Source organism: Clostridium sp. SHJSY1, assembly GCF_031626875.1.
Classification (GTDB): Bacteria; Bacillota; Clostridia; order Clostridiales; family Clostridiaceae; genus Clostridium.
This window is the reverse complement of the sequence record NZ_JANDMF010000029.1, coordinates 1-57,671: the sequence shown is the minus strand read 5'-3', so window position 1 is coordinate 57,671 and position 57,671 is coordinate 1. Positions and strand designations below refer to the sequence as shown.

Genomic DNA, 57,671 nt, shown 5'->3' with positions numbered 1-57,671 from the left:
TCAACAGCACCAATTGCCATGGAATCATCATTTGAAATTATTGCTTCTATTTTGTTGCCATATCTTTTTAATAACGAATCTACTGTACTACGAGCTAAATCAGTATTCCAATTTAAAACAGGAGCAGCTAGTTCTTGTGTTTTTATACCAGCTTCTTGAATAGTTGAAATAGAATATTTTGCTCTATTAAGAGCTGTGTTATTAAAGGCTTCACCGATTAGTATTACATATTGTAATATGTTATCTTTATTTTTATCAATAACATCTTTATGTTTGTTCCAAGCATCTGAAATCATTTTTCCTTGCAAAATACCAGCTTGTTTTGAGTTTGTTCCTACATATAATGCTTTTTTATAAGACTTTAGTGGATCCAAAGAAAGTGGTTCTCTATTAAAAACTATTACAGGAACATTATATTGGGAAATTCGTGCAATCATTTCTTTTATATTATTAGTATTAACCATATCTAATAATATAAGATCTACACCTTCCTTAAGTTTATGATTAATTTCTGAGTTTTGTATTTCTTCATTTGATTTAGCATCATAAAAATTAAACATAACTTTGCCTTCATTGTTTTTTTGGATATCTTCAAAGTTTTTACGAAGATATTGAAGATAGTCATCAGTAAGGTCTTTTGCAAATAAAGCTATTTTAACAGGGACTCTAGATGAATCAACAGGATCAATCTCTAAAGCCATATAATGCTTAAATCCTGGTATTATATTTAGTATTATAGTTGTAATTATATATATGGCTAAGGTTTTCTTTAATAATTTCATCACATTTGAGTCCTCCTAATTAATGCATTTATAGCTTTATTATGTGTTTTTATAAGAAGTTTATACTAAATTAATATTGTTTTAGTAGATTTAGTAATTACACCTATAGCTGTTTACTAATATGAGAAAATGTGGCAAAATTAAAAGAGAGATATATTAAATGAATAAGGTGAAAATTATGAAGTGTAAAGTAGCAATAGAGGTTATAGCAGTTATGTCTACTATTTTTTTAATTTCATGTAGTAGTAAAAGTACAGGAAGTTTTTCAAAAGAAGTAGCTCCATATACAAAAGAAGATTCAAGTGAATATACATATAAATTTAATAGAGAAAACATAGTTATGAATAATAGTTGTAGCAATTTAAAAATTGTAAAAAGTGATTCTGATGAAATTAAAGTTAGCATAAAAAAATTAGTAGGTGGGGATAAAGAAGAAAACTTACAAGAAGCTTTAGATAATATTAAATGTAGCCTTGAAGACAACATTCTAAAAATAGGGCCAGAAACAGATGATAAAGAACTTATAAATTCTAAAAATATTGAAACCACCTTAAGTATTCCACAAAGTATTACTTCCCTAGACATAAAAAGCAATGTGGGAGATATTAATTTAGAAGGAGATTATAGCAATTTAAGAGTAAATGAAGAAGTTGGAAGGTTATCATATACAGGCAATTTACAACAAGCAAGCATATCAGCAAATGTTGGGGATATTAATTTAAACTTACAGCAATTAGATGCTAGCAATAAATATGATATTAATGGTAGAGCTGGGGATGTTAATATTAAGATTCCAAAGGATAGCTCAATTAATTTAACAGGATCAAGTGTTAAAGATATTAAACTTGGAAAAGAAATTAATTCAAGTAGTGAGGGTTCTACATTTGAAATAAATAGAACAGTTTCAGACATAAAAATTGATAATTAGAATAATATAGTCCTGGTTTTGTAGAATTTTTACAAAACCAGGATTATTTTTTAACTTAATGCATCATAACTTATTTCCATGTTTTTACCATCAAAATATAATAAATCCCCTTCATCTAAATGCCATACAGCCTTCATAACTGTTGGGAGTTTTATTCCATTTATATCTCTATACTCTTCAAAGAGAGCAGACCAACTTACATTTTGTATAGTCTTATTTCCATCATTATATTCTCTATCTTTTGTTGTAAATCTTACAATAGCTCCATTACTATCAAATTCAAAAATTCCACTTGTAGATATTTCATAATAAGTTATATTAACTTTAACATGAGTCGCATCCAGTTCTTCAAAGTTAACAAAGTCTTGTAACAAAATATTTGGTATTACTAGGCTTTCAGATAAGTAAGTAACAAGGCATGCCTTGTTCATGGATGTACCTTTTTCATCAAATAAAGTTATAAGTTTTCCTATTTGCCCTTTCATCCTGCCTATACCATCTTCATAAGAATCAAGACCTTCAAAAGGGATACCCATGATGCTTGTATCAATTAAAGCAAACCTTTTGAGTTCAGATACAAAACTGTACAATGTATATTGTATTTTTAATTTCTTTGAGCCTTGCACAAAATTCACATCACTAAAATGAACTCTTGCATTAGACATTTTTGGGGTACTGATATAACCACAATAATGAAAGTATTTTTGCAACGGATTCGGTAATTTTGAAATATCTTCCTTGGTAAAGTTAACATGATTTTCTTCTAACTTGTTAGGATTATTTCTTATTAATTTTTTAAATTCAGATTTGATTGGAGAATATGGAATACAGAACCATACCAATATAGCTAAAATCAATATAATCAATAAAAACATAATTTCTCACCTCTATGTATTATATTTTACTATTATTTTGAAAAAGTGCATATAAAAATATAGCTGATAAATTAAGAAATGTAAATCTAGGTTATATTTATAAGGTATAGGGGAAAACTAAACTACTAGGTATTTATTTCTATCATTGGGAGGGGAAATATGAGAGTTATTAATGTCTCCAGTTTAAAGGGAGATGAAGTTCTTGGAAGGCAAATTTATGATGAATTAGGCAGAGTTTTACTTAATGTTGGAGTGAAATTGAAGCCTTTCTATATTGAAAAAATTAAAGAACTTGGGATTCATTCTGTTTATATTGATGATGAGATTTCAAAAAATGTGGTTATTGAAGAAAGTATTTCTGAAAAGACAAAGCAAATGAGTAAAATAGCCGTTAAGGAAATGGTTAGTAAATATTGTCGTGAAGGAAAAACGGATAGTAGTAGTGTTATGAATTCAGTAAATGAAGTAATCGAGGATATTTTGTCAAATAAAAATATACTGATAAATGTTGCAGAAATAAATTCAAGTGATAATAATATATATTCACATTCTATAAATGTGTGTACATTGGCAACAATAATAGGAACTCATATGGGATATAGCAGGTTAAATCTTAGGGATATATCTGCAGGTGCACTTCTTCATGATATAGGTAAGATAAAAATTATGAATGATAAGAAACTTCTAGCAGAATTTAAAACTAAGGAAGAATTAGATAAATATATTGAGGAGATGCATCCAAAGATTGGTTATGACTTTTTAGGAGAACAGCATGTTTGGAAAGCATCTGTTAAAGTAGCTGCACTAATGCATCATGAAAGGATTGATGGCAGTGGCTATCCATTAAAATTACAAGGTGATGAAATAAATAAAATTGCAATGATAGTGTCTGTATGTAATGAATTTGATAATTTGATATCAGGTAGAAATGAGGTGCAAAGTAAAAATGTCCATGAGGTTATTGAATATCTTATAGGCATGAGTAACATTTATTTTGATGAGGAAATAGTCAAAAAGTTTACCATGAATATTGCTGCTTTTCCAACAGGTAGTGGAGTAATTTTAAGTTCAAATGAAAAAGGATTAGTAGTAAGACAAAATAGCTCAATGCCAATGAGACCTGTAGTAAAGGTTATATATGATAGGCTTGGAAATTTACTTTCAGAACCTTATGAAATAAATTTATTAAAAGAGTTGACTCTTTTTATTAAAAAAACATGTGATCTTTAGATTGGGGGGGAGATTCTATGAGTAATGAAGATAATTGCACAAACATCAGGTATTCTAATGATTGTCTGAAATTAATTAACAAAACATTTCAGAAACTTTTAGATTTAGATAACATTAATCATAATATTGAATTAAAAAAATCTCTGGAGGAAATTGGCTTGTTTTTTGATTTAGATAGAATTTATATCTATTATTTTTCTAAGGATCTTACCTTTATGAAAATAGAATGTCAGTGGAATAAGAAAGATATAAAGCCTAAAAGGGAAATATCAGAAGATGAGGTGGTTTATGCACTCCCATGGTTAATTCGTTCCATAAAAAATGATGATTTAATAGTAATAAATGATACAGAAAAATTACCTAATGAAGCAGTATTGGAAAAAGAAATTTTATTGAAAGAAGGTGTAAAGTCTACACTTTTAGTTTCCTTAAAAAATGAAAAAAGTTTAATTGGATTTGTAGGATATGAAAGTTTATCAAAGATTATCAACTGGAAGGATGACCAGATTAATATATTAACAGATATTTCAAAGGTGTTCTCTTATATAAAAAACAGAATTGAAAAGGAAAAGTCATATGAATTAACACTTAATGGGCAAGCAATTTTACTAGATAATTCTGAGTCACAGATTTGGGCTTTAAGCAATGTCACTTCTTATTTAACTGTTAATACAGCTCATGCAAAGTTTTTTGGCATGGAGAAAAGTGATATGGAATATCAGGATTTATACGATATATTTGATATAGATACAGCAAATAAGTTTTCTGAAAGTAATTGGGAGTTATTTAAAAAGGATGAGTCAGCAGAAAAGGAACTTGAAATTGAGAATTGGAAAGGTGAAAAGAGGCTACTTCAAATTAGAAGCAATCCACATAAAGATGAGAAAGGTAATGTTAAGTTTCTTATTTGCACTGCTGAGGATATTACAGAACAGAGAAAAGCCGAAATGGAGCTATTTAAGGCAAAAGAACAAGCAGAAGCAGCAAATATTGCAAAGGGGCAGTTCCTTGCTAATATGTCTCACGAAATAAGAACACCTATTAATGGAATATCAGGATTTCTTCAACTTTTACAATCTACTGAATTGTCTTTTGAACAAAAAGAGTTTATACGTGAGGCTAAATTTGCTTCAGAAGTATTATTACATATTATTAATGATATATTAGATTTTTCAAAGATAGAAGCTGGGAAATTAATTATGGAAGAGATAAAGTTTAACTTAAGAAATACTGTTGAAGATACAGTTTCGATACTTGTACCTAAAGCTCTAGAAAAGGGGGTTGAACTTTATACCATGATTAAGGGTAATGTTCCAGAAGAGGTTGTGGGAGATCCATCACGACTTATGCAGATATTAATCAATCTTATAAATAATGCAATAAAATTTACTCATAAAGGCGAGATTTCTGTTACAGTTGAATGTATGGAAGAAGTGAATGAAATAGCTATACTTAGATTTGAAGTAAAGGACACTGGAATTGGAATTCATAAAGAACATATAAGTAAAATCTTTAAATCATTTAGTCAAGCAGATGCTTCTACAACAAGAAAATATGGAGGAACAGGCCTTGGGCTTGCAATTTCAAATGAATTAGTTAAAATGATGGGAGGTGAAATTTCTGTTGAAAGTGTAGTTGATGAAGGGTCCACATTTAAATTCGATGCAAAATTGAAGGTAAGTAAAAGAGCTTCCAAACAGAAATTTTCCTTTGATAAACTTAATGGAGTGAATATTTTAATTGTTGATAGCAATGAAAATAATAGGAAAATATTTAATTCATATCTTGAAGATGTTGGACTTAAAGTATTTGAAGAGAAAGATGCCGCCAGTGCCATTAATAGGATTTTTACAAATGCGAATATGAAAAATAAAATAAGTGTTGCTATAATAGATTATCAACTTAAAGATATGAATGCTTATGAACTTGCAACTACATTAAAAACAATACCTTTTGCAAAGGATATAAAGTTAATAATAGTATTTTCTGCAACTAAAATTGGGTGTGATAAGGCGATGAAGGAATATGGATTTTTATCTTGTTTAAACAAACCAGTAAGAAAGGATGAATTACTCCAGTCTATTGCTTCTGTATTAGACTTAAAAAAGGAAGATAAAGAAGATGATAAGCATATAACAAAGTCAATGGCAAAAAAAGTGGATAATTCAGAAAGACAGAAAATTTTATTGGTTGAAGATAATATAATGAATCGTAAAATTATTATAAAAATGCTTGAATTACATCATATGACTTGCGATGTGGCAGTGAATGGTGTTGAAGCATTAAAAGAAGTATCAGAAAAAGAATATGATATTATTTTTATGGATTGCCAGATGCCATTAATGGATGGATATGAATGTACATCAAAAATAAGGCTATTAGAAGGAGATAAGAAACATACTAAAATTATTGCAATGACTGCTAATGCTATGATAGGTGATTATGAAAAATGCATTGAGGCTGGAATGGATGATTATATTAGCAAACCTATTGATTTTGATATTATGTTTAATAAGATAAAAGAAAATACTAAAGAGAAAGGATTTATGTTCGACTATAATAATATAATAGATAATAATATTGAACAATTTGTAGAGACAACAGGGCTTAGCAAAGAAGATGCAAAGGAGATATTTGAAGATTATATAAAACATTTACCTGATTTATTTAAAGAAATTAATGATTCTATCATTCAATGTGACTTTAATAAATTGGCTGAAGTTATTCATGAATTAAAAGGCTCATCTGGAACTTTAGGTATAAATTCTATCTATGAATTATCAAAAAAACTAGAGGATGCAGCTTTAAAACAAGAAAAAGATGAATGTGTCAAACTTTTTGATAAGATGAAAGATTTGTTTCTATAGAAGAACTGAAAATAAGGTATACAAAGGAGTAGTTAATGTGAGAAAGGTGTTAATAGTTGATAATTCATCATATATGAGATTATTCATAAAAAAAATTATTGAAAAAATAGAGAGTAGTAGCATATTTGAAGCATCAGGAAAAGATGAGGCAATAGAATCATTTAATAAAGAACAACCAGATATTGTATTTTTGGATTTAAACATGTCTGAGGCTAGGATGGATGGTATCACTGTATTATCTGAAATAATGAAAATAAATCCTGAAACAGTTGTAATTATTACCTCAGCAGTAGGACATGAGCATGTAAAAGATGAATGTTTGCAGCTTGGAGCTAAAGAATATATAAGGAAACCTTTTGATACTAAAGAATTAATTGCTATATTAGATAAATATGAATAATGCAATGTTATTGTATATAATTTACATTTGCAATAAAAACCTAGGAAAATCTTAAGTTTAGATTTTTTCTAGGTTTTTTATTTGTATATGAAAATAGATAGAGAGTAACAATATAAATATAAATTTAATATATTCTAAAAAATATATTTAAACTAAGGAGGAGCCTATGTGAAAAAATATTTTAAATTTTTAATTTCTATACTTATTATTTCAAATTTTATAGGTGATATAACATGTAGTACAAGAGAATTAGAAAACGAAGATAAAAGACAAATACAAACAGTAGATAGATTAGAGAAAATCAAAAAAACAGGTATTTTAAAGGTATTATCATCAGATGAAGAACCATTTTCATATAAAGATCCTAAAAGCAATGAATTTAAAGGAATAGATGCAGAGATTATAAATGAACTAGCTAACCGTTTAGGAATCAAAAAATTGGAGGTCAGATATGTTGCATTCCCTAATATATTAGAAGAATTAATTAAAGATCCAGAAGTGGATTTATTAGCACAAGCAATTTATATAACAGATGAGCGTAAAAAGATAATTAATTTCACAAATCCAATTTACAAAGAGCAAGATGCTATATTAATTAGAGAAGATTCAGGGATAAATAGTAAGGAAGACCTAAAGAATAAAATTATTTCTATAGTTGGAGGCACAGTATACGAAAATGTTGCTAAAGAATGGAAAAGACAAGGTGTGATAAAAGATTATAGACCTTTTTTTGATTTCAAATCTGCACAATATTCATTAGAAAATAAAATAGTAGATGCTCTATTAACTGATTCTATGATGGCAAAAAATATTGTTAAAACTAATCCTAAACAAAAATTAAAATTATTATCCAAAAGTCAATATACGCCACAGTTAAATTTGAATGTAGCAGTTGCTTTAAAGAAGGAAGATGTTTCATTATTAGATGCAATTAATGAGAAATTAGATGAGATGAATAAAGATGGAACTATATATGGAATATTATATAAGCATGGTTTTATTGAAAATTATATTTCATAGGATAGGTAAAATCCTATTGTGAATCTTTATTAAAATAACAAATAAATTTAAACAGATATACATGTTTTAGTAATGGTATTAAGAAAAGCTATAATTTAGTTATTTAATAAATAATTATAGCTTTTTATCATTACTTCACCATATTTCATTTTTAGTAGTATATTATTAATCAATTCCAACTATTTTACTCCTATGTTCCATTAATACAGTGTCATGCCAAATACCATCACCTGTTTTAGCAGGTTTTTCTCTTACTCCTATTTCTCTAAAACCACAAATTTTATGTAATTCTAAGCTTGAAATATTTTCTCGTATTATGCCAGATTGTAAAGTCCAAAAATTATTTTCTTCTGATAGTTTTATTAAATGATTTAATAAAGTTTTTCCAATACCTAATCTTCTATAGTCTGCTCCAATATAAATACTTACCTCAGCTACCCCTGAATAAACACATCTACTTGAAACAGAACTTAATGTTGCAAATCCAAGAACTTTTCCATTTGATTTAGCAACTAACCTACAAGATTTAATATGCCCTTTATCCCATTCTTCAAAGGTTGGAATTGAGTTTTGAAAGGTAGCTAAACCTGTATTAATTCCTTCTAGATAAATTTTAGAAACTTCATTCCAGTCAGAGTTTTTCATTTCTTCGATAGTATAAGTCATTATTAAAAATCCTCCTATAAAAAGATAAAAGATATGTTATGAAATTAATGTTAAAATATCAAGCTAACACTTTTAGGTAAAAAATCTATATAAGTAAATAATAAAGCTAATAGTTATTATTTACAACTATTGTATTTGAAACTTAAAATTTAATAACTTTTGATAAATAATTGGATGAAAAATAGATTTGTAACAAAACTTTATGTTTTAGAATACTATATAGATATATATTTATCTATAAATAAATCATAGAATTAAAATAGTGATAATATTGACTATGTATAGATGATGGTTTATATTGTATATAGATATATATCTATATGGAGGGTATAATATGAATATGGATTATGAAAAAAATGCAAAGCTTATGAAAGCTCTATCCGATCCAAGCAGACTAAAAATAATTGATATATTATCATGTGGAGAAAAATGTGCTTGTGATTTATTAGAACATTTTGATTTTACTCAACCAACCCTTTCTCACCATATGAAAGTATTAATAGATTGTGAGCTTGTTGGAGCTAGAAAAGAAGGGCTTTGGAATCACTATCATTTAAAGATTAATAATTGTAATAAGTTAACTTTATTTTTAATGAATTTAATAACAGAGACAGATGACTGTATCTGCAAAGGAAGAAAATGTGATTGTAAATAAAAAAATATGAATGATAGGAGTGAATTTATATGAAAAAAATGACTATATTTGACCCAGCTATGTGCTGTTCAACAGGTGTTTGTGGCCCTTCTGTAAATAAGGAATTATTAAGAGTTGCAACTACAATAAACACACTTAAAAATAAAGGGGTAGAAATAGAGAGATATAATCTTTCAAATAATCCTCAGTTTTTTGTAGATAATAAAGAGATAAATGAAATACTAAATACAAAGGGAGTAGATGCATTACCTGTAATTATAGTAGATGGAGTTATAGTTAAAGAAGGAAGTTATCCTACTAATGAAGAGTTTTGTAATTTACTAGAAATCCCAACAAGTTATTTAGAAGTTAATATAAAGATGCCTAACAATACAAAGAAACCAAATAAGGGTTGTGGATGCAAGGGTGGATGTTGATAAAAGAGAGGAAGAAGAAATATGTTTAATACATTTAATATAAAGGAAATTAACTTAACCAAATATTTATTTTTCACAGGAAAAGGTGGAGTGGGAAAGACTTCAACAGCATGTGCAGTAGCCTTATCTTTAGCTGATGATGGGAAAAAGATTATGCTTGTAAGTACTGATCCAGCATCCAATCTTCAAGATGTATTTGGAATAGAACTTGATAATAAAGGAGTACAAATTAAGGATGTCCCTAATCTAGTAGTTGCAAATCTTGAACCAGAAGTTGCTGCAGCTGAATATAGAGAAAGCGTTATTGGACCATATAGAGGAAAATTATCAGAGCCAGTAATGAAAAATATGGAAGAACAATTATCAGGTTCATGTACAGTAGAAATCGCAGCCTTTAATGAATTTGCTTCTATGATAACAAATGAAAAAGTCTTTAAAGAATATGATCATATTATATTTGATACAGCACCAACAGGCCATACCTTAAGAATGTTACAATTACCATCAGCTTGGAGTAATTTCATAGACGAAAGCACTCATGGGGCATCATGTTTAGGTCAACTTGCTGGACTTGAAGAGAAAAAGGGGATTTATAAAGATGCAGTAGATACCTTAGCTGATAAAGATAGAACAACTCTTATACTGGTATCTCGTCCAGAAAATTCACCACTTAAAGAGGCTGAAAGAGCTTCAGGGGAACTTCAAGAGATAGGTTTAAGAAATCAAATATTGATTATAAATGGTGTACTTCAAAGCCATGATGATAAACTTTCAACTGCTATTTATGAAAAGCAGCAAAAAGCATTAAAGAATATGCCAGAAAAATTTAAGGATATAGATACATTTGAGATTCCTTTAAGACCTTACAATATAACAGGCCTTGATAATGTTAGGGCTTTGCTTAAAGAAAATCATATTGTAATTAACATGGATTCCTTAAATAATGTGGATATACCAAAGCTAAGAAATGTTATAGGTGATCTTTATAATAGTGATAAAAAAGTTATATTTACAATGGGTAAAGGTGGAGTTGGAAAGACTACTATAGCCTCAGCAATAGCATTAGGGTTAGCTAAAAAAGGCAAGAAGGTTCACTTAACAACTACAGATCCTGCCGCTCATTTAAAGTTTGTATTAGATGAAAGCTATGGAATTTCATTAAGTAATATAGATGAGAAAAAAGAACTTGAGAAATATAGGCAAGAAGTAATAAGTAAAGCAAGAGAAAATAATATGACAGATGAGGACGTTGAATATATTGAAGAAGATTTAAGATCACCATGCACACAAGAAATAGCAGTCTTTAGAGCTTTTGCAGAAGTGGTTGAAAAAGCAGAAGATGAAGTTGTAGTAATAGATACAGCACCTACAGGACATACTTTGTTACTTTTAGATTCAACAGAAAGCTATAACAAAGAAATTTCTAGGTCAGAAGGAGATATACCAGATTCAGTAATTAAATTATTACCTAGATTAAGAAATGAAAAAGAAACAGAAGTTGTTATAGTAACTTTAGCTGAAACCACACCTGTTTATGAAGCTATTAGACTTCAAAAAGATTTAGAAAGAGCAGAAATTCATAGTAATTGGTGGGTAATAAATTCTAGTTTATATTCTACTAATACAACTAATGAAGTGCTAAAAGTGAAGGCAAGTAATGAAATTCAATGGATTAATAAAGTAGATGAAATTTCAAGAGGAAACTTTGCAGTGGTAGAGTGGAAAGAAGAAGACGTAAGAGGAAAAAATTTAATAAACCTAATTTGAAGGAGTGAAAAAAATGAAAGCAAAAGTAGCATTTGTATGTGTTCATAATTCATGCAGATCACAGATGGCGGAAGCTTTAGGAAAACTTTATGGAGCTGATGTATTTGAAAGTTATTCAGCAGGAACAGAAACAAAACCTGAAATCAATCAAGATGCAGTAAGGATAATAAAAGATTTATATAATATAGATATGAATGAGACACATAAATCAAAGCTTTTAGATGAAATTCCAGAAGTGGATGTTGTAGTGAAAATGGGTTGTAATGTTATATGTCCATATTTACCAGCAAAACATACAGAAGATTGGGGATTAGAGGATCCGACAGGGAAAAGTGATAAAGAATTTATAAAAACAGCAAAACAAATAGAAGAAAAGATAAAAGATTTGAAAGCAAGAATTAGTAATAATGAAATTGAATTATAAATAGGGGGAATAATTTTGAGTAATAAATCATCAAGATTATCATTTTTAGATAAGTACTTAACCTTCTGGATATTTGCAGCTATGGCACTTGGAATATTACTAGGATGGGGAATACCTTCAATTTCAACAGGCCTTGCAAAATTAGCAGTTGGAACAACATCTATACCAATAGCTATAGGGCTTATAGTAATGATGTATCCGCCACTTGCAAAAGTAAATTATAAAGAACTTGGGAAGGTATTTAAAAATCCTAAAGTCCTTGGATTATCCTTAGTTCAAAATTGGTTTATAGGACCAATTTTAATGTTTATTCTAGCATTTGTATTTTTAAAATCTGATTCAGAATTAATGACAGGCCTTATTCTTATAGGACTTGCAAGATGCATAGCTATGGTAATTCTATGGAACAGTTTAGCAGATGGAGACAGTGAGTATGCAGCTGCATTAGTTGCTTTTAACTCCATATTTCAAGTAATATTTTATTCTGTGTTCGCATATCTGTTTATTACAGTATTACCACCTATATTTGGACTTACAGGATATGAGGTTCATATTTCCATAGGAGAAGTAGCAACCTCAGTTGCTGTTTATCTAGGAATACCATTTTTACTTGGAATGATTACAAGGCTAATATTAGAACCTATGAAGGGAACAGAATGGTATATGAAAAAGTTTGTTCCTAAAATTAGTCCATTAGCTTTAATTGCATTATTATTCACTATAGTAGTAATGTTTATGTTTAAAGGAAAGTATATTGTGGAACTTCCTCTAGATGTTGTAAAGGTAGCTGTACCACTTATAATCTATTTTATAGTTATGTTTTCTGTATCTTTCTATATAAGTTATAAGTCAGGAGTAAACTATCATCAAACTACAACATTAGCATTTACAGCTGCAAGTAATAATTTTGAACTTGCAATAGCTGTTGCAGTTGCAGTATTTGGAATTCAATCAAGAATAGCTTTTGCTGCAGTAGTTGGACCATTAATAGAAGTACCAGTGATGATAGCATTAGTAAATGTAGCCTTGCATTGGGGAAAAAAGTATTTTTCCTATGATAGAAGAAAAGTGAATAATTAGCATCTATAGAGCAGAGTATGCAATGTACCCTGTTCTTTTTTTATTAAATTTTTAAAGTAAAAATATTTTAAATGTATTGTAAGAGAAGAAATGAAAGATAATATTATAAAATAGAGAATTTGAACTAAGGAGGATTTTGTATTGAAGAAATATTTGAAATTTCTAATTTCTTTAATAATTATAATAAATACTACAAATATCATAGGTAAAGCTACAATACAAGTACCAAATAATAACAAAGCATCAATAAATGAAGTAGATAGATTACAGAAGATAAAAGAAAGAGGAGAACTGACAGTATTATCATCTAATGATGAACCATATTCTTATCGAGATCCTAAAACTGGTACATTTAGTGGGATTGATGCAGATATTATAAGAGAAGTGGCTAAACGTCTAGGTATTAAAGAAGTACGTGCTAAATATATTCCATTTGTTAACCTATTTGACGAACTAATTAAAAATAATAACATTGATTTAATAGTTGATGGGATATCAATAACAGATGAACGAAAAAAGTTAGTAGATTTCACTATTCCTATTTATAAAGATTCAGGTGGATTGGTAATTAGAACTGATTTAGGTATAAGTAGTAAAGAAGATTTAAAGAGTAGAACTCTAGGGATAATTGGAGGGTCAGTGTATCTAGAGGAAGCTGAGAAGTTGAAAAAAGAAGGAAAAATAAAAAATTATATAGCTTTTTCTGATGCAAATTCCTTAATACTAGGAATGAAAAATAGAATTATAGATGCATTCCTAACTGATTCTATAATAGGACAGGATATTATTGTTAAAAATCCCCAGTTAAATTTTAGAATATTATCACCTAATGAATATCCTCCAAATATAGTTTATAATATGGGATATCCTTTAAGAAAAAATGACACTGTCTTATTAAATGCAATTAATCAGAAGTTACAAGAGATGAAGGATGATGGGACAATATATGAGATATTAATTAAGTATGGATTATTTGGAAACTATGTTGATTAGTGCAGTTAGCTAATTGTAATAGACAATTTAATAGTATTATTGATAGAGCTAATGATTTAATGTCATTGGCTTTTAATGCTTAATTTTCGAATTAAGAATATTTCAGTAGACTAACAAAATTATAAAAAAATATATATTTCAAATAGAATTATTGAAAAAAATGCACTTGTGTGTCAAAATGTAAAAGTACGTTTTGAATTAAAATAGTATAAAATTAAATAAGGGGGAAAAAATATGGAATATTGCAAATATTGCAAAAAAGAAATGAGTAATGATGGTGATTTCTGTGGAAATTGTGGAGCCATTAAGTTTCATGGGGGAGAAGATATTTCTAAAAGTATGATTAAACAGTTTGGGTATATATTTACTAATCCTGTTACATTTATTCGTACAAGTACATATGCAAATCTTATTTTTACAGCTTTGACTGCAATGATGATTATTCTAATTGAATTTATAATCATACAAGGAATGGGAAAAAAATTAGATATAGAAATTTCATCCATAGATGCAATTATAACAACTTTAATCATAACATGTATTTTTGCTTTTTGTATGTTTGGAATAGTTAAGTGGATTTTTAAAAAAAATGTAATTTTTATGTCTTTTTTAAACTTAACTTTATCAGTACAATTAATTCTAATTATAACAAATATAATTGGAGCAATATTAGGTGTTATTATACATCCATACATGTTTACAGCATTTGTTGTATTTGGAATCATTATGTATTTGCTATTGATTTATCAAGGAATTAAAGATCTTATAAAAGCTAATGTTATGTTATATTTAGTTACTATAATAGGAAGCTTTTGTGGAATTAGTTTCGTGATATTTATTATTTTAAGAATGTTGTTAAAAAATGCCTTACAATCAATGCTTTAAGGAGGAAGTTATGGAAATAGTAGAGATATTTAAGTCGCCATATAAAGGTGAATTTTGTAATAGTAAATTAAAAATCAAAGAGTCTATAACAATTGCTAGCATACTAGCTTTAGTTTGGGGGATTATTAATATTTTTAGTGTAAAAATATTAGTAGGAGATTTATCTAGAGGAATATTTGGTTATATTGTTGGAAGGTTAATTGACCAAATGCTTTTGAGAGCTTTTATATTGCTTGTAATTAATTATTTTGGTATGATTTTAGTTTTTTCAGCAATAATTTATGTAACTAGCAAAGTAATTTTTGAATTGAAAGTGACATATGAGGAAATATTATCAATTTGTACTTATGCTGCTATTATACCTACAAGTATTACATTTATAAGTGCATTAGTTTCATTATTTAATACAAGTTTAAGTGTAATAATTATAATTATACAAATGATTATTCTGATAATTTTAACATATGAAGGTTTAACTTCGGTAATTATAAAAGGTAAAAGTAAAGTTATATATTCTGTTGCAGGTACTTATATAATTAATTTAGTGTTATTTGGAATTATTGATTATATATTTATAAAATCTATGATTGAGTCTAGCTTAGGCCGTTATTTTTGGTAAGGAGGTATGCCATAGATGAAATGTATTAATTGTAAAAAAGAAATAATAGATGGACAAGCTTATTGTATATATTGTGGTGAAAAATTATCAGATAGCATAGATGAACAAGTCTTTCATGAAGAGAAGGTAGCAGAATATAAAGCAAATGTTAAAGAAGAACTTCCTGTATATAGAGATAAAATGAAAAATAGTTTATTAAAAAATAAGATTGCTGCAGCAATTGGAGCAGTTGTTATATTAATTGCAATCATTGGTGTATTTGTGTTTAATTTCATTAAAGGAATGCCTGTAGGTAAGGAAAAGTTACAACAATACTTAATTGGACAAAGTATAATGATTGATGGAGATTATCATGAAATTAAGAGTGATGAAATTAAATCTTTAGAAATTACATCAAGAACATCTGAAAAGAAAATAAATGATAAAATTGAAGGTAAACTTTATTTGGATATTGATAATGCAACAGTTGAAGCTGATATTAGTTATGAATTAAATTATGATAAAAACAATAGTAAGTGGCTATTTAGAGCTATAAGAAATTCTAATGTTGATAAAATTGAACCTAAGGTTGATTTAAATGATAGTATAAAAGAATTATTAAAAAATACAAAAATTAGTTATAACTATGACAGTATTGATTTAAAAAAAGGATTATTAAAAGACATAAAAGATATTAATATTGATGGTGAAGGTAATAAGAAGTCTGGAACTGCTAAAATGGAATTATCTAATGGAGTAGTTGAAGCTACAGTTTTAGCTAATTTTGATGCTAAATTTGACTTAGAAACAGGGAAATGGAAGCTTAGCGATAGTAGCTTAGAAACTAAAGTTATTGATAAAGAAAAGATTGTGGATAATATAAGCGATGAAGATAAGAAGAAGTTTGTAATGACTGCATTTGAAAAGGGAGCAAATTTTCCATATAAATACAAAACAGGAAGCTATGATTCTACTGAATATATTATTATAGATAAAGAGAATATAACAGATTTAAAAGTAAAGAATTTTATGGAATATGAGAAAACTATAAGAGCTGAAATTGAGGGAGAAGCTACAAGTGGAGATATAAGTAAAATAAAATTTTCAGGTGTAGTTAATCTAGATTTGGCATTTGATAAAAGTTATAATTCAAAAGTTGAAGTTAATATAGGATCATTAGAATTGTCAAATATAAATGCTGATTCAATAAAGAAAGATATGCTTAAATATAAGGTAGATAGCAAACAGATAACGGTTGACATGTCAAACACATATAGTATGGGAAAAGAAAGTGAAGGAAGTAAAATGTTTGATAAAATCTATGAAGGTACAATCACTGTTGATGGAGCCGTAAAGAATATCAAATGTACAATTGAGCCTACTTATGACAAAGAAAATAAAAAGTATCAATGGAAACTAGATAGTATAGATTTAGTTAAATAAATCAGTAAAAAGAGAATTTTAAATAGATAAAAGAGAGAAACATCATAACAAAACCTATGCTGAAGTTTTATACAAGCATAGGTTTTTTATTGTACAATAACACTATTAATATTATGTGATAGTAAGAAACTTTATATTAAATTCACATCATATTCCTTAAGTAAAGTGATTACAGTATCAGGTGGTTCAGTCTCTGTAATTATACTATTGAAATCATTGATGTTGGAAAAATTGAATATTCCATCAAGATTAAATTTTTCATTTGTAGTCATTAAATACAATTCTTTAGATATGTCCATAATTACTCTTTTAGTTCCTGCATCTTCAGATAAACCAGTACTAACGCTGCCATCTTTAAGATCAATTCCATTACAACCAATAAATGATTTGTTGCAACGATAAAGTTTAATTTGTGCAATAGAATGAGAACCTATATTTCCACCCACAAAAGAGTTGTAGTCTCCACCTATAAAAATAATATATGTTTTCAAATCAGTATGAAGCAGTGAAGAGATTTCAATCATATTTGTTATTAAAGTAATATTTCTATTATTTTGCAGAATTAGCTTTGCAAGAAGGTAAGAAATACTTGATGGATCTAAAAAAATTGTATCACCATCATTTATTAAATCATATGCTTTTTTAGCAACAATTTCCTTTAAGTCAGTATTTTTTTCAACTCGTGTAATAAAAGTTTCAGCATTTGATATAGTACGTTTTATATTAATAGCACCACCATAAGCACGTTGTAGTAAATTATTCTTTTCTAAGAACTGAAGATCTTTCCTAATCATACTTTCGCTTACATTAAATTGGATACTTAAATCTTTTACTAATACTTTGCCTTCTATTTCTAATATATCTAATATTTGTTTGCGTCTTTCTTCAATAAACATAGTTCCCTCCTATTTGTTCTCATTTCTTTCTATTCTAACAATTTAAATATTACAATGCAATCAAGTTTATTGACTAATGAGAATGAGTAGTTTAGAATGAAAACAAATGGTAATGAATAGTATTAAATAAGAATGAAATTGTTAGGAGAGAAAATTATGAAAAAAGCAGTATTTTTTGATATTGATGGAACTTTATTAGATTGTTTAAATGGAATTGCAGATATTACTCCTAGAGTAAAAAATGCTATACGAGCACTACAAGCAAAAGGAAACTATGTTTTTGTTGCATCAGGTAGACCATATGCTTTTTTAAATGAAGCTTTATATAACTTTGGATTTGATGGTTTTGTACTTAACAATGGAGCATATGTGAAGGTTAAAGAAAAATGCATATATAAAGAGTCTATAAAGAAAGACTTTATAAAAGAGTTAATATATAATTTTGAAAGACTTAATATTGAATATAGCTTGCTTGGAGAAAAATATTCGTATATAAAAGATGACTATGAAAAATTACATTCATTTTATGATTGCTACAGTATAGGCAAAAAGTATCTAGAAGGTAATTATAATTATGAAGAGTTAGATATATATAAAATTGAATTATTATGCAAAGATAAAGAAGGCATAGAATATTGTACATCATTAGGAAATGAGGAATATAATTATATTCATGATGAAAAACATGGTTATTTTGAAATATATTCAAAAACAAATTCAAAAGCTTCAGGAATATTAAAGGTACTAGATTATTTAAATATTCCTTTAGAAAATAGTTATGCTTTTGGTGATGGAAAAAATGACATTGAAATGTTATCTACTGTAGGCTGTGGAATAGCTATGGGGAATGCTGATAATTATGTAAAGAGTTATGCTAAAAAAGTAACAGATACAGTACAAAATGATGGAGTAGCTTTAGAAATAGAAAAGTATATTTTATGGTAGATATAGGCAATACTCGAGATTTTCTTAACACACTTTCTAATATCCTTTTGGAATTGTTTATAGGAATCCACTATAAGAATCTTTTTAATAGAAATGTTGGTAGTGATTAGAAAATTAAAAAAGGGATAGTATTAAGATGAGGTGATAATCTTGATACAAGTAGATGAAAATTTAGAAATGTTAAATAATGAAATAGGGGCAATGATAAAAAGAAATTTATATAAAAATAGAGAAATAAAATGTTGTCCACATTGTGGCTGCAAAAATTATATGAAATATGGGAAATACAAAGGAATACAGAGATTTAAATGTAAAAATAATGAATGCACAAAAACATTTTCACAAACTACGAAATCAGTTTGGAGCTATTCAAAAAAGAATGCAAAAAAGTGGATTGAATTTATAGAACTTATGATGGAGAAAAGAACTTTGAAATATTGTGCAAAAAAACTTGAAATAAGTATAGTAACTGCATTTTATTGGAGACATAAAGTTCTAAATAGTATGATTAATGATTTTGAAAATGTTAAACTTTTAGAAAATGTGCAGTTTGGAAAGTCTGTAATGAAAGAGAATTTTAAAGGATGTAGGAATATTGAAACTTCAGAAAGAGAGGATATTTGGATAGTGGCAGCTAGTGGAATTAATGATGTTTTATTGTCATTACCTATATGCAAAAGAACATGGAATTTAAAAAAGTTTGAGGAAAAAATATATTCTAAAGTAGAGAGACAATCATATATTACTTCTTATGGAGATAGATATTTACAATTAGTTGCAAATAATCATAATAAGGAATTGGAGAAAATTGAAGTTAAAGCTGATGAAAGAATAAAATATTTAAGAAGAAATTTAAATGAATGGATGCTTTGTTTTTGTGGAATTGGGACTAAATATTTGAGGCAGTACCTAAGTTGGTTTATCTTATTTTTCATTGATAAAACAATTAATTATATGACCATAGTTACTAACTTAATGAAAGAAAATAGTTTCTTTAAAAACTATGATATTAAAAATTTAGGAGAGTACATATAGAGGCTAAAATTGCAACATTTATGTTAAAAAGAACACTAAGGGGCAAAGTAACTAATACATAGATATAGTTATCCACCCAAAAGTATTCAAAGGACCATTTAAGGCTAGGACATCATAATTAATAAAATGTTTCACCACTAATTATTTGCTTTTTAATATTTCTTAAGTTATATAGATGTAGAGCTATCATAAAACCTACACCGATAGTTGTTGTTATAAAAATCAAAGTCCAAACATGGCTAACACCATAATTATCTATAAATTTTCCAAGTGTAGATGTTCCAAAGGCTGCAGCTAAAGATTTACTTATGTTGTAAACGGCGCTAATTCTTGCTCTAAAATTCATAGGACTATTATTTGCTATATAGACTCCATTATTTGTTGAGGATAAAATTTCACCAATAGACCAAAGAACAGTGGAAATAATAAAAAGTAAAAAAGAACTTCCTATTAATCCTATCATTCCAAAACCTATAGCATAAAAGATTCCAGCAAAAATGATATTAAAAAGAGATTTGAATTTTTTTGTTATATTAATGATTACAACTGTCAAAAACACTACAGTTATAGCATTAACACTTATTAAATATCCAAAAAATTTAGCTCCATCTGATTTAAATACTTCATTTAGAGTCATTGGCATAGAAAAATTTATTTGGCTATAAGCAAAACTATAGAACATGCTAATTATTAAAAAGAAAGTAAGGTTTGGCTTTTTTAAAAGTACTTGAATTAGATTGCCAGATTCTTCTTTTTCATTTAAATTAACAATTTCATTATTGCCTTCTTTAGGTTTTGTCTCTTCAATGAAGATATAAAAAATCATTACAGCTACAAATGAAGATACAGCATCTAAAATGAAGAGGAGTGTCAAATAGTTTTCAAATAAAAATCCTGCAATTATTGGCCCTAAAGAGACTCCAATATTTATTCCAAGGTAACTCAGAGAATTACCTATTTGTCTGTTTTCAGAAGTTAATACATCAGCCATCACAGCAGATATAGTCGGTCTAACAAAACCATTGAAAAAAGCTGAAGTTATTAGAAGAACAACAATTATGTATGAGTTATTTATTATTCCACAAATGAAAACAGCTAAAGCAGCAACTCCCTGTCCAACCAAGTATATTTTTTTTCGGCTGATTAAATCAGCAAGCCTTCCGCCTAATATTGAGGAAGGTATTTGAACTAGTGAAGTTATGGTTACTACTAAACCTGTTGCTGTGTAAGAAAAGTTAAGTTTATCTGATAAAAGTAAAGATAAAAATGGAAATACAAAATCACCTAATCTATTGATTACTTGCACAAAAAATAGTGCATATATACTTTTAGGTAATCCTTTATATGTTTTAAAAATATTCATTTATGCCCCCTTATAAAACCCCAATATATTATTTTGATAATTGATTTAAATCTGATTATTTCATTTTTAAAATTAAATAATTCATGTATACCCCCTTAAACATTAGTATATATAATTTAATAAAATTTGACAAAAGAACAAATGTTTGACGTTTTATAATAGTTATCTTATTAAAAAAGTTATTTACAAAATATACTAAGAGTACTATAATAAATTCTAATAAGTTTGTGCACATAACTTAAAAATAAAATATAAAAATAAGTGATGATAGGGAAAAGTATTATAGAATACAGTTTTCAGAGAGGAAATATCGTCGGCTGAGAGTATTTCCAAATATGACTATGAGAAAAACTACCCTGGAACTATGATTTATTAGCTAGTTTTAGTGAAATGTCATCGGTGAAAGCCGTTAAAAATGTTAGAGATGAATTGAATTATGTTAATTCAATTTGGGTGGAACCACGGATATATTGCATTCGTCCCAAGATTTTTGGGATGGGTGCTTTTTTTATGAAAAAATTTAAATAGGAGGTAGAAAATTATGATTAAAGTAAAACTTAAAGATGGGTCAGTAAAAGAAGTGGAAGATAATTCAAGCATACTTGATCTTGCAAATTCCATAAGTAGAAATTTAGGAAAATCTGCAGTAGTAGGGGAAGTTAATAAAACCTTAGTAGATTTAAATCACAAATTAGAAAACAATGATGAGGTAAACATTTTAACAACAGATAATGAAGAAGTTGTTGAAGTTATAAGACATTCTACCTCTCATATTCTAGCACAAGCAGTTAAAAGATTATATAAAGATTCAAAACTTGCTATAGGACCAGCTATAGATAAGGGATTTTACTATGATTTTGATATAGATACTCCATTAACAACTGAAGACTTAGAAAAAATAGAAAAAGAAATGAACCTTATAATAAATGAAAAACTTAAGTTTGAAAGAATAGAGGTTTCAAGAGAAGAAGCTATAAAATTAATGGAAGAAAGAAATGAACCTTATAAGGTAGAACTTATTAATGATTTGTCAAAAAGTGAAAAAATTTCACTATATAAACAAGGGGATTTCATAGACTTATGTAGAGGGCCACATATTCCATCTACAAAATATGTAAAAGCGTTTAAGTTAACAAGTGTAGCTGGAGCATATTGGAGAGGAAATGAAAATAACAAGATGCTTCAAAGGGTTTATGGAGTAGCATTTGAAAATAAAGAAAAGCTAGAAACTCATCTTCATAATTTAGAAGAAGCCAAAAAGAGAGACCACAGAAAGTTAGGTAAAGAGTTAAAGCTATTTACATTTATGAATGAAGGACCAGGATTTCCATTTTTCTTACCTAAAGGAGTTGTACTTAAAAATACTTTAATAGATTTTTGGAGAAAACTTCATTATGAAGCAGGTTATGTTGAAGTAGAAACACCAATTATGCTTAATAAAAAATTATGGGAAACATCAGGACATTGGTATCATTACAAGGAAAATATGTACACTTCTATGATTGATGAAGAAGAATTTGCATTAAAACCAATGAACTGTCCAGGAGGAATGCTTGTTTATAAATCAGAAGCTCATTCCTACAGAGATTTTCCAATGAGAGTCGGGGAGCTTGGAAGGGTTCACAGACATGAACTTTCAGGAGCACTTCATGGACTTATGAGAGTTAGGGCATTTACTCAAGATGATGCACATATTTTTATGTTGCCAGAGCAGATAAAATCAGAAATTAAAGGTGTTGTAGATCTTATAGACAAGGTGTATTCTATGCTTGGCTTCAAATATAATATAGAACTTTCTACAAGACCAGAGGATTCAATGGGAAGTGATGAAGATTGGAATCTAGCAGAAGAGTCTCTAAAAGGTGCTTTAGATGAACTAGATTTAGATTATAAAATAAATGAAGGTGATGGAGCATTTTATGGTCCAAAGATAGATTTTCATCTTGAAGATAGCTTAGGCAGAACTTGGCAATGTGGAACTATACAATTAGATTTCCAACTACCACAAAGGTTTGAATTAGATTATATAGGAAGTGATGGAGAAAAGCATAGGCCAATAGTTATTCATAGAGTAATCTTTGGAAGTATAGAAAGATTTATAGGAATATTAATAGAACATTTTGCAGGAAAATTCCCAACATGGCTTGCTCCAGTACAGGCAAAAATCCTTCCTATATCAGATAAATTCAATAATTATTCAGAAGAGATTAGGAATAAGTTAAGCTTAAATGGAATAAAAGTTGAAATGGATTATAGAAGTGAAAAGATAGGTTATAAGATAAGAGAAGCTAGAAATGAGAGAATTCCTTATATCATTGTGGTCGGAGAAAAAGAAGAAAAAGAAAAGATGATTTCACTAAGAAGCAGAAAAAATGGTGATGAGGGAAATATTTATTTAGATGAATTAATAGATAGAATTGCTATTGAGGTTAAAAATAAAGAATTATAGATTAAAGATAGAAAGTAGGAGTTTCACTTACTTTCTATTTTTTTATACAAATGAAGGATAGATTTTTTAATAGAATAATTAGATAAGATATGAAGAAAAATAAAAAGTATGTGTAAATGTTTTTTATTATTTATGATTTTTACATTATATAAGTGGGAGGTAATTGAATTGAGAAGATGCTTTAGATATATAATTATTTTAATTGTAGTACTGAATTTTGTAAATAATATTAGAATTTCTGCAATGGAACTACCAAATGATGATAAGATATTAATGCAAAAAGAGGATAGTCTACAAAAGATAAAAGAAAAAGGAATACTTACAGTTGTATCATCAAATAGAATACCATTTTCATATAAAGATCCTGAGACTGGGAAATTTACTGGTGCAGATGCAGAAATAGTAAAAGAAGTTGCTAATCGTTTGGGCATTGAAAAAATTTCTGTAGTCTATGTTCCTTTTGCTACAGTGATGGAAGAGCTCATTAGGAATTCTCAATACGATATATTAGGGGAATCAATACTTATAACAGAAGAACGCAAAAATTTAGTGAATTTTACGAATCCTATTTATAATATTGGTGAAGCAATAGTGACTAGGAAGGATTCAGGTATTAATAATAAAGAAGATTTAAAAAATTCTACTATTGGCATACTTGGAAGTTCAGTTTTTGTTTCAATAGCTGAGAAGTGGAAAAATGAAGGAATTATAAAAAATTATATGATTTTATACAATAGTAATGATTTGCAAAAAGCATTAGAGAATAAAGCAATAGAAGCAATATTAACTAATTCTATAACTGGGAAAAGTATTATTTTAAGAAATCCTAAGTTAAACTTTAAAGTAGTATTATTAGAAAAAAATAAATATAAAGGGGCATATGTACTTAGAAAAGAGGATACTTCTTTATTAAATGCAGTAAATGAGAAATTAAAAGAGATGAGAGATGATGGTACTTTATATGAAATAATGACTAGATATAATTTAACAGAAGACTATATTCCATAGAAATTAAACAAAAAGACTAAATGAACTGGACAAATAAGTACCAGTTCATTATTTTTTTATGAAAGAGTATAATCAATTTTTGAGTATAACAAACAAAGGATATAACTAATTTATCCTTTATTTTGGGGAGCTTATAAAAAAAATCTAAAGGTAAATACTAAAAACATCCGCAGATTACAATGTATGTACTTTAAAAAACAGATAAAAAACGTAACTTTAGTTACCGATTTATATATAAATAAATGTTATTATATTCATATGATAATATTTATTAATTGAAAATAGATACCAAATTAAAAATTATAAAGAAAGGATGATGTGCAAATGAAAAAAGACATAAATTATATTACTATAGATGGGCGTGGAGAACATGAGTCCTTTAAGGATTGTATTACAAAGGCTATTGAGGACCTAAAACCAAATGAAGGAATACATATAATTAAAGATTTTGAGCCTTTCCCAATGTATAAAATGATGGAATCAAGAGGTTTTGACAAATATATGGAGAAAATAAGTGATGAAGAGTATCATGTTTATTTCACACCTAAAGCTCAACTTGAAAAAATTAAAATGGGTGAATACTTGAAGGTAGATGAAACAAAAATCAAAAATATTATGGATATTAAGTTAGGCTACCTAAAAGGAGAAATATCTTTAGAACAAGCAAAAATGAAGCTGAAATCTTCTGTTAACAAGGTAACAGCACAAGAATTTGCTATATGTGAACAATATCTTCAGCAGTACGGAATTACAGATGATGAATTAGCAAAAAGAATGGACGAAATACTTGAAATCTTCGAAGGTATACTTGTAAGCGAGAAACTTCAGCTGTCTTCAGGACATCCAATTAGAACTTATCTTGATGAGATCGAAGCTATAAGAGAAGTACTTAAAGAAATGAAGGGACAGTTAAAAGATAAGTTTATTAAGAATCAATGGTTTGAGCTTTATGATAAATTAGGACAAATAAATGTTCATTTCTCAAGAAAGCAAAACCAATTGTTTTCTGCCTTAGAGAGTAAGGGGTTTGATAAGCCTTCAAAAGTTATGTGGACGTTAGATAATAATGTAAGAGACATTATTAAAAAAGCAAAGGATTATTTACAGGCTGACCAAGATCAAGAATTTTTAAAGATTCAAGAAGAAGTCATTGAGATGGTAGAAGACATGATGGTAAAAGAAGAGGAAGTACTATTACCAACAGCTTTGGATTTACTAACTCAAGAGGATTTTGTGAAAATGAGAAAAGCCGATGACGAAATTGGTTATTGTTTAATTCAAAATCCACCATCTTATGGAAATGAGAAGGAAGTTGGAGATGCTTTAGAATCTAACAATGAATTGCTTAAGGATTTGTCAAAAGTGTTTCAAAAACATGGAATGCTTTCTGCTCCCTCAAAAAATGAAGTGCTGGATGTGAGTCAGGGAAAACTGACAATTCAACAGATTAATCTTATATTTAAGCATTTACAGGTAGATTTATCCTATGTGGATGAAAATGATATAGTGAAGTTTTATAGTGATACCAAGCACAGAGTATTCCCAAGAAGTGCAGGAGTTATTGGAAGACAAGTTCAAAACTGTCATCCAAGGGAAAGTGTTTCTACTGTTGAAGAAATTATTAGATCTTTTAGAGCAGGAGAGCATGATGAAGCTGAATTTTGGTTGGAAATGGGCGGGAAATTTATATATATCATTTATAATGCAGTAAGAGATGAAGAGGGAAATTTTAGAGGGGTTTTGGAAATGATGCAGGATGTTACACACATCAGAAGCCTCACAGGAAATCAAAGGCTCTTGTCCTGGGAAAATAAAAAGGAAGAAGAGAAGCCTGTTAAGGAGTCAGTCATAGAAGTTAAAAATGAGTATGGAATTACAAAAGATACCGTAATAGGAGATATAGTAAAAGATTATCCATTTATAAAAGATTTTTTAGTTGATTTATCTCCTAAATTCAGTAAGTTAAAAAATTCTTTATTATTTAAAACTATGGCTTCCATGGCTACAATAGAAATGATAAGTGCTAGAGGAAGCTTTGAGGTTAATGATTTGATAAATAAAATTGTAGAAGAAATTCAACTGAAGGTTCAAGTATGATTATGCAGTATGAAAATATTATATGATGTAACAATTAAGAACTAGTACCTTTTACTCCTAAACAAATAAGTTTAGGAGTTTTTTTATTTATATAATCAGTTAATTGATATAAATAATAATAAAATTGAAAATAATATGATGTATAAGCTTTTATGATTGTATATATGGAATGAAGGAGAAAAGTTATGAATGAAGTACTAAATCAGATAAAGAATAGAAAAACAATTAGGATGTTTGAAAACAAACCAATAGAAGACGAAGTCAAGGAAGAAATAATAAATGCTGCTTTTGAAGCACCAACAGCTGGTTTAATGATGCGTTACAGTATAATTGATGTTACAGATAAAGAATTAAAGAAAAAGTTAGCTATTTATTGTGATAATCAACACTTTATTGAAAAAGCACCTATGATACTTATATTCCTTGCAGATTATCAAAGATGGTATGATATATTCTCAATTGAAGATTGTGCCCCAAGAATACCAAGAGAAGGAGATTTGCTTGTTGCTTTTACTGATGCTTTAATAGCAGCTCAAAATACAGTAATAGCAGCAGAATCATTAGATATAGGTTCGTGTTATATAGGAGATATACTTGAAAATGAAGAAAAGGTAAGGGAATTATTAAATCTTCCAGATTATGTTGTTCCAGCTACTATGATTATTTATGGTTATCCTACAGAAGATGAAAAAAATAGAACTAAAACACCTAGGTTTGATGGGAAATATATGGTTTATAAAAATAAATACCATAGAATAACTAAAGAAGATCATATAAAGATGCATGAAGAAAGATTTCAGAAGATGGGACTTAAAGATGTGAATATTACATATAGAACCAAATCTTATTGTAATCGTAAATATATGTCAGATTTTGCATTGGAAATGAATAGATCAGTTAAAGCATATTTGGATAAATTCAGGTTATATTAGGTGAAATTTAGAAGAATGATTTATATTATATTTTGCATTTATGTTATAATAAGTATTATAAACTGAATACAGGATAATGAAATCGAAGTTATTTATAGCATGAAATAAAGGTGGGGAATGTTATAGCATATATTATTATTTTAACAGGAATTCCTGCGTCAGGGAAAACCACATTTTCTAAATATTTAAGTAAGGATCTTGGAGTTCCAGTTATCTCAAAGGATTTCATTAAAGAGATATTATTTGATGATATTGGATTTAAATCAAGAGAAGAGAAAGTAAAGCTTGGGATAGCAAGTATGAATATTATGTATGGAATAGCAGAAGAGAGTATGAAGCTTAATAAAACTGTAATATTAGAAAATAATTTTGAAAATATCTCAAAGAAAAGATTAAATATGCTTATTAAGACTTATAATTATGAAGTTATTAACATTAGATTTCAAGGAGAGATTTCTGTTATTTATAATAGATTTGTAAAACGAAATCATTCCAAATCTAGACATTTAGGCCATGTAATAAATGAATCATATCCACCAAAGGGCCCTGTGCATAATAATTCAATTATAACATTGAAGGAGTTTGAGGAGATGATTATTAGTAGGGGAATACTTGATTTTGATATTGGTGGAGAAGTAATTAATGTTGATACAACTGATTTTAGTAAGGTTAATTACAAGGAAATTATAAATAAAGTGAAAGATAGAATTAGATAATGATTATTATGATCTAGTTTAAAATATTATAAATAGAAGCAAGAGGTGTTTTTGTGAAAATCAATCAAAAAATATGTTTTGTATTGGTAATTATATTTGCTATTATAACGATGTGTTTAGGGATCTTACATTTATTAAATTATTTTCATGGCAGTATTGATATTATGATGATATTTTTAGGACTTACTATGTTTATGAGCGGAGTTAGCCAAATCAATAGGATGAATGAAAAAGTTTGAATTAATAGAGAAGACCACCTGTTTTATGGGTGGTCTTTGATTTTAGTTTAAGAAATAGGGTTAATGTTCTTTAAATCTGAATAACTATTTGGCATATGTATAGAATTCTTTTTTTTGAAAACAAAAAAGCTGAATAAAGGTAAAATATACAAATAACAAGCAGCTAAAATACAACTTGTTGGTGCTGATATTGTAGCTAAGGGAACAGCACCAGCAATGGACCAAGGTATAAGTGGTGCAACAACTACAGCTGTATTTTCTAATGAATTCGCCCTTTGGTAGTCATCTGGGAGAACATCATTGCATAACTGATTGGTTAGTATAATGGATAATGTTTGATTGCAAGTTATCATACATGTTAAAAATGAAGTTATAGCTACACTTCCAAATGGAGTAACTGTGCTTGAAAGTTTATTAATATATTTTTTTATCCCTTCTAATAGGCCTGTTTCTTCAAAAATACTAGCATAAGATGAAGATAAGCATACAATTGCAGAAACTTTAAGCATAGATTGGATTCCCCCACCATCTAACATGGTTGCAATTTCTGCATTAGATGAATGGTAGCCCAAAATAAACATTTTAAAAAGTGAAGCAAACTCTATTTTTTGAACAAAAATACAGACAATACTAGCAATTAAAATACTCATAGTCATGGTGATTTTTACATTTACTTTTAATAGTGACAATAAAATAATTATTATAGCAGGCAAAACAGTGAGCCAATGTAAGTTGAAGTTAGCTGCAAAAAGATCTCTAATTTCAAGTGGAACACTATTATTCTTAAACAAAAATCCAAAAATAATATATATAATACATGTAACTATAAATGGTATAACAGAAGTTTTAATCATAAGTTTAATGTTTTTATAAATATTAGTTTTTGTTAGCTCACTTATTAAAAGTGCACTTGTAGACATTGGAGAGCATCTATCTCCAAAATAGATACCAGATAATATAGCGCCACCAACCAATACTTTATTTAATCCCATTGAATTTGCCATAGTCATACAAATTACACCAATGGTAGCAACTGTTCCAAATGCAGTTCCAGTAAGAATGGATAACATACAACAAAGAATAAATGTTATAAGAATAAATGCTTCAGGAATAATTAATTTTGTAGAATAATATATAATAAATGATATTGTTCCTGATGCACGCCACACAGATGTAAGCATCCCAATTAACAAAAATATAATCAAGATATTCTTAACAGTCTTTATTCCTTTAAAAGATATTTGTATCATATGTTTTACTGTATTTTTTTTAGACAATCCATAGGAGAAAAATATAATAAATCCAAATAATAATGCATAAAGAAGGGGTAAATTAAATCCTAAACATATCAAAAGTCCAATAATAAACATGAAAAGGATTATAGTCTCTAACATATAATGTCCTCCATTAATTAAAATAAATTTTTTCCACTAACAATGATACAATATTGAAAAAAACTTGTCTAATTATTATTTAGGAAAAGATGGAGGGCCACAAGGATATAATGAGGTAGAGTCCCAAATTAATATTATCAAAAACTTTATTGCTTATAAAATTGAATTAGATAACAAAATTATAGGAGCATTATTTCTAATTCCTTTAAGTGATACAAAGATGAGATAGAGTATGTAAAACAATTTCATCAAGTTCAAGGAAGGGGGACATTATGAAAAGAAAATTTATGTTTATAATATCAATTCTTCTATGGGTGGTGGCTGCTGTAATTTTATGGGAAGGAAATAACCATGTACTTGGAATTACTTTGTTGATGATTTCTATTTTGTTAAATCTTATTAGACAACTTCTTAACTCATGGAGTGAGCTAAGACACAAATAAGTAATCTTTTTGGAGGGGATATATTTTGTATCTAAATTTAATTTTAGGAGCAATTGTTTCTATAGATTGTCTATGGATTTATATAAAAGCAAAAGCCATAGATTATGAAATAAATGAAAAGACAGGTAAGTTAATTGAAGGCTCCAATACTAGTAAAGTTAAATTTAAAGAGTTTTGGAGATTTGTAAGAAAAAATGATAAATGGGTAGCAGATGAAATAAAGCAACTAAAAGATATTAATACTTTAGATTTCTTTACAATAAAAGTAAGGGATAAAAATGGGGAATGTTAGTATGATTTCTAAGAAATGATAAGTATAGATTTAGGAGGTAGTGTTATGACATTAGAAGAGCAAAAACAATTAATGTTATCAGGCAAAATGTACAATGATTTAACAAAAGAGCTAATTCAAGCAAGAGAAAATACAGTATTTCTTACAAATGAATATAATAATAGTTTTGGTAAACTTCAGGGTGAAAGGGAAGAAATATTAAGAAAAATACTAAAAAGTATGGGAAAAGGAGTACATTTTGAATCGAATCTTAGATGTGAATTTGGTTTCAATATTACAATAGGAAATAATTTTTATGCTAATTTTGATTGTGTTCTGTTAGATGGTGGGGGAATAGATATTGGAGATAATGTTTTGTTTGGGCCAAGAGTTGGGATTTACACATCAAATCATGCAATACATGCAGAAGAACGTGTATCAGGGGGGTGTTATGCTAAATCTGTGAAAATTGGCAATAATGTATGGATTGGAGCAGGGGTTCATATAAATCAAGGAGTTACAATTGGAGATAATACCATTATAGGATCTGGTAGTGTTATTACAAAAAGCATTCCATCAAATGTAATTGCTGCAGGGGTACCATGTAAAGTAATTCGAGAAATTACAGAAGAAGATAGAACAGGATTTAAAATATAAATGGTAAGTAATATAGGTAGTCTACAATGAACTACCTATATTACTTATTCACCAAAATCATCAATGAGCCATGGAGAATTTTCATCTTTTCTTATAACAAAAAACTGCCATGAATATTTATCAGAGGATTCTGGGCCAATGAGATACTTTCTATATTTCGTCTCATATTCTACATTAAATACAGTAAGATTAGTTTCAGTGGTTCCATTTATAGCTCCTCGTCCATATTTAAGATATCCTTCATTAACTAATTTATTTTTCACTTCTTCAATATTTGTTATCTTGATACTATCAAAACTTTCAAATTTCCATTTTACATTTGGACTATTCCAATGTTCTGTTAAAGTAGTCAATAATTTAGATTTATCTTTTTCATTTTTATATTGAAAAAACTTTTCTACTACATTCTGAGGAGAATTATTTTGTAAGTCAGCAGTTGAATTAGTATCTTTAATCCCACAACTGCAAAGAATAAACTATAGTATATAAGAATCTAGTCAAGACCAATGTATCAAAATAATCGAAATTTCTCAAATGCCACTTTCATATACAAATGTATTAAAACTTTTATAATTTGAAAAATATTCTTTCGTTATGTATATCCCATTATTCAACATGATTCTATAAATTGGATTTTAATACATTATATCACTAATTGCTTTGGATGACTATTTGTATAAATTAGATAGCAATATGGAAGTTGATATATCTATTAATATTTAACAGGAGAAAATAAACTATAATGAAGTATGGGAAAAACATTAAAGGATGTGTTTATTATAAGAAAGATACATATAGACTATTTAATTATATTAACAAAATAAAAGGGGGAAATTTATATGATGATGATGAGAATTGTAGGTTTAATTTATCTGATAATTATATTAGTTGTTATTGGCATGGTGATTTATGGATTTGTTTTATTTGTTAAACTTGCTAATAGAGGAATTAAAGCATTGGATATTTACATCAATGAAAAAAATTCTTATATGAAAAATTCTAAAGAATAGATATAAATTCTAAAAAATCAGTATTTACTTAAACTATTCTAGAGGTATCAATTAATTTGATATCTCTAGTTATTTATCCTTAAAATACAAAAAAATTAAGTAAATTTATGTTTTAAGGATAAATTTGCCATGTTTTAAGAAATATTGTTGATATTCTGTATTTTCAAAAATATAATTTTAGGTATAAATTTTATTGTTTACATATTGCTTAAGATATCTTCTGCAAGTGTTAACAAATTTTAAGGGGGATTTTATGTTAAAATCAAAATTAAAACGTATATCATTTACATTACTTTGTACAGCTTCTTTAATTATTTCTGGATTAATATTGCAACCTTCTCAAAAAGCATCCGCTAAAGATTCTACAGGTACTAATGCAAGTATATCAGATATTTTAAAGAATCAACGCCCAGATGGTGGATGGATAAAGTATTATAATGAAAAAAGCGGCGATTGGGGAAAATCTACTATTGATAACAAAGCTACTTATACAGAAATAAGAAGGTTAGCAGCAGAGTATAAAAAAACTAAAAATAGTACATATTCTAATGCAGCTATAAAGGGAATTAATTTCTTGTTAAATATGCAGTATTCTAATGGTGGATGGCCTCAAATTTATAAAAGTTCAGGTTACCACACTCATATAACATACAACGATGATGCAATGATTAATGTAATGTTTCTTTTAGACGAAGTTTCAAATAGAAAAGGTGATTTTTCATTTGTAGACAGCAATTTGGCTAGTAAATGTAAAACAGCAGTTGATAAAGGTGTAGATTGTATATTAAAAACTCAAATAAAGGTCAATGGAAAGTTAACAGCTTGGGGACAACAACATGATGAAAATACTTTGAAACCTACATCTGCAAGAGCTTATGAAGTTCCTTCTATTTCTACTTCTGAAAGTGTAGGTATTATAAAATTCTTAAAGACTAGAAAAAGTACATCCCAAATATCAGCATCAATTAATGCTGCTACAAATTGGATTAATTCAGTAAAAATTACTGGAACAAAAGTGACTAAGACAAGTAGTGGGCTTAAAGTTCAAAAGGATTCTAAAGCATCCCCTATATGGGCTCGTTTTTATCAAATTGGAACTAATAAACCTATCTTTGTAAATCGTAAGAGTCAAATATTTTATAATGTCAATCAAATTGAAGTGGAAAGACAATTAGGATATGCATGGTATGGTAATTGGGGTTCAAAAATTTAAGATATTTAAAGTTGCTAATAATAGATATGCATTTTAAACAAAAATATTTTTCTTTAGGTGGGATTAATACTTTACAGTACTAACCCCATCTTTTTATTTTAAATACAACTTAACTAAAAAGTATTTAATATTAATACAATTAAGTTGTAAAATATTTATAAAAATAAATTACCCACCTCATTATAAGGTGGGGGAAGGTTAGCCATTATTTGAATTTAAAATACTTTTTAACTCATTGCTAGAGTTTTTTATATTTTCCATTGAATTATAGAGGGTATCGATATTAGAGTTGTTTTCTTCTGTAGTTGCCATCAATTCTTCAGCTGCAGCTGTGTGTTCCTCTGAAACACTAGCTATACTATCTGTTTCTTGACGTATATTAGAAAATAACTTTACTGTGTTTTCTAATCTGTTAATACCTCCTAATAAATATTCATCAATATTATTAAATGATTCCTATATTTCACTAAAACCTTGATTTACCTGCATTACAATTTCTTTTCCTTCTTTTGTCACTTCATTTCCTCTATTTACTTCAAAAGAAACTTTTTCTGTTATATCCTTTATTTCTTTTAAGATTATATCAATTTCTCTTACTATATTTCCACTCTCTTCTGCTAATTTTCTAACTTCATCTGCAACTACAGCAAAGCCTTTACCAGCTTCACCAGCTCTTGCAGCTTCTATATATGAATTAAGTGATAGCAAATTAGTTTGTTCGGATATTTGAGTTATTCCAGTAAGAAAATTATTAACCTTATCCATATTGTTATTAAGTTCTTGTACAGCTAAAAATGAATTTGTAGATACTTCACTAATTGAAGCCATTTGTTCATCCATTCTATTAACTTTTTCATGTCCTTTTAAAACAATATCATTGGTTTTTTTGAAATTTGTGATAAATCCTTAGTAAACTGACTAACTTCAGATACTTCAGTATCCGCTTGATTCATCATCTCACTAATTTTTGAAATACTTTCTGTTTGCATCATTATACCTTTTGTCATTTCTTGTACAGTTGCAGATAGAGAATTACTAGTTTCATGTATAACAGTTAAATTACTATTTGAATTTGATATATCAGTATCTAATAAATTTGTATTTTTGCCAACAGTATTCATAGTGTTTTTTAAATTCTCAAGAATTTTAGTTACATCTATTTCTTTATTGTTTGCTTCTACAATTAAATCATTTCCCCATTTTGTAATAAAATATAGTGATAATGTAACAAAAAACACACAATTTACAGCCATTGAGAAATATGTAAAGTCATAAAGCTTATCAACAAAATACATATATACTAAAACTATAAATGTTCCAGATTCACATAATGTTGTAACTCGTTTTTTAAAGTATACTGAAGAAATAGCAATTAAAAAGCATGCATGTGCTACTGCCATATTAGGTATATCAATTATAATAGCAGATATTCCAATGAATATTGAAATTAAATTTATTATCATAATAATATAGCCTTTATCCTCTTTGGATGATAGTGTAATGGATAAAATTGAACCTAATAATAGCGATATAGGAGAAATATATGTAGATACTATACCAAACCATGAAAATAAAAATGTTACAACAGAACCTAAAGGCATAATGACAGATAGCATCTTATTAACTTTTAATAAATATTTTTCCGTGTTAAAATCCTCCATAAGTTTAATTGTTTTAGCTTTGTGAAACATAAAATTTCGACAAAAAAATATTTTATTCCTTAGGATTATTGGTGAGAATTAATAAAACATTATAAGTGTTATACAAAATAAATTTAGATAATATTTTTTTGAATAAAATGGTGTTCCCTTTTCGTTGTATAATTGAGAAATTAATGCAGAAATTTTCTACTAAATAGATAACAGATATTTACAAGTTGTATTTTATTATTTATACTTAAATTAGTAACTGGTCATACCAGTTTTGGATTGATATGACAAATAATCAAAATGGAGGGATGAAAATGTATTTATTATTTTTTATAGCCTGTATTCCTATTATCTGGCTAATGATATCACTTGGAAAGCTCAAAATACCAGGACATAAGGCATGTCCAATTGCATTTTTAATAACAGTACTTATAGGTATATTCATTTGGAAGATGAGTATTCTTAATGCCTTAACAGCAAGTTTAGAGGGAGTAGCATTAGCAGTATGGCCCATAATAATTGTAATTATAGCGGCAGTTTTTACTTATAATTTATCTATTTATACAGGGAGTATGGAAATTATAAAAAAGATAATGACAACTGTAACAAAGGATAAAAGAATTTTAGTGCTTATATTAGCTTGGGGATTTGGAGGATTTCTTGAAGCTATTGCAGGTTTTGGGACAGCAGTAGCAATTCCAGCAAGTATACTTGCAGCATTGGGATTTGAACCTGTATTTGCAGCTATTATTTGTTTAGTAGCTAACACTGCACCAACAGCTTTTGGAGCTATAGGATTACCAGTTATTACATTATCACAAGTTACAGGAGTAGATATAACTCAATTATCTTTTGCTGCAACAATACAACTTTCTATAATGATAATAATAATTCCATTTATATTGGTTTTATTAACAGGAAAGGGGATAAAGGCTATAAAGGGTGTCTTTGGAATTACTTTAGTATCTGGAATATCATTTGCAATTCCTCAAATTTTTGTAGCAAGATTCATTGGAGCTGAATTACCAGCTGTAATTGGATCAATAGTATCTATGATATTTACAATATTTTTGGCAAAGAAATTTTATAACAAAGAAAGTAGTGAAAAAGAAGGTGAAATATCCTTTAAAGAAGGATTTATGGCTTGGTTACCATTTATATTAGTATTTCTATTTATAATAATATGTTCCCCATTATTTCAAGCAATATATACTCCATTATCAAAAATAAAATCTTCAGTTTTAATTTATACAGGGAATGCAGCAACACCATATACTTTTTCTTGGATTGTAACACCTGGGGTACTAATTTTTCTAGCAACATATTTAGGGGGACTGTTACAGGGCTATAAATTTAAGGAGATAACTGAAGTTTTCTTGAAAACGATTAAACAAATGTCCAAGTCTGCTATAACAATAATTTCTATAGTTGCTCTAGCAAAAGTCATGGGATATAGCGGCATGATAAAATCAATAGCAGATGTATTAGTTGCAATAACAGGACCATATTATTCATTAATAGCACCAGTTATAGGAGCTCTTGGAACTTTTATAACAGGTAGTGATACTTCAGCAAATGTACTATTTGGCCAGTTACAAGTACAAGCTGCAAATGCAATTGGAGCTAATCCTTATTGGATTTTAGCAGGAAATATACTGGGAACCACTGCAGGAAAGATGATTTCACCTCAAAGTATAGCTGTTGCAACAGCAGCAACAAATTTGGTTGGAAATGAAGGGAAAATATTAAATTCAGCATTAAAGGTTTGTGTATTCTATATTGTTATAGCAGGAATAATAGTATTTTTCTTTGGGCCCATATTTGGATTTTAAAATATAATTACTATAATAGTGCAAAAATGCTTGAATAATTTTACTATTTAATAAAATATGCAAAGAAATTAACTTATTCAAGTAGGAGTGCACTATTTTAGCAATAAATATGAGTTTGGAATATTTATACATAATTATAGAGAAACTAAAGAAGAAAACTTATGAATGAAAAACAAAAAGATTAAGAAAGTGAGAGTAGCTAATGATTATAAAAAATATTAAAGCAAAGGATGGTAAAAATCTATATACCTATTGTTGGGATAAAGTAGAGAATCCTAAGGCTGTGATACAAATTTTTCATGGCATGGCTGAACATTCAGGTAGATATGAGAAATTTTCAGAATATCTTAATAAGCATGGTTATATTGTATATGCTTCTGATCATCGTGGACATGGAAAAACTGCTGAAACTATAGAGGAATTAGGATATATTGGGGAAGATGGATTTAATACAATTGTCCTAGATAAGCATCTTATGTTCCAACAAATTAAAGATAAATATCCTAAACTACCTATATTTTTATTTGGACATAGTTTTGGTTCTTTTTTGGCACAAGAATATATAATTAGATATGGAAATGAGCTAAAGGGAGTAATACTATCTGGGTCAGCTGCTGAAAAAGGCTTTAAAGTTTGGGGAGGAAGATTAGTTTCATCTATTGAAAGACAGATTTTTGGAGAGAAAAAGAAAGGTAGAATTATGAATGCCTTAACTTTGGAAACATATAATAAAAGGTTTGAAACTGATGGAAGCCAATTATCATGGATATCTAGTGATTTAAATGAAGTTAGAAAATATGAAGAAGATCCTTATTGTGGCAAGGTTTTTAGTGTAGGCTTTTTCTATTATTTAATGAAAGGATTAAGTAGACTTTATAAAAAAGAAAGGCTTGTATTAATTCCTACAAATCTACCAATTTATATTATCTCAGGAGAAGATGACCCTGTAGGAGGTTATGGAAAGCTTGTAAAAAAACTCTTTAAAATATACAAAAATATTGGTATTAAAGACGTAGATATAAAATTATATTTAGGTTTTAGACATGAGATAATCAATGAAAAAAATAAAATAGAAGTATATGAAGATATATTAAAGTGGTTGAATCATATTTTAGTTAAGAAATAAGGAGAGGGCAGTTTCTTTCTCTTTCCTCTCTTTATTATAAGATAATTAATGTTGATTATTGAAATTACAAAGTTGCATTGCCACACCATGTGACATAACCTTGAAGCCAAGTTTTTCATAGAAAGTTGCGTTTTTAGATTCTTCTGGCATAACTTCGATATATAGATAGTTACTATATTTTTCCTTAATAATTTCAATCATTGTTCCAGCAATTTTTTATTATTGAGAAATACCTCCTTTTCTTCGATTGTAGTCACATTTTTTACATTGTGTCATTGTATTTTCATTATCTTCCTTATGATAGGCTCCAGACCAGCTACAAATACTCTGCAAAATAGGAACCACAGAATGCCCCTTTTTAGTAAGGCAATACTCAACACGAGGTGGAATCTCATCAAATGACTTTCTAAGTACGATATCATCAGCAATTAGTTCTTTGAGGGTAGAGGATAAAACAGCATCTGTGATGTTGCTCATTTCTTTTCTGAGTATACTATATCGTAAAGTACCTTTTTCAGATAAAACACATATGATTCTAGATTTCCACTTTCCACCAAAAATTTCAAGTCCATATTCAAGTGGACATCGAATGTATTCTTCCATTTTATGTTTATACATCAATTTTACCCCCTTATAATATCCCAAGCACAATATATCAAAAACAAACTTAATATAAAATTGATAGGTTTATAATATTTTTTGTAAATGTGTTGCATTTTTATTCCAAGAAATGCCCATGTTAGGCAGGCTAACCCACCAATGCTAACCACACCAACACCTGCTAAAAGTAAATTAAGAAAAGTGTTAATATAGGGAACAAGGTAAACCATCAACAGAGTCATAATATAAAAATAGATTTTTACATTTACAAATTGAAGAGAGAACCCTTCTCGAAAAGAAGCCTTTCCATTAGCATTTTCCTTTAATGGCTTACTCCTGAAAATATTCACTGCTAGCCAAATCATATATATGCTTCCAATATATTTCAACAAAACAAGTACTGGTGCGAGAAAGTCATTCAATCCATATACTGCCAAAGTACAAAGAAATTGTACACAAGCGTAACCTGCACAAATGCCAAGAATTAGCCGTTTGCCTTTTTGCCAGCCAAATTGAGTTGTAGTGTTTAAAGCTAGAATGTTTCCAGGGCCAGGAGTGAAAGAACAAACTATCATATATCCTAACATTGTTCCAAAAACTGATATCGACATTTTAACCTCCTATAGTCAAATAAATTTAACACAAGTATAGAGGTATATTTGTATATTATCAAGTAACTATGAAATTTATTAGTAACTTATAAATTATATAAAGAAAAAAATTTCACTTATCTTGTTCATGTAACCACAAAAGATAAAATTTAATCTTCCAATACAATAGATTTAGAGTTGCTAGACATAGCAAAGGATAAAGTAATATATTGACGTGTATTGTAGTCATCTAAATCAAGATTAATTAAACTATTAATCTTTTTAAGTCGATAAACCACTGTGTTACGATGAACATGTATAGTATTTGCTGTATTTATTAAGTTACGTTCATTAACAATGTACATATATAATGTATAAGCAAGCTCAGTATCATTTTTTTTGTCATAATCTAAAAGATAACGCATAGATGGGTGACAATAAGTCTCTAAAGATTCACTTTGTATAAAAGTATTAACAATGTGGTCTAGATAATATTGCTTGTAAATAAACAAATTTGCTTCATTATGTTTACATATTCCAAGTTCAATTGATTTTAATGCTTGTTGGTAGTATTCTGGAATATCTATTATGTTTTTAAAATGGTTGCTCAATCCAATATAAAGACTATTTTTAGTACAAAGTTTACTAAGGGAAGAAATCTCTTCATTACTTAAAAGTTGCTCACTTTTTCTTGTTATTATTAAGATAATTTGATTATCATATATTACTGTTTGGCTACCAAAGATTATTGATTCTAATCTACTGCAAATATTATTAATATTTAATGCATTGCTGCTTCTATTAATGTCTACAACTAGTACATATATATAATCTAAAAAAACATAGTCAATATATGACATTCTATTATTGAACTGTCTTTTAGTTGTAATCTTCCCATCTAATAAATCAGCAATAAAGTATTCATAGTTAAAACCCTTAGTATTTCTGATAAAAGAATCCTTTTCTAGATATTGTGCTACTGCATCACGTAGAATAGTAACTATCTCTAAGTCTATATCTTTAAATGGATATTCATAAGATATAACAACAATATGACCAATGTCTTTTCCAGACTTATTAATCATGGTTATTATACGTTCTCTATCATATTTTTCACTATTTACAAGCACAGGAGTTGTACTTTTTTGAATTCTTTCATGTATGTGCTCAAAATTCATAGTATTAATATCTTCTTCATTTAAGCACTTATCTAGAACTATACGTTTTGTTTGATTGTCATCTATTGGAGAATTCCAGTTAGCTGAGATTAACTTTAAACCAGCATCAAAAACATATATGGGATTCCTAAGAATTTGATATGCTTCATCAACTAGATTTTGCAAACCTCCTCCATCTGAAAGAATTCTAAGTAGGTTAGCTGCAAAATTAGATAATTTTAAATTATTTATCACTAATTCTCTTATTTCATAAAATACCTCATCTAAATTGCAAGACGGTTTCAAAATTATTATAGATGCATTTGTAGTAGGGAAATTTATATTTTCTGAAGAAACTAAAATGTGAATGTCAGAAATACTATGTAAATTACTTAGCATTTCGGCATCCTTTGCAATGTATAATGTATTTTTTGATAGCCAGTTTGTAGAAGTTAGCCATTCAACAGATAATATTGGACAAGTATCAATTTTTCCCATTATGGTGGGAGAGAATTTCTTTAGTATTTGTATTAAATAATCAATAGTAATTTTCATTTTACCTCCTATTTGGTTAGTAGAATACATTTCTTGTATGAAATTTATACCACAATAACCAAAGAATCTATAAATTTTAAATGTTACAATGTAATCAAAGAAAGGAATCACAAGGTTTATTGATTATTTTATCATAAAAAGTTTTAACCTTGTAAGTAGAAATTTGAAGTGTGAGGAGGTGTTTTTAAGTGGATAGAGTTAAAAATATAAAAATAGACAAAGAAAGCTGTATTGGATGCAAAAAATGCATGAATGCTTGTTTTACAGATGTTTTTCGTTATGATGAAAAAGAAAAGAAGATAATTGCAGCTTATCCAGAAGAATGTGAATGGTGTCTTATATGTGAAGAGCAATGTCCTAAACAATGCATATTTATTGAACCGAAGATTCCGGTACATATTCCAGAAGTTTTTTAATATGTAGTAATATTATTGGAAATATATTGAATATAGAAAGGAGAGGTATTATGAATAGTAGACAAATTGATATTAATACTCTTGGAAACGTAATATCTACAGATGTTTTAGTTATTGGAGGAGGATGTGGAGGTTTAGTTGCAGCATTGAAAGCTAAAGAATCAAATAGTAGCCTTGATGTTTGTATAGTAGATAAAGCAAATGTAGGTTTTGCGGGTCAAGCTCCACGTGCTGGTAATGGACTCATGGGATTCAAAGATGGTACAGATTTAGATAAGTATATGGAGTATCATGTTGAAAATATAGGTAAATATTTAAATGACCAGAATATGTTAAGAGAAGTAACAAATATTAATCGTGAATCTCTTAAGCAATTACTTAAGTGGGGGGTGCTGGTAACTACTGATGAAAAGGGTAAACTTGGCTTTTTTGATCATCCAGCTGGTCATTGGCAGAACTTAGGTGTTGATTTAAATATGACGAATACTCTAAAAAAGCAAGCTATAAAGTTAGGTGTAAAAATTAAGAATAATATACAAATTACTGAATTGCTTAAAGATGGTGAACGTGTTGTTGGAGCTTTAGGTTTTAATCTTTTGGATGGTTCTTTTTACATATTCAAGGCAAAGGCAGTGATTCTTTCCACTGCTGGTTGTGGTTTTAGAAGTATACGTATGTTTAATGGACGTGGGGAAGGAATTAAGTTAGCATGGGATGCAGGAGCTCAAATGCGTAATGCTGAATTTGGTAATTTCTTTGAAGTTGTTTCAGCACAGATGGGAGAATCTATCTATGGAACACAAAAGTTTATTTATAACCAAGATGGTGAAAACCTTTGGGACAAGTATGTTAAATGGAATTCTCCAGATGTATGTCCTGAGTTGGTTTTAGGTATGGAAAAGGAAATCAGAGAAGGGCATGGGCCTCTCTATGTTGATATGGATAAAATGGATGAAGCATGGAAGGTGGTTGGCCCAGAGTCTGCTAAATTAGGAAACCTAACAAGACTATTTCCTGATAAACTTAAATGGATGAAGAGATTGAATGAAAGAGAGCATATGTATTTTGATTTAGGTACAAAGCCAGAAGTAAAAGTAGGATTACATGGAAATACAGGATGTATTAGAGTGGATTTAGATATGTTAAGTACAGTAAAGGGACTATATGCAATTGGAGTAGATTGTTGGAATGGTTCAGCTATGGCTGGTGCAGTTCCTCTTCCGGGGCTACAACGTGGAAATGGTTTGATGCATGCTATAACGACTGGAATGATTGGAGGGCCTTCAGCAGCTAAATACGCTGAAAATGTAGTTCAAGGAAATATATCCATAGAAGATGTTGAAAAAGCAAAGATCAAAACATATGCATCTCTTAATCGAAACAATGGTGTAGATGTTCGCCCAGTTATTAGAGAATTACAGAATATAGTTTGCCAAGTTAAGTATAATCTGCGCAGAAGTGAAAAGAACCTTCTTGAAGGAATAAAGAAATTGAAAGAAATCAAAACTTTATTAGATACAGTTAAAGTTGAAGACTTCCATGGGCTAATGTTATACCATGAAACAAAAGCTATGATTCAAACTGCTGAACTAATATTTACATCAGCTCTTGAAAGGAAAGAATCAAGAGGATTTCATTTCAGAGAAGATTACCCTGAAACAGATAATAATAACTGGCTTAAATGGGTAGTTGCAGATAATAAGAATGGAAAAATTGTAGTTTCTACTGAGAATATACCTATAAATGAATATAGAATAAAACCTTAATGGGTAAAAATAAGATACTATAACTGGAAATTGATATAAATAAAAATCATTATATAAAGGGGTTAATTGTTATGAATTATAAAGAATTTAAAGAATATAATCCACCAGCATTATATAAAGGCATGAGACAGATTAAAGATGTTTATGTACCTATGCGTGATGGAAAGAAATTATGTGTTGACATATATTTACCAGATAGAGATGATAGATATCCTGCATTATTATCCTTTTCTCTTCATAATAAAGAGTTACAAGGTTCTGAGTTGTGCGATACTATACCTCCACAGCCAGCATGGTCTCATTTTTGGTATGGCAATGTAGAAGCAGGGGACACAAAATATTTAGTTTCTAGAGGTTATGCTCACGTTATAGCACAAGCAAGAGGAAATGGCAAATCAGATTCTGGGACAATGTTTGATGCTGAGATGGATCATTATGATATTATTGAGTGGATGGCTCAGCAGGAGTGGTGCGATGGAAATATTGGTATGCTAGGGCTTTCAGCTTTTGCAGTAAACCAATTGACTGCTGCTTCAGAACAGCCACCTCACTTAAAAGCGATTTTCCCTTATGATCCTGGTTGGTGTTATGGAGTTTTTAGAGAAATGCACCTTGGTGGGATAATTAATATGTTAGCATATCATTTGGAACATTTGTCTGTGGCACATAGAAGCGTTGGACAACCACCTAAACTAGATGAGGAAACAGAAGCATTATGGCAAAAAGCAATGAAAAATCCTGATTACATGATGTATGCTAATATTTATAATTTGTTATGTCAAAAAGGAGAGTATAATCCATTCGGAACTCTTTTTCAGGACCTATTATATCCTTATGAGATGGAAGGGTATATGGAAATGGCTCAAGCAAAAATTGATAAGATAAAAATTCCTGTATACACGGGTTCAGGACAATATGCTATTGATTACCACTTCCATTGGCAAGGGGCTCAAAACTGGTTTAAAGCATTAAAGAACATACCTAAAAAGCTTCAATTGGGTGGGCCAGCTCATAATGAGAGACCATTCCATTCATTCCATAATGAAATATTAAAATGGTATGATTACTGGTTAAAAGGAATTGATACTGGAGTTATGGATGAACCTCCTGTGAGATATTGGGTTACAGGGGAAAACAAATGGCGTTATGCATCAAATTGGCCTGTTCCTGAAACTCAGTGGACTAAATATTATCTTCACAGCTGGGAAAGATTGCGTACAGACAAGATAGATTCATATGCACGTGATGGATATAAAGAGCCAGATGCATTTGTTCAAATGTCACCTACAATGACCAATGAGATTTCATTACTTAGATATATGACTGAACCTTTGGCTGAAGATACAATGATAGCAGGACCTATATCACTGAATTTCTTTGCTGCTTTGGACAGTGATGATACTACTTGGATAGTTACATTAAAGGATCTTGGGCCAGATTATAGTGATAGGACAGGTCGTGAAGGTGAAAGAGAGCAAAAGGAATTGCCAGAAAAAGTATTAACTCATGGATATCTAAGAGCATCTATGCGAGAACTTGACAAAGAGTTATCTACTCCAGAGAAGCCATGGCATAAGTTAACAAAGGAAGCACAGAAGATGGTGGTTCCAGGTGAAATTAATGAATATAACATTGAAATAATGTCTGTATGCCATATGTTTAAGTCAGGACATAGAATAAGTATTGAAATAGCATGTTTAGATTTACCTACAGGTGTAGCAGGAGCTACAAATGTTGAATGTATACCATATCATATATGTCAAAACAAAACAGTATATCACAAAATATATCGCGATGGAAAACATCCTTCACATTTATTGTTGCCAATAATTCCAATTAAAAAGTAGGTAAGGTATTATCTTTAAAAATGATACCTATGGACTAGACAAATGAAAAAGGGGAGAGGGCTTATGATGAATATTTACAAAGATTCAGATTTAAAAGTAAATAAAAATGACTTAGTGAAATGGAAAGATCCGAGAGTTACAAAGACAGTAGTGGCAATAGGTGATTCATTGTTAGAACTTTTAAGGACTAAGTCTTTTGATAAAATAAGTGTAAAGAATATCTGTGAAAAAGCAGCTATAAATCGTTCTACTTTTTATGCACATTTTGAAGATAAATATCATTTATTAAATATAGCCCTATCTCATATGATTTCCATGGTATCCAATGAATTAATTGAATCAGGTAAAAAATATGATCTTGCTGTGCAGATTTTTGAAATAGTAAAAAAATACAAGTTCCTTTTTGAAGAGATACTTATTAAGAATGACCAAAATGAATTAAAGAATATTTTTCAAAATGTTATATCACAGGATTTGAAGCATAAGGCAAATGAAATATGGAGTGTTACAAAATCAGAAGTGGAAATGAATGTTTATTCTGAATTTTATTCAGGTGCAATAGTTTCATCCATAACATGGTGGTTAAAAAATAATATGAAAATTACAGAAAAAGAAATGGGAAAATATTTTGATGATTTGCTTTCAAAACACTGGAGACAAGAACAATTGTAGTGTGTGGTATTTAATGTACAAAAAACACCTGATATTTTCTAAAGTGAAATATCAGGTGATTTAAGAATATTATTTACTCCAATCTCCCAGTAATTCTACATAACAGTAACCAGTCACATTTTTCCCTTTATATGTACCCTTTACAGAACTAGGTCCTTCATACTTGTTTAAGAAAGGAATGGTAGAGACGATTTCCTGTTCTTTGATTATAGAAGTAACTTCTAATTCTGCATCTAAAACAGGAATTCTTACAGTCCAGTGTGTAGGATAAGATTGTTTAGATTCCTCACTTGTCCAAAAATCTGAAGCACTTTCTGCAAGATTTTCAACAGTCACTATACTTTGAGATCCATCTGGATGGAGAACTGTTGCCCATGTAAAATTATCGTTTTTAGTAATATTATTCATATCCCAAAGGCTTAAAACATCTCCATTGTCTAAATTAAGATCCATCCAACTCCAGTTCCACTTGCCTGTGAACAATTCATTAGAATCAATTTTTTGATTGTTATTTTTGGATATTCCACCATCTTCAGTTGTTAAATCCCACTGACGGTCAAACCAAGATCTTCCACTGATTTCATATACTTTATTATCCATTACAATGGAACCTGTTGTTTGAAGATTTGGAATTGAATACTGATTAAATGGCATATCAAAGCAAGTTGGAAAACGACCAGATCCTGCGTTATAAATTGGCATACCATAAGACTTCATATCTACATTAATTTTTCCATGAGGCATTTCAGCTTCCCAATGCATTTCATCAAGATTTCCCACAAGAATACCATTTGGTAATTTAATTGACATTTTTTTAGATGATATATCATTAAACTCTTTGATTTCAACTTGATTTAAAGGATAAGCCTTATCATCACTATAATGCCAGCCTGTAGTCTCATCAGTAATCGACATATTAAAATTAACAATAGGCTCTGTACCTGGACGATTCATTAAAAGTATATGAGATAGAAAGTTCAAGGTATGTCCCTCAGATTCAAAATGTCCAATCACAAACCAAGAATCAATTGCAATATCTCTTACAAAAAAATCCTCCATAGGTTTCACTGATGGTATTGTACCAGTATTAATATGTGCATTAAGATTTTCAATAAGTGGACGTTCATTTATATCTTTAAATTTTGTTTTCATAAGTGTTTACTCCTTTCAGTTTTTGTTATTTTATCTTGCTTACATGGTAAATTATAGGGAAGCATAGAATGTTATTCAACAAACAAAAGGTTGATTATGTTGCTTTCCCAACAATTGAAGGCAATCTGTTGTTAAAAACAAAACTTTTATTTTATGATTGGGAAATAACAAAAATGATACTATAAGTATTGTTATTACAATTAAAATATGATACATTTTATACTTATATGAAGAATACTATATGTAACTCTAAATAGTAGAATTGAAAATTACAAATGGATACTACAGGTTAAGTAGTGGGAGATAATCTGGTGAAAATACAGATAGGAGATGAGGTCATGATAAACTTAGAGAAATTTATGGAACTAACAGAAATAGAAAAGATAATGAAAAGTTTTTATAAAGAAAAACAAAATTCCTTTACTGGAAGTCAAAAATCAGTTGATTTACTACAAGAATTATTTTTCAGTAGAAATATTTCAATTCCTCCAGAAATAAGTATGAATAATGAAATTTTAGATTCTAATTATAGTTTTTCAGTTTATCGTCAATATAGGTATTTTCCATCTATTAGTCATTCTCATATTAACTTTGAGATATATTTTGTATTAAATGGTAGTGGTGTATTCATTAGTAATGGTCAAGAAGTTACAGTAAATCAAGGAAATATGATTCTTGTTGCACCAGGAATAATGCATAGTTTGATTATAAATACAGATGATACAGTTATTATTAATATGTTTGTATGTGTTGATTCACTTGAAAATGTAATTTTAGCAAATACAACTGAAGATCAATTTATGTTACGTACATTTGCCTATTTAGCGCATAAAAATATCAGTTCTGGAAGTTTGATATTTCACTTTGAAAATGGAAACTACATTAATGAAATAGTTCTGAAAATTTATGATGAGTGGATAGAAGAACTATCCTATAAGAAAAATATGCTTAATTTGTTACTTATGACATTTTTTATTGTTTTAATTAGAGAATATGATAAGGAAATCGTTATTCCTGTTTTCAAGAATAAAAACACAGATGAAATAATTATTGATGTACTAAATACAATAAGAAAAGATTATGTTGAACTAACTTTAGATAAACTTTCAAGTAAATTCAATTATAGTTCAAGACAAATGAGTAGGATTCTTAAAGAATATACAGGGAAAAGCTTTAAGATTTTGGTTGGTGAACTTAGATTAAAAAAAGCACAACAGTTATTGCAGCAAAATGAAATTTCAATAGAAGAGGTAGCAATTCAGACTGGATTTTCAGAGATTAGTCATTTTTATCATGCATTTAAAAGATACATGAAATGTACTCCAAAAGAATATCGAAGTGGATATATAGGCTGATAAATTTGTCAGCCTATATTTATGTCCAGAAAACGCAAATTTATTGACTAATATTCGCATAGTTAAATCAGTTGCAATTTGATAAATTATAATCATCAATCTAGACGTATGGTTAAAATACTTACAATAAATATGTAATTATAACTAATCCATGCAATAAAGTTGAAATAAGATTATGAATGAGGAGTGATTTAAATGAGAAAGAACCTTTTGCCAAACCAAGGAGTACCTTTATCTGTAGATTATAAAAAGGATTTACCTGGAAAACTTGGAGCTTGTTTTGATTCGTGGTATGTTATTTGTGATTTTGAATATGAGGGAGAAAAATTAGGTTTTGAATGGCATCATCAAACCATTAATCTAGGTGAAATGGGAGTGGTAAATACAGCAGAATTTTTATTGATGAATGGAACTAAAAATATTTGTTTTCACAATGCTTTAACAGAACCAGTATCTAAAAAAAATGGAGTAGATGTTGAGAAAATGTGTGTATATTCTTCTTGGGGAGAATTTTCTGGAAATCACAACAAAATGAAATTAAAGCTTGAAGTAGAAGATGCCCAATTAGATGTTGTATTAACACCTAAAAAAGAAGTGCTTTATAATGGAACAACAGGGTTATTACATTTTATAGGTGCAGATTCACATCAGTTCTCTTTCCCTAACATGGATATTGAAGGTACACTTGTTACTAGGGGCAAGGAATATAAAATAAAAAACACAACTGCATGGTTTGATAGACAATGGGGGTATACATCATCAGATAAAGAATCTGTAGTGCCTATGAAATCTGGAGTAGTACAACTTGCTTGGTTATGGCTTGGTATGACCTTAAATGAAGATAATAGTGAGGCGATTTCACTTTGGGATGCATATGGAGTTAATGGGAAAAATGCCTTTGCTACTATATTAAAAAAAGATGGTACACAAAGAAATGTATTAGTAGATATTACATATGATGAAATTTGGACAAGTAAAAAATCAGGAAGAAATTATCCTAGAATTGTAAATGTTTCTATTCCATCTGAAGAACTTAACTTAAAATTAGAGTCAATGATTGATGATTCAGAATTTGTTCGTAATGGAGTGGAGCTTTATGGCTGTCAAACTCTGTGTAATGTAACTGGTTCTTATAAGGGTAAACCTATAGAGAGAAATGTAGTTTTAGAAATGATTGGAGACATCTGTGGCGAAGAATAAAGAAACAAGATAAACTATAAAAACTGCCTACATCTATGAAATTTATTCAAAACTTGATAGATGTAGGTGAATTTAAATATTACTTACCTAAGTTTCGTACAAACGAAACTTTGGCGTTTTCCATATTATAGTTTCCATAAAAAAAATAAAGGATAATACCAAGCCTTCAAGTATAATTTTCTTACCACCAAAAAATTAAGAAAGGCAGGTATTATCCTATGAATAATTTTAACTTTACTCAAGATAACTGTAAAGAAGAAACTACTTCCACTTGGTTAGTTGCAGTAATGCAATATGGATTAAAAGCTAATATTTTTAAACCGTTTGAAAGCTTTAAGCTTAAAATGAAGGAAGTAAAATATTCCATATATCAAAAACTGATTGTAACTACAATGTCTATAGTAATGGGGTGTGAAACAACTAAAGATATTAACGAAAAACTTGGTGTAGAAAAACTTTCATTAAATATGTTTGGTATGGATACTGTTCCAGATCAATCACAGATTAATAAACTTATCAGACGATTTGACCAGGATAGTATAAATCAGTTACAAAATATTCACCATAGTCTTTTTGTGGAAAATAGCAATTCCGCTTACTCTGATAAGAGTATAGTTGTAGATTGTGATCAAACAGGATTAATTGCTAATGGAAAAACATTCTAGCTGGCCGAAAAAGGCTATTTTGCTAAGAAGAAAAACCAAAAAGGTTATCAATTAACAGCCGCATTTACTGGTGAACACTCAGAAACAGTTGCAATGTTTCTGGATTCGGGTAATTCTCATTGTAATGACCATTATGATGATTTATTAAAATCTATAATATCCAAATATAGTGAGCAGCTAATCAATGGTAACTTAATTTTAAGAACTGATAGTGGATTTGGCTCAACTGATAATATTGAAAAATTACTTTCAATTCCAAAATTAAAATTTATTACAAAAGGATATTCTACTGTAACTGCTTGTAATCTTGCAAAAGATATAGATTATGCTGAATATATTCAAGCCGATAAGTCTGCTTGGGTTTATGAATTGCCTGAAAATAATGGGGTTAGGTATATTATAGTTGAGACATTATCTTCAAAAGGAAAATTGAAATATTCTTTACTAATAACAAACATAAGTAAAAATGAAATGAGTGCAGTAGAATTATTTCATTTTTATAACGAACGTCAAACTATAGAAGCTTTCTTTAAAATAGTTAAAAATGTATACCATATAAAAAATTTAAGAACTTCAGAGTTCTACGGTATCTATGGATTTCTGTGGCTTGTATTTATAACACATAATCTTATAAGTTGGTTTAAATCTACAACTCTTTATGGAACTGAACTTGAAAATGTGGGAGTTAAAGTTTTAGTAAAAACTATTGGGAATATACGAGGTTTAGTTCATAGAACATCTGAAGGAATTAAAATAAATATTCCACCGATAACAAAGTTAGCAAAGTTAATTGCTGATGCACTTTGTAGTCATAGGTATATACAGATGACCTTCAATATTTAAATCTAAAAAATGAAACATTGTAAATGTGTTTTAATCCAAAATTGGAAACAAGATTTTGGCTGTGTTTAGTGTTAGTATTTTTTCGAAATTCTATATTATTCCAAACTAATCTGCATTATAAGTTGGAATCGAGTGGAATGATATTCATAATTTTAACAGGAAATAACGTACAAATATAAGATTTATATTTGTACGAAATCTAGGTACTTAATTATTTGAGTTTCAATATCACTTCCAAATGCATATTTTTCTAGAAGTTCTTTGGCATATTTCAATACTTCTTCAACATCACTTTTGCCACTAAAAGAATAAATACACATCAAAATTTTATTTGCATCATTTCCTATCATAGCCCTTTCAGAGTCACTAGTAGGACTTCCAAAACTCCCAAGAGAATCAGTTAGCACAGGTAGATTGGCTATATTTATAAAATCTTTACCAATTCCTTTATATTGTTCACCTTCTTTACCTATCATTAAAGAAACAGGAGCATGTAGATTGTCAATATTATATGAACCTACAGGAAATTTAGATTTCAATGATATTAAGTTGTTGATATCTACAATATTATTTATTTTGTAAACCCCCTTTCCTTGCAAAATTCTTCTTATCAATGCTTCAGAAGACAAACGATATTTACTAGGGGCTTTTCCTAATTTTTTATACAAATCTCTTCCAGCCTTGATTTTAGGCAAGTTTGATAATTCTTCAATATGCAGTTCTTCATTTAGGAGATTGCAATAACTGTTAATTTCCTCTAATAAATTAGCACTACTATTTTCAATAACTACATTTGCCTGAATACATCCAAGGGTAATTTCAGGGCAAGCTTCTTTTAATTCTTCACAAATTAATATTTTTATCATAATATAAAAAACTCCTCACTATGTAATATTTGTAAAATTAAGAAAAAATCTTTGTTATTCATATATTAATTATATCTTTTTAATTGGAGAAGTCTTTGCTAAAATCAAGTTATTTGTTAGTATATTTTTTTATAATCAGTTTCTATAGAAAGTGCACCATGAAGTGGCAAAATTAATTGTCCATAATCATGGGAATGGGTATTAATTTTAAAATTATATATTCTACGCTCACATTTTATCCTAGGCAAGAGTATTCCTTCTTTCTTATATATCATAAGAACATTATAGCAAATTATTTGATAATCAACACATGATGGCAAACTATTCCTTGACCATATAATACTATATAGTATATTATTATATGGTATTAAAAAGGAGGAGTTCATATGGCAGAATATCAAGGTGGTTTTCTTATTAGCCAAATCAAACAAATGAGTGGCAGGTTATTTAATCAGTTGCTTGCCAAAAAAAATATAGATGCTTTTAATGGAGAACAAGGCCGAATTTTATATATTCTTTGGGAGGAAGATTATATTACAATACGAGAATTAGCAAAAAGAACAGGATTAGCTGTTACAACACTTACTAGTATGTTAGATCGTATGGAACAAGCAGAATTGATTATGCGAAATGCTGATGCTTCAGATAGAAGAAAAACATTAATTTCATTAACAGATAATGCAAAATCTTTAAAAAATGAATATGAAGAAGTGTCAACAGAGATGAGTAAGTTATTTTATTCTGGCTTTAGTAAGAAAGAAATAATGGAATGTGAAAATTATTTAAAAAGAATATTGGGAAATATTAGTGAAGCAGAGATTTAAAAGAAGGATATATTTTTTCAATACATAAAAAGAGGAGAATTATTATATGAAAATTAGACAAATTCGTAATGCAACAATTATTGTAGAATATGCAGGCAAAAAGTTTCTTGTAGACCCATGGTTACAAGATAAAGGAAAAGGAATCATAGCACCATCACCTGATCCAGAGAAAAATAAAATACAAACTCCAATAGTCGATTTGCCATGTTCTGTTGAAGAAATTTTAGAGGGGACTGATGCTTGCATTGTAACCCATATACATCCAGATCATTTTACTGAAGAATATATTCCAAAGGAAATGATGATAATTGTTCAAAATAGAGAAGATGAAGAAAAACTTAAAAATATAGGTTTTTTGAATATTAATGTTTTTAATGATAACAGAATGATTATTGGAGATATATCCTTAACCAAAGCAGAAGGAAGGCATGGAGAAAATGAGCAAGTAGCAGTTATGATGGGAGATGTTTGTGGGATAGTGTTTGAACATTCTTCAGAGGAAAAACTTTATATTGTAGGAGATAGTGTTTGGTATGAAGGAATAGAAAAAAATCTAACTGATCACAAACCAGATTGCGTGGTGTTAAATGCTTGTGATGCAAGAATTGAAGGATTAGGAAGATTAATTATGAATAAGGAAGATGTATTAGCTGTATACAAAGCAATACCTACTGCAAAGGTGATTATAAGTCATATGGATACAGTAAATCATGCATTTTTATCACGAAAAGAGTTAAAAAGTTATCTTGCTGAAAATGGCATGATTGATAGGGTATTAATACCTGATGATGGAGAAAGTTATGTTTTTTAATATGTTAAGTTTAAAGAGAGGTAGTTATAGAAAATTTGATAGGAGGTAAAAAATATTTGATTGAAAAGATACAGGAGATTAGAACAAAGGGGATTTTAACAAAATCTAATTTACCAATTGCAGGTTATTCAGTTAATCCCTATGTTGGATGTCCTCATGGGTGTAAATATTGTTATGCTAGCTTTATGAAACGTTTTACAAATCATAAAGAACCTTGGGGAACATTTCTTGATGTTAAGAACTGGGAAAGTATACGAAATCCTGAGAAATACAGAGGTGAATGTGTGATCATTGGCTCAGTGACGGATGGATATCATCCCTTTGAAGAAAAATATAAACGTACTAGGTTATTTTTGGAACAAATGCAAGGAAGTGAAGCAAATCTTATCATTACAACTAAATCAGATTTAGTTGTGCGAGATTTGGACTTAATTAAGTCATTTCCTAATCCTTTGGTTTCATGGTCAATCAATACTTTGGATGAAGAGTTTCGAGCAGATATGGATTCTGCATCTACAATTAAAAGACGAATTAAAGCAATGAAGACATTTCATGATGCAGGTATTCGAACTACTTGTTTCATTTCTCCAATATTTCCAGGAATCACAGATGTGAAGGCAATTATTAATGAAATAAGAGATCAATGTGATTATATTTGGCTAGAAAATCTTAATCTAAGAGGCGATTATAAAGCTACTATAATGAACTATATTACAGATAATTATTCAGCTTTAGTGCCATTGTACAAAGAAATTTATGAGAAGAAGAATAGAGAGTATTGGATAGAGTTGGATAAGCAAATTAAACAATATGCTAATGAGAACGGATATATGTACCTTATAGATGAAGAACCATTTCAAAAAAATCCAACAGGTAAACCAATTATCATAAACTATTTTTATCATGAAGAAATTCGACAATCTGCTAAAAAATAATATATAAAAAATATAAAGGATATTCTTCACCATATATATGGTAGTATGGTAATATTCTTCAGAATATGCTGAACTAATATGAAAGATACTGGCTTTTATCTATTTTAGAAAATGCAACAGGATAACAATAGCTTTATATGGTGCTTGGAAAAAATAATTAATATCTTAACTTAAAAAAGTTAGAGATTTATAATAAATAATCTCCAACAGATAGTTAATTATTTGTTGAAGATTATTATATTTATTTTATCTTATCTATTTCAATAAGAAGTATTCCATGTGGAGGAATAGAATCAGTTAGAAGTAATTCATTTTTGACTTCTTTTTCGCTAACTTTAATTTCAGGAATCTCCTTTGATTTTAGATAATCATAAACATCAGGAGTTATCTGTTCAGGTACTCCCATATTTAGCCAAGCATCAAAAGTTGAGCCAGAAGTTCTATTTAGACTCCATCGTTTAATCTTATAAATTCCACTAGCTACAGAAAAAATTAAATGTACTTCCTTATTAATATTTGAATTTTTAAATATATTATATCTGTTATGATATTCTAATAATGATTTATCACCATTTTTAAATAAGTCATCAAAATATATAAAGTTAAATAGTAATATTTGATAACTACTATTAGAGGCAGTTATTATGTAGTCGTTTCCTTTTTCTATAAGGGTGTTTCCAAGCTTACTAAGTAATGAAAATGCATTATATGAAGGTTTCTTTAATCGATTGTAGGTTATTAGACCAAGCCCTCCATGATAAAGTTTATCTTCAGTTATTCCTTCTTCAATAATATCACTTAAAGACCAAAAGGTAAGAGCATCAATATTATTAATATTATTGAGTATGTTATAAGTAATATAGGAACTAAAAAAACAGGTATCTCTATTATAATCATTTGTAAATGGACTTAGATTCCACTCAGTCACAATTATTGGTATATTTAAATAATACTTTTTAAGCAATTCTTTCATTTTTATAACTGAATCTTCCAAAAAATCTTGTCCTGATAAAGTGAGCATATCATTAGATTTATTAATAATAGAAGATGGCAAACTAGTATTTTTAAGGTCAGTATAAGCATATACATTGCAAGCCATAAAGTCTAATTCTATGAAATTTGATTGACAATAATTTAAGAAATCGTCAGCCCATTTAAACTCATTTTTTGGTAAAAGTCCAGGAGACCCTACTTTTATGTCCTTGGATATACTTTTGATAGTGAAATAGGTTGATTTAAATAACTGATAAAATTTTTCTGTACTTCCATACCAAAATATTTCTGATAAATCAGGAGCATTCCAAACTTGGAAGTACCACTTTGTTACTTCTTTAAGCCCATATCTGTCAATGCAATGTTTTATAAATGCACTTATTAAATCAGTCCATTTCTTTAAAGACTTAGGATAGCTCATATTTGCATGCCAAAGAAAAGCGTATTGTTTTTTAGATCCTAAAATTTCTGGCATGAATCCTATTTCAATAAAAGGTTTTAGATTTACCCTATAGAAAAAGTCAAAGATTTCATCTATATAGGACCAATTGTAAATGGGATTTCCTTTACTATCTTCTTTATAAACCATCATATCATCTGAAAAAATACCATGAAATCTAATAAACTCATATCCAATATCCTTTTGAGCTAATTCTATTTGGCGCCTAATTTCATGTCGTAAACATAAAGAAGCTCTGCCTATGGAAGTGATTTTACTCCAGTACTTGGTATATGTATTTTTATATGATTTTTCTAAATCTATATTAATATTAGTCTGAATAGATGAATTTATATTAGTATTGGATTGAGCTTTATCTAAAAATTCAAATAAGTATTTGAAATAACTATGAGAATTATCATTAAAATAATTATGAGTTAAGGAATCCTTTGTTTTCTGCTCAATTCTATGTTTCTTTTTATATTCAGTTGCAGTCATATTAAATTCTTTTTTAAAAGCTCTGTTATAGGCTTTATGATCATTAAATCCGTGTTCCATGGCAATATCTAAAATGTTTTTATCGTTTTCAATCAAATCGTGTAAAGACTTAGTTATACGCAATTTATTTATATAGTCAACAAAACCAATTTCTAAATTTTCTTTAAAAAATTTAGAAATATACTGAGGACTAATATGCATTTCTTCTGAAAGTAAGTTTAGGCTTAGGTTACTGCTATAATTGTTTTCTATAAACTTTAATATGTCATATAATCTAGTATTTTTATAAAAAGATGAGTTCATGTTTTTTTGATTTTCCTCTTTAAAGTTATTTATTAGAACCAAAACTATCTCAATAACATTATTAATTGCTCTTAATTTATAATCAGATTCTAATTTAACCATAGAAAGCATTAAGTTAGCTAGATTTGAGCTTATTAAATCATAAAAAGGATTATTTCTATCATTAATAGAGTCAGTGTATTTGTAATAGAAATCTGAGAAATTTTTATAGTATGTATCAAAAAACACCTTATCTAAATGAAGTATTAATAACAAGCTATTTTCAGATTCTGAGAAGAATGAATGTATATCTAAGCTATTTACCCAAAATAAATCATGCTCTGACAATTTATATTTTTCACCTTTTACAAAGTAAGAAACAGTCCCCTTTAATATAAAGACTAGTTCTAATTCCTTATGGGAGTGGTATTCTTCGTTAGTGACTGGGACAATCGATATACTAAAAGGCAATCCATTTGTATAGTTTATAAATTTAAAATTCATTTTTCCTCCTAAAATTATAGATAATTAAAGTAGATAAAAGTGCATTATAATTTGTGAATATCTAAACATAAGTCCTATTATATCATTAAAAACTTTGAAATATAGTCTCATTTTTTAATCTATGAAAAAATAATTAGAAAATTATAAAAAAAATGATACCATTTACATTTAAAAATAGAACTATTCAAAGGTGTTTTGTTGATATCCTTTACATATAGAATAATTGAAATGAATTTTAAACATATAGGAGGACTTATAATATGAAAAATCAAGAATTTCAAAAAACACCTTTTGCAAGACTTCTAGTTGGGGCAGTTCTCGGATTAGGGACATCAATAGCACCTCTAGTACTTTTAGGATTTGGTCTTGCAACATTTAATATCATTAGAATCGTTGG

Annotated in this window: 56 protein-coding genes, 1 pseudogene and 1 other annotated feature (1 of these 58 running past the window's edge); of the genes and pseudogenes, 40 read left to right on the top strand and 17 right to left on the bottom strand. The window is 28.6% G+C overall.

What is annotated here, in order from left to right:
* Nucleotides 1-782, bottom strand: the 5' portion of a protein-coding gene (locus tag NNC19_RS13760) for a galactose ABC transporter substrate-binding protein (protein WP_310939257.1). 280 nt of this gene lie to the left of the window's left edge; only the first 782 of its 1,062 coding nucleotides appear in the window; the start codon lies at nucleotides 780-782; its stop codon lies beyond the left edge, outside the window.
* Between the two features lie 178 nt (nucleotides 783-960).
* Here NNC19_RS13760 and NNC19_RS13755 point away from each other — a divergent pair, with 178 nt between their 5' ends.
* Nucleotides 961-1,710 carry a hypothetical protein gene (locus NNC19_RS13755; RefSeq protein ID WP_310939241.1) on the top strand — a complete coding sequence of 250 codons (750 nt, stop codon included), beginning with the start codon at nucleotides 961-963 and terminating at the stop codon, nucleotides 1,708-1,710.
* A 50-nt stretch (nucleotides 1,711-1,760) separates the two neighbouring features.
* On the opposite strand, the gene NNC19_RS13750 is transcribed toward NNC19_RS13755, so the two are convergent.
* On the bottom strand, nucleotides 1,761-2,585 hold the full coding sequence (locus tag NNC19_RS13750) for a DUF6544 family protein (protein WP_310939240.1): 825 nt from the start codon (nucleotides 2,583-2,585) through the stop codon (nucleotides 1,761-1,763).
* Nucleotides 2,586-2,744: 159 nt separating this feature from the next.
* Here NNC19_RS13750 and NNC19_RS13745 point away from each other — a divergent pair, with 159 nt between their 5' ends.
* The 4 genes from NNC19_RS13745 to NNC19_RS13730 all read left to right on the top strand — a co-directional run bounded on the left by NNC19_RS13745 (nucleotide 2,745) and on the right by NNC19_RS13730 (nucleotide 8,102).
* The gene (locus tag NNC19_RS13745; RefSeq protein ID WP_310939239.1) at nucleotides 2,745-3,815 is read left to right on the top strand and encodes an HD domain-containing phosphohydrolase; all 1,071 of its coding nucleotides are present in this window, start codon (nucleotides 2,745-2,747) and stop codon (nucleotides 3,813-3,815) included.
* A gap of 17 nt (nucleotides 3,816-3,832) precedes the next feature.
* A complete protein-coding gene (locus NNC19_RS13740) occupies nucleotides 3,833-6,682 on the top strand; it encodes a response regulator (protein ID WP_310939238.1) in 2,850 nt (949 codons plus the stop codon).
* A 37-nt stretch (nucleotides 6,683-6,719) separates the two neighbouring features.
* The gene (locus NNC19_RS13735) at nucleotides 6,720-7,082 is read left to right on the top strand and encodes a response regulator (RefSeq protein ID WP_310939237.1); all 363 of its coding nucleotides are present in this window, start codon (nucleotides 6,720-6,722) and stop codon (nucleotides 7,080-7,082) included.
* A gap of 168 nt (nucleotides 7,083-7,250) precedes the next feature.
* A complete protein-coding gene (locus NNC19_RS13730) occupies nucleotides 7,251-8,102 on the top strand; it encodes a transporter substrate-binding domain-containing protein (protein WP_310939236.1) in 852 nt (283 codons plus the stop codon).
* Between the two features lie 165 nt (nucleotides 8,103-8,267).
* Here the strand turns inward: NNC19_RS13730 and NNC19_RS13725 are convergent, their stop codons facing one another.
* Nucleotides 8,268-8,768: a GNAT family N-acetyltransferase gene (locus NNC19_RS13725; RefSeq protein WP_310939235.1), complete on the bottom strand. Its 501-nt coding sequence runs from the start codon at nucleotides 8,766-8,768 to the stop codon at nucleotides 8,268-8,270.
* 334 nt (nucleotides 8,769-9,102) lie between these two features.
* On the opposite strand from NNC19_RS13725, the gene NNC19_RS13720 reads away from it, so the two are divergent.
* The 9 genes from NNC19_RS13720 (at nucleotide 9,103) to NNC19_RS13680 (ending at nucleotide 17,029) form a co-directional block, all read left to right on the top strand.
* On the top strand, nucleotides 9,103-9,423 hold the full coding sequence (locus NNC19_RS13720) for a metalloregulator ArsR/SmtB family transcription factor (protein ID WP_310939234.1): 321 nt from the start codon (nucleotides 9,103-9,105) through the stop codon (nucleotides 9,421-9,423).
* 29 nt (nucleotides 9,424-9,452) lie between these two features.
* The gene (gene arsD / locus NNC19_RS13715) at nucleotides 9,453-9,839 is read left to right on the top strand and encodes an arsenite efflux transporter metallochaperone ArsD (protein ID WP_310939233.1); all 387 of its coding nucleotides are present in this window, start codon (nucleotides 9,453-9,455) and stop codon (nucleotides 9,837-9,839) included.
* Between the two features lie 21 nt (nucleotides 9,840-9,860).
* On the top strand, nucleotides 9,861-11,606 hold the full coding sequence (gene arsA, locus NNC19_RS13710; protein ID WP_310939232.1) for an arsenical pump-driving ATPase: 1,746 nt from the start codon (nucleotides 9,861-9,863) through the stop codon (nucleotides 11,604-11,606).
* A 13-nt stretch (nucleotides 11,607-11,619) separates the two neighbouring features.
* Nucleotides 11,620-12,030: an arsenate reductase ArsC gene (locus tag NNC19_RS13705; protein WP_310939231.1), complete on the top strand. Its 411-nt coding sequence runs from the start codon at nucleotides 11,620-11,622 to the stop codon at nucleotides 12,028-12,030.
* A 15-nt stretch (nucleotides 12,031-12,045) separates the two neighbouring features.
* Nucleotides 12,046-13,110 (top strand): ACR3 family arsenite efflux transporter, encoded by a 1,065-nt coding sequence (gene arsB, locus NNC19_RS13700; RefSeq protein WP_310939230.1) that lies wholly within the window; start codon nucleotides 12,046-12,048, stop codon nucleotides 13,108-13,110.
* A gap of 141 nt (nucleotides 13,111-13,251) precedes the next feature.
* Nucleotides 13,252-14,103: a transporter substrate-binding domain-containing protein gene (locus tag NNC19_RS13695; RefSeq protein ID WP_310939229.1), complete on the top strand. Its 852-nt coding sequence runs from the start codon at nucleotides 13,252-13,254 to the stop codon at nucleotides 14,101-14,103.
* 234 nt (nucleotides 14,104-14,337) lie between these two features.
* Nucleotides 14,338-14,988 carry a hypothetical protein gene (locus NNC19_RS13690; RefSeq protein ID WP_310939228.1) on the top strand — a complete coding sequence of 217 codons (651 nt, stop codon included), beginning with the start codon at nucleotides 14,338-14,340 and terminating at the stop codon, nucleotides 14,986-14,988.
* A 10-nt stretch (nucleotides 14,989-14,998) separates the two neighbouring features.
* Nucleotides 14,999-15,607 (top strand): hypothetical protein, encoded by a 609-nt coding sequence (locus tag NNC19_RS13685; RefSeq protein WP_310939227.1) that lies wholly within the window; start codon nucleotides 14,999-15,001, stop codon nucleotides 15,605-15,607.
* 15 nt (nucleotides 15,608-15,622) lie between these two features.
* The gene (locus NNC19_RS13680) at nucleotides 15,623-17,029 is read left to right on the top strand and encodes a hypothetical protein (protein WP_310939226.1); all 1,407 of its coding nucleotides are present in this window, start codon (nucleotides 15,623-15,625) and stop codon (nucleotides 17,027-17,029) included.
* A gap of 131 nt (nucleotides 17,030-17,160) precedes the next feature.
* On the opposite strand, the gene NNC19_RS13675 is transcribed toward NNC19_RS13680, so the two are convergent.
* Nucleotides 17,161-17,925, bottom strand: a complete 765-nt coding sequence (locus tag NNC19_RS13675) for a DeoR/GlpR family DNA-binding transcription regulator (RefSeq protein ID WP_310939225.1) — start codon at nucleotides 17,923-17,925, stop codon at nucleotides 17,161-17,163.
* 156 nt (nucleotides 17,926-18,081) lie between these two features.
* Here NNC19_RS13675 and NNC19_RS13670 point away from each other — a divergent pair, with 156 nt between their 5' ends.
* Nucleotides 18,082-18,870: an HAD family hydrolase gene (locus tag NNC19_RS13670; RefSeq protein WP_310939224.1), complete on the top strand. Its 789-nt coding sequence runs from the start codon at nucleotides 18,082-18,084 to the stop codon at nucleotides 18,868-18,870.
* Between the two features lie 150 nt (nucleotides 18,871-19,020).
* Nucleotides 19,021-19,905 carry a hypothetical protein gene (locus tag NNC19_RS13665; RefSeq protein WP_310939223.1) on the top strand — a complete coding sequence of 295 codons (885 nt, stop codon included), beginning with the start codon at nucleotides 19,021-19,023 and terminating at the stop codon, nucleotides 19,903-19,905.
* Between the two features lie 118 nt (nucleotides 19,906-20,023).
* On the opposite strand, the gene NNC19_RS13660 is transcribed toward NNC19_RS13665, so the two are convergent.
* On the bottom strand, nucleotides 20,024-21,268 hold the full coding sequence (locus NNC19_RS13660) for an MFS transporter (protein ID WP_310939222.1): 1,245 nt from the start codon (nucleotides 21,266-21,268) through the stop codon (nucleotides 20,024-20,026).
* A gap of 255 nt (nucleotides 21,269-21,523) precedes the next feature.
* Nucleotides 21,524-21,755 (top strand) — a binding site (T-box leader).
* Nucleotides 21,756-21,809: 54 nt separating this feature from the next.
* Between NNC19_RS13660 and thrS the strand changes: the two genes are divergently transcribed.
* From thrS to NNC19_RS13630, 6 genes are all read left to right on the top strand, one after another.
* The gene (gene thrS / locus NNC19_RS13655; RefSeq protein ID WP_310939221.1) at nucleotides 21,810-23,717 is read left to right on the top strand and encodes a threonine--tRNA ligase; all 1,908 of its coding nucleotides are present in this window, start codon (nucleotides 21,810-21,812) and stop codon (nucleotides 23,715-23,717) included.
* Nucleotides 23,718-23,885: 168 nt separating this feature from the next.
* Nucleotides 23,886-24,725, top strand: a complete 840-nt coding sequence (locus NNC19_RS13650; RefSeq protein WP_310939220.1) for a transporter substrate-binding domain-containing protein — start codon at nucleotides 23,886-23,888, stop codon at nucleotides 24,723-24,725.
* Between the two features lie 324 nt (nucleotides 24,726-25,049).
* Nucleotides 25,050-26,822, top strand: coding sequence for a PAS domain-containing protein (locus NNC19_RS13645; protein ID WP_310939219.1), 1,773 nt, complete (start codon nucleotides 25,050-25,052; stop codon nucleotides 26,820-26,822).
* A 185-nt stretch (nucleotides 26,823-27,007) separates the two neighbouring features.
* A complete protein-coding gene (locus tag NNC19_RS13640; RefSeq protein WP_310939218.1) occupies nucleotides 27,008-27,754 on the top strand; it encodes a nitroreductase family protein in 747 nt (248 codons plus the stop codon).
* A 110-nt stretch (nucleotides 27,755-27,864) separates the two neighbouring features.
* The gene (locus tag NNC19_RS13635) at nucleotides 27,865-28,470 is read left to right on the top strand and encodes an AAA family ATPase (protein WP_310939217.1); all 606 of its coding nucleotides are present in this window, start codon (nucleotides 27,865-27,867) and stop codon (nucleotides 28,468-28,470) included.
* Nucleotides 28,471-28,523: 53 nt separating this feature from the next.
* Nucleotides 28,524-28,709 (top strand): hypothetical protein, encoded by a 186-nt coding sequence (locus NNC19_RS13630; protein ID WP_310939216.1) that lies wholly within the window; start codon nucleotides 28,524-28,526, stop codon nucleotides 28,707-28,709.
* A gap of 47 nt (nucleotides 28,710-28,756) precedes the next feature.
* Here NNC19_RS13630 and NNC19_RS13625 read toward each other — a convergent pair whose 3' ends face one another.
* Nucleotides 28,757-30,103: a Na+/H+ antiporter NhaC family protein gene (locus tag NNC19_RS13625; RefSeq protein ID WP_310939215.1), complete on the bottom strand. Its 1,347-nt coding sequence runs from the start codon at nucleotides 30,101-30,103 to the stop codon at nucleotides 28,757-28,759.
* Between the two features lie 272 nt (nucleotides 30,104-30,375).
* On the opposite strand from NNC19_RS13625, the gene NNC19_RS13620 reads away from it, so the two are divergent.
* Genes NNC19_RS13620 through NNC19_RS13610 form a run of 3 tightly spaced genes read left to right on the top strand, consistent with a single transcriptional unit; the run spans nucleotide 30,376 to nucleotide 31,474 of the window.
* The gene (locus NNC19_RS13620; RefSeq protein ID WP_310939214.1) at nucleotides 30,376-30,546 is read left to right on the top strand and encodes a hypothetical protein; all 171 of its coding nucleotides are present in this window, start codon (nucleotides 30,376-30,378) and stop codon (nucleotides 30,544-30,546) included.
* A 25-nt stretch (nucleotides 30,547-30,571) separates the two neighbouring features.
* Entirely contained in the window at nucleotides 30,572-30,838 is a 267-nt protein-coding gene (locus tag NNC19_RS13615) for a hypothetical protein (protein WP_310939213.1), read from the top strand.
* A gap of 45 nt (nucleotides 30,839-30,883) precedes the next feature.
* Entirely contained in the window at nucleotides 30,884-31,474 is a 591-nt protein-coding gene (locus NNC19_RS13610) for a sugar O-acetyltransferase (protein WP_310939212.1), read from the top strand.
* A gap of 44 nt (nucleotides 31,475-31,518) precedes the next feature.
* Here NNC19_RS13610 and NNC19_RS13605 read toward each other — a convergent pair whose 3' ends face one another.
* A complete protein-coding gene (locus NNC19_RS13605; protein WP_310939256.1) occupies nucleotides 31,519-31,929 on the bottom strand; it encodes a DUF4829 domain-containing protein in 411 nt (136 codons plus the stop codon).
* Nucleotides 31,930-32,313: 384 nt separating this feature from the next.
* Here NNC19_RS13605 and NNC19_RS13600 point away from each other — a divergent pair, with 384 nt between their 5' ends.
* Nucleotides 32,314-32,484: a hypothetical protein gene (locus NNC19_RS13600; RefSeq protein WP_310939211.1), complete on the top strand. Its 171-nt coding sequence runs from the start codon at nucleotides 32,314-32,316 to the stop codon at nucleotides 32,482-32,484.
* 253 nt (nucleotides 32,485-32,737) lie between these two features.
* Entirely contained in the window at nucleotides 32,738-33,697 is a 960-nt protein-coding gene (gene pelA, locus NNC19_RS13595; RefSeq protein ID WP_310939210.1) for a pectate lyase, read from the top strand.
* 456 nt (nucleotides 33,698-34,153) lie between these two features.
* Here the strand turns inward: pelA and NNC19_RS13590 are convergent, their stop codons facing one another.
* Together NNC19_RS13590 and NNC19_RS13585 are read right to left on the bottom strand one after the other, a co-directional pair.
* A complete protein-coding gene (locus tag NNC19_RS13590) occupies nucleotides 34,154-34,525 on the bottom strand; it encodes a methyl-accepting chemotaxis protein (RefSeq protein ID WP_396136431.1) in 372 nt (123 codons plus the stop codon).
* Nucleotides 34,526-34,560: 35 nt separating this feature from the next.
* Entirely contained in the window at nucleotides 34,561-35,388 is an 828-nt protein-coding gene (locus NNC19_RS13585; RefSeq protein ID WP_310939209.1) for a hypothetical protein, read from the bottom strand.
* Nucleotides 35,389-35,654: 266 nt separating this feature from the next.
* Between NNC19_RS13585 and NNC19_RS13580 the strand changes: the two genes are divergently transcribed.
* Both NNC19_RS13580 and NNC19_RS13575 read left to right on the top strand, forming a co-directional pair.
* On the top strand, nucleotides 35,655-37,178 hold the full coding sequence (locus NNC19_RS13580) for an L-lactate permease (RefSeq protein ID WP_310939208.1): 1,524 nt from the start codon (nucleotides 35,655-35,657) through the stop codon (nucleotides 37,176-37,178).
* Between the two features lie 202 nt (nucleotides 37,179-37,380).
* A complete protein-coding gene (locus NNC19_RS13575; protein ID WP_310939207.1) occupies nucleotides 37,381-38,304 on the top strand; it encodes a lysophospholipase in 924 nt (307 codons plus the stop codon).
* 45 nt (nucleotides 38,305-38,349) lie between these two features.
* Here NNC19_RS13575 and NNC19_RS13570 read toward each other — a convergent pair whose 3' ends face one another.
* The 4 genes from NNC19_RS13570 to NNC19_RS13555 all read right to left on the bottom strand — a co-directional run bounded on the left by NNC19_RS13570 (nucleotide 38,350) and on the right by NNC19_RS13555 (nucleotide 41,206).
* Nucleotides 38,350-38,505, bottom strand: coding sequence for a hypothetical protein (locus NNC19_RS13570; RefSeq protein WP_310939206.1), 156 nt, complete (start codon nucleotides 38,503-38,505; stop codon nucleotides 38,350-38,352).
* Between the two features lie 18 nt (nucleotides 38,506-38,523).
* Nucleotides 38,524-38,922 carry a helix-turn-helix domain-containing protein gene (locus tag NNC19_RS13565; protein WP_310939205.1) on the bottom strand — a complete coding sequence of 133 codons (399 nt, stop codon included), beginning with the start codon at nucleotides 38,920-38,922 and terminating at the stop codon, nucleotides 38,524-38,526.
* A gap of 5 nt (nucleotides 38,923-38,927) precedes the next feature.
* Complete coding sequence (locus NNC19_RS13560; protein ID WP_310939204.1) at nucleotides 38,928-39,515, bottom strand: LysE family transporter; 588 nt, start codon at nucleotides 39,513-39,515, stop codon at nucleotides 38,928-38,930.
* A 149-nt stretch (nucleotides 39,516-39,664) separates the two neighbouring features.
* Nucleotides 39,665-41,206 (bottom strand): helix-turn-helix domain-containing protein, encoded by a 1,542-nt coding sequence (locus tag NNC19_RS13555; RefSeq protein ID WP_310939203.1) that lies wholly within the window; start codon nucleotides 41,204-41,206, stop codon nucleotides 39,665-39,667.
* Nucleotides 41,207-41,394: 188 nt separating this feature from the next.
* Here NNC19_RS13555 and NNC19_RS13550 point away from each other — a divergent pair, with 188 nt between their 5' ends.
* The 4 genes from NNC19_RS13550 (at nucleotide 41,395) to NNC19_RS13535 (ending at nucleotide 45,907) form a co-directional block, all read left to right on the top strand.
* Nucleotides 41,395-41,622: a 4Fe-4S binding protein gene (locus tag NNC19_RS13550; protein ID WP_310939202.1), complete on the top strand. Its 228-nt coding sequence runs from the start codon at nucleotides 41,395-41,397 to the stop codon at nucleotides 41,620-41,622.
* Between the two features lie 50 nt (nucleotides 41,623-41,672).
* Entirely contained in the window at nucleotides 41,673-43,388 is a 1,716-nt protein-coding gene (locus NNC19_RS13545) for an FAD-binding protein (RefSeq protein WP_310939201.1), read from the top strand.
* Nucleotides 43,389-43,459: 71 nt separating this feature from the next.
* Nucleotides 43,460-45,235, top strand: coding sequence for a CocE/NonD family hydrolase (locus tag NNC19_RS13540; protein WP_310939200.1), 1,776 nt, complete (start codon nucleotides 43,460-43,462; stop codon nucleotides 45,233-45,235).
* Between the two features lie 63 nt (nucleotides 45,236-45,298).
* Nucleotides 45,299-45,907: a TetR/AcrR family transcriptional regulator gene (locus NNC19_RS13535; protein ID WP_310939199.1), complete on the top strand. Its 609-nt coding sequence runs from the start codon at nucleotides 45,299-45,301 to the stop codon at nucleotides 45,905-45,907.
* Nucleotides 45,908-45,976: 69 nt separating this feature from the next.
* On the opposite strand, the gene NNC19_RS13530 is transcribed toward NNC19_RS13535, so the two are convergent.
* Complete coding sequence (locus NNC19_RS13530) at nucleotides 45,977-47,059, bottom strand: lipocalin family protein (RefSeq protein ID WP_310939198.1); 1,083 nt, start codon at nucleotides 47,057-47,059, stop codon at nucleotides 45,977-45,979.
* 311 nt (nucleotides 47,060-47,370) lie between these two features.
* On the opposite strand from NNC19_RS13530, the gene NNC19_RS13525 reads away from it, so the two are divergent.
* From NNC19_RS13525 to NNC19_RS13510, 4 genes are all read left to right on the top strand, one after another.
* A complete protein-coding gene (locus tag NNC19_RS13525; protein ID WP_310939197.1) occupies nucleotides 47,371-48,414 on the top strand; it encodes an AraC family transcriptional regulator in 1,044 nt (347 codons plus the stop codon).
* 195 nt (nucleotides 48,415-48,609) lie between these two features.
* Nucleotides 48,610-49,614, top strand: a complete 1,005-nt coding sequence (locus NNC19_RS13520; protein WP_310939196.1) for a lipocalin-like domain-containing protein — start codon at nucleotides 48,610-48,612, stop codon at nucleotides 49,612-49,614.
* A 218-nt stretch (nucleotides 49,615-49,832) separates the two neighbouring features.
* Entirely contained in the window at nucleotides 49,833-50,279 is a 447-nt protein-coding gene (locus NNC19_RS13515) for a hypothetical protein (protein WP_310939195.1), read from the top strand.
* Nucleotides 50,280-51,122 (top strand): transposase, encoded by an 843-nt coding sequence (locus tag NNC19_RS13510; protein WP_310939254.1) that lies wholly within the window; start codon nucleotides 50,280-50,282, stop codon nucleotides 51,120-51,122.
* Nucleotides 51,123-51,304: 182 nt separating this feature from the next.
* Here NNC19_RS13510 and NNC19_RS13505 read toward each other — a convergent pair whose 3' ends face one another.
* Entirely contained in the window at nucleotides 51,305-51,988 is a 684-nt protein-coding gene (locus tag NNC19_RS13505) for a phenylalanine--tRNA ligase beta subunit-related protein (protein ID WP_310939194.1), read from the bottom strand.
* Nucleotides 51,989-52,110: 122 nt separating this feature from the next.
* Nucleotides 52,111-52,236 (bottom strand): annotated as a pseudogene (locus NNC19_RS13500) (AraC family transcriptional regulator); the annotation flags it as partial.
* Between the two features lie 138 nt (nucleotides 52,237-52,374).
* On the opposite strand from NNC19_RS13500, the gene NNC19_RS13495 reads away from it, so the two are divergent.
* Genes NNC19_RS13495 through NNC19_RS13485 form a run of 3 tightly spaced genes read left to right on the top strand, consistent with a single transcriptional unit; the run spans nucleotide 52,375 to nucleotide 54,558 of the window.
* Entirely contained in the window at nucleotides 52,375-52,812 is a 438-nt protein-coding gene (locus NNC19_RS13495) for a MarR family transcriptional regulator (RefSeq protein ID WP_310939192.1), read from the top strand.
* A gap of 46 nt (nucleotides 52,813-52,858) precedes the next feature.
* The gene (locus NNC19_RS13490; RefSeq protein ID WP_310939191.1) at nucleotides 52,859-53,623 is read left to right on the top strand and encodes an MBL fold metallo-hydrolase; all 765 of its coding nucleotides are present in this window, start codon (nucleotides 52,859-52,861) and stop codon (nucleotides 53,621-53,623) included.
* Between the two features lie 56 nt (nucleotides 53,624-53,679).
* Nucleotides 53,680-54,558 carry a radical SAM mobile pair protein B gene (locus NNC19_RS13485; protein ID WP_310939190.1) on the top strand — a complete coding sequence of 293 codons (879 nt, stop codon included), beginning with the start codon at nucleotides 53,680-53,682 and terminating at the stop codon, nucleotides 54,556-54,558.
* Nucleotides 54,559-54,799: 241 nt separating this feature from the next.
* Here NNC19_RS13485 and NNC19_RS13480 read toward each other — a convergent pair whose 3' ends face one another.
* Nucleotides 54,800-57,274 (bottom strand): GH39 family glycosyl hydrolase, encoded by a 2,475-nt coding sequence (locus tag NNC19_RS13480; RefSeq protein ID WP_310939189.1) that lies wholly within the window; start codon nucleotides 57,272-57,274, stop codon nucleotides 54,800-54,802.
* Nucleotides 57,275-57,671 lie beyond the last annotated feature (397 nt).

Bases quoted from the DNA above. Each gene is read 5' to 3' on its own strand.
- NNC19_RS13755 (WP_310939241.1), top strand. From the start codon at position 961: ATGAAGTGTAAAGTAGCAATAGAGGTTATAGCAGTTATGTCTACTATT.
- NNC19_RS13750 (WP_310939240.1), bottom strand. From the start codon at position 2,585: ATGTTTTTATTGATTATATTGATTTTAGCTATATTGGTATGGTTCTGT.
- NNC19_RS13745 (WP_310939239.1), top strand. From the start codon at position 2,745: ATGAGAGTTATTAATGTCTCCAGTTTAAAGGGAGATGAAGTTCTTGGA.
- NNC19_RS13740 (WP_310939238.1), top strand. From the start codon at position 3,833: ATGAGTAATGAAGATAATTGCACAAACATCAGGTATTCTAATGATTGT.
- NNC19_RS13725 (WP_310939235.1), bottom strand. From the start codon at position 8,768: ATGACTTATACTATCGAAGAAATGAAAAACTCTGACTGGAATGAAGTT.
- NNC19_RS13720 (WP_310939234.1), top strand. From the start codon at position 9,103: ATGAATATGGATTATGAAAAAAATGCAAAGCTTATGAAAGCTCTATCC.
- arsD (WP_310939233.1), top strand. From the start codon at position 9,453: ATGAAAAAAATGACTATATTTGACCCAGCTATGTGCTGTTCAACAGGT.
- arsA (WP_310939232.1), top strand. From the start codon at position 9,861: ATGTTTAATACATTTAATATAAAGGAAATTAACTTAACCAAATATTTA.
- NNC19_RS13705 (WP_310939231.1), top strand. From the start codon at position 11,620: ATGAAAGCAAAAGTAGCATTTGTATGTGTTCATAATTCATGCAGATCA.
- NNC19_RS13690 (WP_310939228.1), top strand. From the start codon at position 14,338: ATGGAATATTGCAAATATTGCAAAAAAGAAATGAGTAATGATGGTGAT.
- NNC19_RS13685 (WP_310939227.1), top strand. From the start codon at position 14,999: ATGGAAATAGTAGAGATATTTAAGTCGCCATATAAAGGTGAATTTTGT.
- NNC19_RS13680 (WP_310939226.1), top strand. From the start codon at position 15,623: ATGAAATGTATTAATTGTAAAAAAGAAATAATAGATGGACAAGCTTAT.
- NNC19_RS13675 (WP_310939225.1), bottom strand. From the start codon at position 17,925: ATGTTTATTGAAGAAAGACGCAAACAAATATTAGATATATTAGAAATA.
- NNC19_RS13670 (WP_310939224.1), top strand. From the start codon at position 18,082: ATGAAAAAAGCAGTATTTTTTGATATTGATGGAACTTTATTAGATTGT.
- NNC19_RS13660 (WP_310939222.1), bottom strand. From the start codon at position 21,268: ATGAATATTTTTAAAACATATAAAGGATTACCTAAAAGTATATATGCA.
- thrS (WP_310939221.1), top strand. From the start codon at position 21,810: ATGATTAAAGTAAAACTTAAAGATGGGTCAGTAAAAGAAGTGGAAGAT.
- NNC19_RS13645 (WP_310939219.1), top strand. From the start codon at position 25,050: ATGAAAAAAGACATAAATTATATTACTATAGATGGGCGTGGAGAACAT.
- NNC19_RS13640 (WP_310939218.1), top strand. From the start codon at position 27,008: ATGAATGAAGTACTAAATCAGATAAAGAATAGAAAAACAATTAGGATG.
- NNC19_RS13625 (WP_310939215.1), bottom strand. From the start codon at position 30,103: ATGTTAGAGACTATAATCCTTTTCATGTTTATTATTGGACTTTTGATA.
- NNC19_RS13620 (WP_310939214.1), top strand. From the start codon at position 30,376: ATGAAAAGAAAATTTATGTTTATAATATCAATTCTTCTATGGGTGGTG.
- NNC19_RS13610 (WP_310939212.1), top strand. From the start codon at position 30,884: ATGACATTAGAAGAGCAAAAACAATTAATGTTATCAGGCAAAATGTAC.
- NNC19_RS13600 (WP_310939211.1), top strand. From the start codon at position 32,314: ATGATGATGATGAGAATTGTAGGTTTAATTTATCTGATAATTATATTA.
- pelA (WP_310939210.1), top strand. From the start codon at position 32,738: ATGTTAAAATCAAAATTAAAACGTATATCATTTACATTACTTTGTACA.
- NNC19_RS13590 (WP_396136431.1), bottom strand. From the start codon at position 34,525: ATGGCTTCAATTAGTGAAGTATCTACAAATTCATTTTTAGCTGTACAA.
- NNC19_RS13585 (WP_310939209.1), bottom strand. From the start codon at position 35,388: ATGTTTCACAAAGCTAAAACAATTAAACTTATGGAGGATTTTAACACG.
- NNC19_RS13580 (WP_310939208.1), top strand. From the start codon at position 35,655: ATGAAAATGTATTTATTATTTTTTATAGCCTGTATTCCTATTATCTGG.
- NNC19_RS13575 (WP_310939207.1), top strand. From the start codon at position 37,381: ATGATTATAAAAAATATTAAAGCAAAGGATGGTAAAAATCTATATACC.
- NNC19_RS13570 (WP_310939206.1), bottom strand. From the start codon at position 38,505: ATGATTGAAATTATTAAGGAAAAATATAGTAACTATCTATATATCGAA.
- NNC19_RS13565 (WP_310939205.1), bottom strand. From the start codon at position 38,922: ATGTATAAACATAAAATGGAAGAATACATTCGATGTCCACTTGAATAT.
- NNC19_RS13560 (WP_310939204.1), bottom strand. From the start codon at position 39,515: ATGTCGATATCAGTTTTTGGAACAATGTTAGGATATATGATAGTTTGT.
- NNC19_RS13555 (WP_310939203.1), bottom strand. From the start codon at position 41,206: ATGAAAATTACTATTGATTATTTAATACAAATACTAAAGAAATTCTCT.
- NNC19_RS13545 (WP_310939201.1), top strand. From the start codon at position 41,673: ATGAATAGTAGACAAATTGATATTAATACTCTTGGAAACGTAATATCT.
- NNC19_RS13540 (WP_310939200.1), top strand. From the start codon at position 43,460: ATGAATTATAAAGAATTTAAAGAATATAATCCACCAGCATTATATAAA.
- NNC19_RS13535 (WP_310939199.1), top strand. From the start codon at position 45,299: ATGATGAATATTTACAAAGATTCAGATTTAAAAGTAAATAAAAATGAC.
- NNC19_RS13530 (WP_310939198.1), bottom strand. From the start codon at position 47,059: ATGAAAACAAAATTTAAAGATATAAATGAACGTCCACTTATTGAAAAT.
- NNC19_RS13520 (WP_310939196.1), top strand. From the start codon at position 48,610: ATGAGAAAGAACCTTTTGCCAAACCAAGGAGTACCTTTATCTGTAGAT.
- NNC19_RS13515 (WP_310939195.1), top strand. From the start codon at position 49,833: ATGAATAATTTTAACTTTACTCAAGATAACTGTAAAGAAGAAACTACT.
- NNC19_RS13505 (WP_310939194.1), bottom strand. From the start codon at position 51,988: ATGATAAAAATATTAATTTGTGAAGAATTAAAAGAAGCTTGCCCTGAA.
- NNC19_RS13495 (WP_310939192.1), top strand. From the start codon at position 52,375: ATGGCAGAATATCAAGGTGGTTTTCTTATTAGCCAAATCAAACAAATG.
- NNC19_RS13490 (WP_310939191.1), top strand. From the start codon at position 52,859: ATGAAAATTAGACAAATTCGTAATGCAACAATTATTGTAGAATATGCA.
- NNC19_RS13480 (WP_310939189.1), bottom strand. From the start codon at position 57,274: ATGAATTTTAAATTTATAAACTATACAAATGGATTGCCTTTTAGTATA.